This is a genomic window from Streptomyces sp. CB01580 (assembly GCF_001905795.1).
GTDB lineage: Bacteria > Actinomycetota > Actinomycetes > Streptomycetales > Streptomycetaceae > Streptomyces.
The window spans coordinates 1-57,671 of sequence record NZ_LIXJ01000033.1 but is presented as its reverse complement, the minus strand read 5'-3'; the positions used below and the strand labels follow the sequence as shown (position 1 = coordinate 57,671).

Annotated in this window: 51 protein-coding genes, 3 tRNA genes and 3 pseudogenes (1 of these 57 running past the window's edge); 33 read left to right on the top strand and 24 right to left on the bottom strand. The window is 68.5% G+C overall.

Annotation, left to right across the window (positions count from 1 at the left end):
- Positions 1–1,435 carry the 3' portion of a protein kinase family protein gene (locus tag AMK22_RS31965; protein WP_073790779.1) on the top strand. 287 nt of this gene lie to the left of the window's left edge, so 1,435 of the gene's 1,722 nt are visible here — the last part of the coding sequence; its start codon lies off the left edge, out of view; the stop codon is at positions 1,433–1,435.
- 429 nt (positions 1,436–1,864) lie between these two features.
- On the opposite strand, the gene AMK22_RS39260 is transcribed toward AMK22_RS31965, so the two are convergent.
- On the bottom strand, positions 1,865–2,602 hold the full coding sequence (locus AMK22_RS39260) for a hypothetical protein (protein WP_143203616.1): 738 nt from the start codon (positions 2,600–2,602) through the stop codon (positions 1,865–1,867).
- Between the two features lie 883 nt (positions 2,603–3,485).
- Between AMK22_RS39260 and sigM the strand changes: the two genes are divergently transcribed.
- The 4 genes from sigM to trxA all read left to right on the top strand — a co-directional run bounded on the left by sigM (position 3,486) and on the right by trxA (position 6,626).
- The gene (gene sigM, locus AMK22_RS31955) at positions 3,486–4,193 is read left to right on the top strand and encodes an RNA polymerase sigma factor SigM (RefSeq protein WP_073790775.1); all 708 of its coding nucleotides are present in this window, start codon (positions 3,486–3,488) and stop codon (positions 4,191–4,193) included.
- Positions 4,190–5,152, top strand: a complete 963-nt coding sequence (locus AMK22_RS31950) for a hypothetical protein (protein WP_073790773.1) — start codon at positions 4,190–4,192, stop codon at positions 5,150–5,152. The genes sigM and AMK22_RS31950 overlap by 4 nt, the downstream gene beginning before the upstream one ends.
- 133 nt (positions 5,153–5,285) lie before the next feature.
- Positions 5,286–6,248, top strand: a complete 963-nt coding sequence (gene trxB, locus AMK22_RS31945; RefSeq protein ID WP_073790771.1) for a thioredoxin-disulfide reductase — start codon at positions 5,286–5,288, stop codon at positions 6,246–6,248.
- A 45-nt stretch (positions 6,249–6,293) separates the two neighbouring features.
- Positions 6,294–6,626 (top strand): thioredoxin, encoded by a 333-nt coding sequence (gene trxA, locus AMK22_RS31940; protein WP_073790769.1) that lies wholly within the window; start codon positions 6,294–6,296, stop codon positions 6,624–6,626.
- Positions 6,627–6,717: 91 nt separating this feature from the next.
- Here trxA and AMK22_RS31935 read toward each other — a convergent pair whose 3' ends face one another.
- From AMK22_RS31935 to rpmH, 9 genes are all read right to left on the bottom strand, one after another.
- On the bottom strand, positions 6,718–7,335 hold the full coding sequence (locus AMK22_RS31935) for a GNAT family N-acetyltransferase (RefSeq protein ID WP_073790767.1): 618 nt from the start codon (positions 7,333–7,335) through the stop codon (positions 6,718–6,720).
- A gap of 314 nt (positions 7,336–7,649) precedes the next feature.
- Positions 7,650–8,735: a ParB/RepB/Spo0J family partition protein gene (locus AMK22_RS31930; RefSeq protein WP_073790765.1), complete on the bottom strand. Its 1,086-nt coding sequence runs from the start codon at positions 8,733–8,735 to the stop codon at positions 7,650–7,652.
- Positions 8,732–9,808 carry a ParA family protein gene (locus tag AMK22_RS31925; protein ID WP_073790882.1) on the bottom strand — a complete coding sequence of 359 codons (1,077 nt, stop codon included), beginning with the start codon at positions 9,806–9,808 and terminating at the stop codon, positions 8,732–8,734. The genes AMK22_RS31930 and AMK22_RS31925 overlap by 4 nt, the downstream gene beginning before the upstream one ends.
- A gap of 290 nt (positions 9,809–10,098) precedes the next feature.
- Entirely contained in the window at positions 10,099–10,815 is a 717-nt protein-coding gene (rsmG, locus tag AMK22_RS31920) for a 16S rRNA (guanine(527)-N(7))-methyltransferase RsmG (protein ID WP_073790763.1), read from the bottom strand.
- Between the two features lie 109 nt (positions 10,816–10,924).
- On the bottom strand, positions 10,925–11,434 hold the full coding sequence (locus AMK22_RS31915) for a Jag family protein (RefSeq protein ID WP_073790761.1): 510 nt from the start codon (positions 11,432–11,434) through the stop codon (positions 10,925–10,927).
- Between the two features lie 14 nt (positions 11,435–11,448).
- The gene (gene yidC, locus AMK22_RS31910; RefSeq protein ID WP_073790759.1) at positions 11,449–12,720 is read right to left on the bottom strand and encodes a membrane protein insertase YidC; all 1,272 of its coding nucleotides are present in this window, start codon (positions 12,718–12,720) and stop codon (positions 11,449–11,451) included.
- 3 nt (positions 12,721–12,723) lie between these two features.
- Positions 12,724–13,083, bottom strand: a complete 360-nt coding sequence (gene yidD, locus AMK22_RS31905) for a membrane protein insertion efficiency factor YidD (RefSeq protein ID WP_073790757.1) — start codon at positions 13,081–13,083, stop codon at positions 12,724–12,726.
- Positions 13,080–13,451: a ribonuclease P protein component gene (gene rnpA / locus AMK22_RS31900; RefSeq protein ID WP_073790755.1), complete on the bottom strand. Its 372-nt coding sequence runs from the start codon at positions 13,449–13,451 to the stop codon at positions 13,080–13,082. The genes yidD and rnpA overlap by 4 nt, the downstream gene beginning before the upstream one ends.
- 18 nt (positions 13,452–13,469) lie before the next feature.
- On the bottom strand, positions 13,470–13,607 hold the full coding sequence (gene rpmH / locus AMK22_RS31895) for a 50S ribosomal protein L34 (protein WP_073790753.1): 138 nt from the start codon (positions 13,605–13,607) through the stop codon (positions 13,470–13,472).
- Positions 13,608–13,988: 381 nt separating this feature from the next.
- Here rpmH and dnaA point away from each other — a divergent pair, with 381 nt between their 5' ends.
- The 9 genes from dnaA to AMK22_RS31850 all read left to right on the top strand — a co-directional run bounded on the left by dnaA (position 13,989) and on the right by AMK22_RS31850 (position 27,128).
- A complete protein-coding gene (gene dnaA, locus AMK22_RS31890) occupies positions 13,989–15,773 on the top strand; it encodes a chromosomal replication initiator protein DnaA (RefSeq protein WP_073790751.1) in 1,785 nt (594 codons plus the stop codon).
- A 1,170-nt stretch (positions 15,774–16,943) separates the two neighbouring features.
- Positions 16,944–18,074: a DNA polymerase III subunit beta gene (dnaN, locus tag AMK22_RS31885; RefSeq protein WP_073790880.1), complete on the top strand. Its 1,131-nt coding sequence runs from the start codon at positions 16,944–16,946 to the stop codon at positions 18,072–18,074.
- Positions 18,075–18,231: 157 nt separating this feature from the next.
- Complete coding sequence (gene gnd, locus AMK22_RS31880) at positions 18,232–19,110, top strand: phosphogluconate dehydrogenase (NAD(+)-dependent, decarboxylating) (RefSeq protein ID WP_073790749.1); 879 nt, start codon at positions 18,232–18,234, stop codon at positions 19,108–19,110.
- 91 nt (positions 19,111–19,201) lie between these two features.
- On the top strand, positions 19,202–20,332 hold the full coding sequence (recF, locus tag AMK22_RS31875; protein ID WP_073790748.1) for a DNA replication/repair protein RecF: 1,131 nt from the start codon (positions 19,202–19,204) through the stop codon (positions 20,330–20,332).
- A 32-nt stretch (positions 20,333–20,364) separates the two neighbouring features.
- Complete coding sequence (locus AMK22_RS31870) at positions 20,365–20,913, top strand: DUF721 domain-containing protein (protein WP_073790878.1); 549 nt, start codon at positions 20,365–20,367, stop codon at positions 20,911–20,913.
- 520 nt (positions 20,914–21,433) lie between these two features.
- The gene (gyrB, locus tag AMK22_RS31865) at positions 21,434–23,575 is read left to right on the top strand and encodes a DNA topoisomerase (ATP-hydrolyzing) subunit B (RefSeq protein WP_073790747.1); all 2,142 of its coding nucleotides are present in this window, start codon (positions 21,434–21,436) and stop codon (positions 23,573–23,575) included.
- Positions 23,576–23,621: 46 nt separating this feature from the next.
- Positions 23,622–26,279 (top strand): DNA gyrase subunit A, encoded by a 2,658-nt coding sequence (gyrA, locus tag AMK22_RS31860; protein WP_073790746.1) that lies wholly within the window; start codon positions 23,622–23,624, stop codon positions 26,277–26,279.
- A 93-nt stretch (positions 26,280–26,372) separates the two neighbouring features.
- Positions 26,373–26,984, top strand: a complete 612-nt coding sequence (locus AMK22_RS31855; RefSeq protein ID WP_073790745.1) for a DUF3566 domain-containing protein — start codon at positions 26,373–26,375, stop codon at positions 26,982–26,984.
- A 70-nt stretch (positions 26,985–27,054) separates the two neighbouring features.
- Positions 27,055–27,128, top strand: a tRNA-Ile gene (locus AMK22_RS31850).
- A 365-nt stretch (positions 27,129–27,493) separates the two neighbouring features.
- Here the strand turns inward: AMK22_RS31850 and AMK22_RS31845 are convergent.
- Positions 27,494–27,865 carry a DUF6344 domain-containing protein gene (locus AMK22_RS31845; protein ID WP_073790744.1) on the bottom strand — a complete coding sequence of 124 codons (372 nt, stop codon included), beginning with the start codon at positions 27,863–27,865 and terminating at the stop codon, positions 27,494–27,496.
- 382 nt (positions 27,866–28,247) lie between these two features.
- Between AMK22_RS31845 and AMK22_RS41365 the strand changes: the two genes are divergently transcribed.
- Positions 28,248–28,382 (top strand): DLW-39 family protein, encoded by a 135-nt coding sequence (locus AMK22_RS41365; RefSeq protein ID WP_003958712.1) that lies wholly within the window; start codon positions 28,248–28,250, stop codon positions 28,380–28,382.
- A 357-nt stretch (positions 28,383–28,739) separates the two neighbouring features.
- Complete coding sequence (locus tag AMK22_RS31830) at positions 28,740–30,128, top strand: hypothetical protein (protein ID WP_073790742.1); 1,389 nt, start codon at positions 28,740–28,742, stop codon at positions 30,126–30,128.
- Between the two features lie 121 nt (positions 30,129–30,249).
- Here AMK22_RS31830 and AMK22_RS31825 read toward each other — a convergent pair whose 3' ends face one another.
- Both AMK22_RS31825 and AMK22_RS31820 read right to left on the bottom strand, forming a co-directional pair.
- Positions 30,250–31,692 (bottom strand): serine/threonine-protein kinase, encoded by a 1,443-nt coding sequence (locus tag AMK22_RS31825; protein WP_073790741.1) that lies wholly within the window; start codon positions 31,690–31,692, stop codon positions 30,250–30,252.
- 145 nt (positions 31,693–31,837) lie between these two features.
- A complete protein-coding gene (locus AMK22_RS31820; RefSeq protein ID WP_073790740.1) occupies positions 31,838–32,386 on the bottom strand; it encodes a helix-turn-helix domain-containing protein in 549 nt (182 codons plus the stop codon).
- Between the two features lie 172 nt (positions 32,387–32,558).
- Between AMK22_RS31820 and AMK22_RS31815 the strand changes: the two genes are divergently transcribed.
- Positions 32,559–32,631: transfer RNA gene (locus AMK22_RS31815), tRNA-Ala, on the top strand.
- A 100-nt stretch (positions 32,632–32,731) separates the two neighbouring features.
- On the opposite strand, the gene AMK22_RS31810 is transcribed toward AMK22_RS31815, so the two are convergent.
- Positions 32,732–33,475 (bottom strand): DUF5324 family protein, encoded by a 744-nt coding sequence (locus AMK22_RS31810; RefSeq protein ID WP_073790874.1) that lies wholly within the window; start codon positions 33,473–33,475, stop codon positions 32,732–32,734.
- A 550-nt stretch (positions 33,476–34,025) separates the two neighbouring features.
- Here AMK22_RS31810 and AMK22_RS31805 point away from each other — a divergent pair.
- From AMK22_RS31805 to AMK22_RS31800, 3 genes are read left to right on the top strand one after another with little or no spacing between them, the layout of a single operon-like run.
- The gene (locus tag AMK22_RS31805) at positions 34,026–34,553 is read left to right on the top strand and encodes a peptidylprolyl isomerase (RefSeq protein WP_073790739.1); all 528 of its coding nucleotides are present in this window, start codon (positions 34,026–34,028) and stop codon (positions 34,551–34,553) included.
- A gap of 26 nt (positions 34,554–34,579) precedes the next feature.
- Positions 34,580–34,708, top strand: a complete 129-nt coding sequence (locus tag AMK22_RS41900; protein ID WP_274535457.1) for a hypothetical protein — start codon at positions 34,580–34,582, stop codon at positions 34,706–34,708.
- Positions 34,709–34,716: 8 nt separating this feature from the next.
- Positions 34,717–35,619, top strand: a complete 903-nt coding sequence (locus tag AMK22_RS31800; protein WP_073790738.1) for a rhomboid family intramembrane serine protease — start codon at positions 34,717–34,719, stop codon at positions 35,617–35,619.
- 435 nt (positions 35,620–36,054) lie between these two features.
- Here the strand turns inward: AMK22_RS31800 and crgA are convergent, their stop codons facing one another.
- A complete protein-coding gene (crgA, locus tag AMK22_RS31795; RefSeq protein WP_073790737.1) occupies positions 36,055–36,309 on the bottom strand; it encodes a cell division protein CrgA in 255 nt (84 codons plus the stop codon).
- Positions 36,310–36,449: 140 nt separating this feature from the next.
- Between crgA and AMK22_RS31790 the strand changes: the two genes are divergently transcribed.
- From AMK22_RS31790 to AMK22_RS31765, 6 genes are all read left to right on the top strand, one after another.
- Positions 36,450–37,217 carry a DUF881 domain-containing protein gene (locus AMK22_RS31790; RefSeq protein WP_073790736.1) on the top strand — a complete coding sequence of 256 codons (768 nt, stop codon included), beginning with the start codon at positions 36,450–36,452 and terminating at the stop codon, positions 37,215–37,217.
- 26 nt (positions 37,218–37,243) lie between these two features.
- Positions 37,244–37,969 carry a class E sortase gene (locus AMK22_RS31785; protein WP_073790734.1) on the top strand — a complete coding sequence of 242 codons (726 nt, stop codon included), beginning with the start codon at positions 37,244–37,246 and terminating at the stop codon, positions 37,967–37,969.
- A gap of 57 nt (positions 37,970–38,026) precedes the next feature.
- Positions 38,027–38,209 (top strand): hypothetical protein, encoded by a 183-nt coding sequence (locus AMK22_RS31780; RefSeq protein WP_073790732.1) that lies wholly within the window; start codon positions 38,027–38,029, stop codon positions 38,207–38,209.
- Positions 38,206–38,844 (top strand): aminodeoxychorismate/anthranilate synthase component II, encoded by a 639-nt coding sequence (locus AMK22_RS31775; protein WP_073790730.1) that lies wholly within the window; start codon positions 38,206–38,208, stop codon positions 38,842–38,844. The genes AMK22_RS31780 and AMK22_RS31775 overlap by 4 nt, the downstream gene beginning before the upstream one ends.
- Before the next feature lie 491 nt (positions 38,845–39,335).
- Complete coding sequence (locus AMK22_RS31770) at positions 39,336–40,532, top strand: class E sortase (RefSeq protein WP_079186512.1); 1,197 nt, start codon at positions 39,336–39,338, stop codon at positions 40,530–40,532.
- Between the two features lie 27 nt (positions 40,533–40,559).
- Positions 40,560–41,288, top strand: a complete 729-nt coding sequence (locus AMK22_RS31765; protein ID WP_073790727.1) for a class E sortase — start codon at positions 40,560–40,562, stop codon at positions 41,286–41,288.
- Between the two features lie 153 nt (positions 41,289–41,441).
- Here the strand turns inward: AMK22_RS31765 and pknB are convergent, their stop codons facing one another.
- The 6 genes from pknB to AMK22_RS31735 all read right to left on the bottom strand — a co-directional run bounded on the left by pknB (position 41,442) and on the right by AMK22_RS31735 (position 49,484).
- The gene (gene pknB, locus AMK22_RS31760; protein WP_073790726.1) at positions 41,442–43,427 is read right to left on the bottom strand and encodes a Stk1 family PASTA domain-containing Ser/Thr kinase; all 1,986 of its coding nucleotides are present in this window, start codon (positions 43,425–43,427) and stop codon (positions 41,442–41,444) included.
- A 167-nt stretch (positions 43,428–43,594) separates the two neighbouring features.
- Positions 43,595–45,049 (bottom strand): penicillin-binding transpeptidase domain-containing protein, encoded by a 1,455-nt coding sequence (locus tag AMK22_RS31755; protein WP_073790725.1) that lies wholly within the window; start codon positions 45,047–45,049, stop codon positions 43,595–43,597.
- Positions 45,046–46,446 carry an FtsW/RodA/SpoVE family cell cycle protein gene (locus tag AMK22_RS31750; protein ID WP_073790724.1) on the bottom strand — a complete coding sequence of 467 codons (1,401 nt, stop codon included), beginning with the start codon at positions 46,444–46,446 and terminating at the stop codon, positions 45,046–45,048. The genes AMK22_RS31755 and AMK22_RS31750 overlap by 4 nt, the downstream gene beginning before the upstream one ends.
- 22 nt (positions 46,447–46,468) lie before the next feature.
- On the bottom strand, positions 46,469–47,974 hold the full coding sequence (locus AMK22_RS31745) for a Stp1/IreP family PP2C-type Ser/Thr phosphatase (RefSeq protein ID WP_073790723.1): 1,506 nt from the start codon (positions 47,972–47,974) through the stop codon (positions 46,469–46,471).
- 129 nt (positions 47,975–48,103) lie between these two features.
- Positions 48,104–48,619, bottom strand: coding sequence for an FHA domain-containing protein FhaB/FipA (locus tag AMK22_RS31740; RefSeq protein ID WP_073790722.1), 516 nt, complete (start codon positions 48,617–48,619; stop codon positions 48,104–48,106).
- A 10-nt stretch (positions 48,620–48,629) separates the two neighbouring features.
- Complete coding sequence (locus tag AMK22_RS31735; RefSeq protein ID WP_073790721.1) at positions 48,630–49,484, bottom strand: FhaA domain-containing protein; 855 nt, start codon at positions 49,482–49,484, stop codon at positions 48,630–48,632.
- A 314-nt stretch (positions 49,485–49,798) separates the two neighbouring features.
- Here AMK22_RS31735 and AMK22_RS31730 point away from each other — a divergent pair.
- The 3 genes from AMK22_RS31730 to AMK22_RS31720 all read left to right on the top strand — a co-directional run bounded on the left by AMK22_RS31730 (position 49,799) and on the right by AMK22_RS31720 (position 52,662).
- Positions 49,799–49,881: transfer RNA gene (locus AMK22_RS31730), tRNA-Leu, on the top strand.
- Between the two features lie 366 nt (positions 49,882–50,247).
- Positions 50,248–51,969, top strand: a complete 1,722-nt coding sequence (locus AMK22_RS31725) for a sensor histidine kinase (protein WP_079186516.1) — start codon at positions 50,248–50,250, stop codon at positions 51,967–51,969.
- 33 nt (positions 51,970–52,002) lie between these two features.
- Entirely contained in the window at positions 52,003–52,662 is a 660-nt protein-coding gene (locus AMK22_RS31720) for a response regulator (protein ID WP_073790720.1), read from the top strand.
- A 170-nt stretch (positions 52,663–52,832) separates the two neighbouring features.
- On the opposite strand, the gene AMK22_RS31715 is transcribed toward AMK22_RS31720, so the two are convergent.
- Positions 52,833–53,378 carry a MarR family winged helix-turn-helix transcriptional regulator gene (locus tag AMK22_RS31715; RefSeq protein ID WP_079186515.1) on the bottom strand — a complete coding sequence of 182 codons (546 nt, stop codon included), beginning with the start codon at positions 53,376–53,378 and terminating at the stop codon, positions 52,833–52,835.
- Between AMK22_RS31715 and AMK22_RS31710 the strand changes: the two are divergent.
- From AMK22_RS31710 to AMK22_RS31695, 4 genes and pseudogenes are all read left to right on the top strand, one after another.
- Positions 53,350–53,923 (top strand): annotated as a pseudogene (locus AMK22_RS31710) (hypothetical protein); the annotation flags it as partial. The gene AMK22_RS31715 and the pseudogene AMK22_RS31710 sit on opposite strands and share 29 nt — an antisense overlap.
- Before the next feature lie 463 nt (positions 53,924–54,386).
- Positions 54,387–55,826 (top strand): DUF2252 domain-containing protein, encoded by a 1,440-nt coding sequence (locus AMK22_RS31705; protein WP_107430690.1) that lies wholly within the window; start codon positions 54,387–54,389, stop codon positions 55,824–55,826.
- A 67-nt stretch (positions 55,827–55,893) separates the two neighbouring features.
- Positions 55,894–56,886 (top strand): J domain-containing protein, encoded by a 993-nt coding sequence (locus AMK22_RS31700; protein ID WP_073790718.1) that lies wholly within the window; start codon positions 55,894–55,896, stop codon positions 56,884–56,886.
- Between the two features lie 46 nt (positions 56,887–56,932).
- Positions 56,933–57,277, top strand: a complete 345-nt coding sequence (locus AMK22_RS31695) for a rhodanese-like domain-containing protein (RefSeq protein ID WP_073790717.1) — start codon at positions 56,933–56,935, stop codon at positions 57,275–57,277.
- 79 nt (positions 57,278–57,356) lie between these two features.
- Here the strand turns inward: AMK22_RS31695 and AMK22_RS42150 are convergent.
- Positions 57,357–57,557 (bottom strand): annotated as a pseudogene (locus tag AMK22_RS42150) (IS630 family transposase); the annotation flags it as partial.
- A pseudogene (locus AMK22_RS38805) lies at positions 57,530–57,671 on the bottom strand (ferrochelatase); the annotation flags it as partial. The pseudogenes AMK22_RS42150 and AMK22_RS38805, both read right to left, overlap by 28 nt.

Here is a 57,671-nt window from a genome sequence, read left to right as displayed (position 1 = left end):
CGCGGTGGGGGTCCATGTCCTTCCCGCCGATCACCCACGCGCGCGCTCCGTGCTGGCGGCGGCACGGTCCGCCGCGCTGCTCGGCGACCCGCGTTTCGTGCAGGTGCTCGACGCCGTGGAGGAGGACGACCTCGTCTACGTCGTCCACGAGTGGCTCCCGGACGCCACCGAGCTGACCTCCCTGCTGGCAGCCGGACCGATGGAGGCGCACGACGCGTACCAGCTCGTCAGCCAGATCTCCCAGGCCATGGCTGCGGCCCACCGTGAGGGTCTCGCCCATCTGAGGCTGACGCCGGGGGCGGTGCTGCGAAGCTCGACCGGCCAGTACCGGATCCGTGGCCTCGCGGTGAACGCGGCCCTGCGGGGCATCACCTCCGACGGGCCTCAGCGGGCGGACACGGAGGCGATCGGAGCCCTGCTCTACGCCGCGCTGACCCAGCGCTGGCCGTACGAGACCGATGCCTACGGCCTGTCCGGGCTGCCCAAGGGCGTGGGCCTGATCGCCCCCGACCAAGTGCGGGCCGGTGTGCACCGCGGTCTCTCCGAGCTCGCCATGCGTGCCCTGGTCAATGACGGGGCCACGGCCTCCCGGCAGGAACAGCCGTGCACCACCCCGGACGAGCTGGCCAAGGCCGTATCCGCGATGCCCCGCATCCGGCCGCCGGAGCCCGTCTTCACCGCACCCCCGGAGTACCAGCGCACCACCTACCAGCAGGGCACGTACCGCCGCCCGCCCGGCAGCCCCGGAACCGCCGTCACTGCCCCCGTCCCCGTACCCCCGCCCCCGTTGCAGAGCCGCACCGGCAAGGCCCTGAAATGGGCGGTCTCCGCCCTGCTCATCGCCGCCCTGGGACTCGGCAGCTGGCAGCTCGCCGACGCGCTGCTCCACCGTGGCAAAGGCTCAGGTGAACAGGAACAGGTGCAGACCACCAAGGAGGACGACAAGCCGAAGGCAGCCATCCCGGTCACAATCAAAGCAGCGCAGGAGTACGCGCCGGACGGGACCCCGCAGGCACCCGGCGATGTCGGCAAGACGTACGACGGCAAAAGCTCAACCTACTGGCGCTCCAAGACATTTATGGACGGCCCGGTACTCGCGCCGTACAAAAAGGGCTTCGGCATCATCTACGACCTCGGCTCGGAGCAGAATATTTCCAGCGCTTCCATAGCTCTGCTTTACACCGGCAACCACACCGCGGTCTCACTGTACGCGGAGGACAGCATGTCACCGAGCACAGCGGTGGACTCTCTGAAGCCCTTCGCGACCCAAAGAACGAGTGAGAGGTCGGCGCGTCTGAAAGCCGAGACACCGACTAAAACGCGTTATGTATTGGTCTGGATCACAGCCGTGCCAAAGGCGCCAGGGGACGCTTATACTGACTCCGGCTACAAGCAGGCCATTACTGAAATCAGCTTCTCTTCCGTGCAGCAGTAGCAGCAGCCAAACAGCCCTCACGAAATTCAGAGTCGCGGCGCGCGGGATCCCGGTAGCGCCTGGGACCGTGGGCTGTTTACTGCCGGTTCTGCCCCGGTCGACAAGGTTTCTTTCAGTCTCGGCTTCCCCATCAGCGTCCGGATGTGGGAGCCGTCGACCACCGGCCCGGGAGAACGTTCACACTAAGGTGTCCTAGGACACCAGTCGGCCCGAATTCCGATTAAGCCGTTCAACTCTGGGCAGCAGCGGCTCGCTCACCGCCTGCAACTCGTCATCGACTTCCCCCATGGCTTCGACCGCTCCATTCCGCCCCCCAGAACAACCTCCAGAACATCGGTCCTGCAGTTATCCAACCACCTCGAAGATCATTTCATTAGAAATTCTCAGGACACATGCCGCCGCGGACTTCACGGACCGAAGAAGTGGACTCTATCCGCCAGGCGTGGTGATCACTTTAAGTGCATTTCGCTTCTGTAGGTTCTGGAAAGCTTTCAGTCGATTCAGAAGATCGACATTCTCTTGGATCATCCCAACCTGCCTCTCACTTTCTATTTCACTCCAAATTTCAATAAGGCTAGTTGCATCTTTACAGTTGACATCCGCCATAGCGACTCGTCTTTCCTCCTCACCAGGGTCACCTTTCTGGAATTTCGAGTCCGAGACGGCCTGCATCGGCGTCTCGTATTCATACCCCTCCCTGGCCATACATCTCGCCCATTTCTTGTTAATTTTTACGAGACGCGGATCCTTCAGCGAGTCCTCAAAACTCTTCCCATTAACTTGACTAGCAAAAGAGATAGCAGAATCTGGAACGTTTGACCCATTGATCACCGACTCCGCTTCGCCATAGCAACCGCCCGAGGGTACCCTCCCCCTCGGTTCACCCTTAACGAGTTCTCCAAATATAAGCCTCTGCTCGTCCGCCGAGAGAGAATTAGCATCTCCGTCCGCACGCGGTTCCTCAGGGGGCATGTGATACCCATATTTAGAAGCAGTTTCATAGTCCATTATCCCATACCTTCTAGACGCCTGAATTACAGGATCGCCCATCGAAGGGAGGGAGTAATCACTACCCAAATCTTTCAAGCACTTGTTCACTAGGGCAATTTTTGCATTTTGAATAAAAGTGTAGTCCGTGGGAGAGACACTGTATTCTTCGATCGGCAACCGGAAAGTATGCGTAATGCGCGCCCGAGCCGGAACATCTGACGGGCTCGCTTGAGGCTCACTGGACCTGGAATGATTGCCTCCCCCACACGCGCTCAAGAGCACAAAAAAACCCGGCACAACAACACTTACACGCAAAGTTCGACTAGAATTCTTCATTATCGCACACCCTTAAGAAAAACTCTGGGCGAGCACCCCTGAAGATGCCCGCCCAGAGGAATTTCAAAAAACTAGCTTGTCCAGACTGAGCAATTCTGGTTCACTGCATTACCGCGGAACTTGACCGACGCGTTATTGTTATAAGTGGCCTTAAGCTGCGAAATGTACCCATATTCCGTATTCTTCGCCCGGAGGGAATCGCATGCTCCCGCGTATCCACTATTGAAATACACAGTGACGTTGTACCCGACGCCACCAAGTCGGGTTTGTATTGAAGCCGCATTATTCTTGAGCGAAACCCCCTGCCCATTTCCGGCAGAAAGGAAGGTGTACGGGCCCAGATTCGATATCCCCTCCTCCCTCCCGTTGGAGTTCACGGTCGTTCTAGAACCCCCATAGTTAGAATTATAGAAGAACGTCACACAGTTACTGTCACAGTTCCTTATGGTCGTAGTGTCGATCCATATAGAAGCATTCGCCGTTGAAGCGGATCCCACAACAGCAAGGGCGGCCGCAAATGTCATTGCGGTAACAGCGGAAGCAACGCGCGCTTTTTTACGCACCAGGACCCCTTAAATTCAAATCGAAAATTAACGAGGAATAAAAAAATTCCCCACAACTGGACCCCAAGACAAGCGAGCGTAAAAATATCCTCACACCATGTCTACCAGACGGTTAATTTAACGACACAGAGGCCTCCTGTGCGCGGAATAGTGGGAAATGAATGGATAACGAGTCCAGTGATTTCGGCTCCACAGACGCTACGCTCCTGTCCCGCCACATCGCTGGGGATCCCGATGCCTTCGACGAGCTGGTACGCCGCCATCGCGACCGGCTGTGGGCCGTGGCACTGCGTACCCTGGGCGACCGCGAGGAAGCGGCCGACGCCGTCCAGGACGCCCTGGTCTCCGCCTTCCGCGCCGCGCACACCTTCCGCGGCCAGTCGGCCGTCACCACCTGGCTGCACCGCATCACCGTCAACGCCTGTCTCGACCGGGTGCGCAAGGCGGCCTCCCGCAAGACCTCACCGGTCGACGACGCGGAACGGTTCGAGCAGCTCCTCGAACCGCACGAGTCCGCGGAGGCACCGGCGGAACGTCAGGATCTGCACCGCGAGCTCCTGGCCGCGCTCTCCACTCTTCCCGCCGAACAGCGCGCGGCACTCGTCCTCGTGGACATGCAGGGATATCCGGTGGCCGAGGCCGCACGCATCCTCGATGTGCCCACCGGCACGGTGAAGAGTCGTTGCGCGCGCGGCAGGGCCCGGCTCGCTCCCCTGCTCGCCCATCTCCGCGACGGAGACATGAACGCGACGGGACCCGCCAGGGAAAGGAACCGGACGCCCCGTGCGTCCGTCCCACCCCCATCGGTGCCGAAAGACACGGGCACAAGCGATCCTGCTGCGGTGAAGGACGGAGGTGGACACGCATGACATCGACCGGCACGAGCGGGCACCCGGATGTCTCGGAGATCTCCGACCTCACGGAGGGTCTCCTCCCTCCGTCACGCGCGGGCGAGATACGCGAGCACCTGGACGGGTGCGAACTCTGCGACGACGTCCATGCCTCGCTCATCGAGATCCGTGATCTGCTCGGCACCGTGCCCGGGCCACAGCGCATGCCCGACGATGTCGCAAACCGCATCGACGCCGCACTCGCCGCCGCCGCTCTCGATACTGCGGCTCTCGACACCCCGCCCTCCGCTCCCTCGGCGCATGTTTCACGTGAAACAGCACCGGCCGCATCGACGAAGCCCGACCGCGAGAACCTGGCCCCGGACCGCCCCCCAGGGCACTCCGGGGCGACCACCGGCCCCAGCCGTCGCCCCACCCTGCGCCGACGCCGCGCGACCGTACTCGGTGCCGCTCTCGGCGCGGCCGTCATCGGCCTGGGCGTCCTCCTGCTGCAGAACGACCGGACGTCCCAGGACACCGCGGCAACCAAGACGGCGAACCGCGACTCCGGTTCCAAGACGAGCGGGGCATCGACCTTCTCGGAATCCACCCTCGAAGGGCGTGTGCGCACGCTCCTGCGGCACGCCGACAGGAAGCCGTCGGCCCCGGACGGCGTCGACGCCGAGAACCAGCCGCCCTCGGTCCTGGCCCAGTCGCCGCCCGTGGAGACGCCCTCCGCGACCGAGGCGCCGCAGAATCCCCTGCGCGCATCAACCGCTTCCGTCCCGGCCTGCATCCAGCAGGGCATCGGCCGTGACACCCCGGCCCTCGCTGTGGAAGCGGGCACCTACGAAGGCACGGACGCCTTCCTCGTCGTCCTTCCCCACCGCTCCGAACCGACCCGCGTCCAGGCGTACGTCGTCGACGCGGCCTGTACCCGGGACAAGGGCGTCACCAAGGGGAAACTGCTGCTCACCCACACCTACGCACGCCCTTGAGAACGGCGTCCGACGCGGCCCCGCCACGATGGGAATGCATCCCCCGTAGGATCCGTTGGGTGGGGTGAGAGTCGTTGAACCGACCCCAGTAGGCGTGGACAGTAGGCAGTCTGCAGAGACGAGGAAGAAACCCGTGAGCGACGTCCGTAACGTGATCATCATCGGCTCCGGCCCCGCGGGCTACACGGCCGCCCTTTACACCGCACGTGCCTCGCTGAAGCCGCTGGTCTTCGAGGGCGCCGTCACCGCAGGCGGCGCGCTGATGAACACCACCGATGTGGAGAACTTCCCGGGCTTCCAGGACGGGATCATGGGCCCCGAGCTCATGGACAACATGCGCGCCCAGGCCGAGCGCTTCGGCGCCGAGCTCGTCCCCGATGACATCGTCTCCGTGGACCTCGACGGTGACATCAAGACGGTCACCGACACGGCGGGCACGGTCCATCGCGCAAAGGCCGTCATCGTGGCGACCGGGTCGCAGCACCGCAAGCTCGGCCTCCCCAACGAGGACATCCTCTCCGGACGCGGTGTCTCCTGGTGCGCCACCTGCGACGGCTTCTTCTTCAAGGACCAGGACATCGCCGTGGTCGGTGGTGGCGACACCGCGATGGAGGAGGCGACCTTCCTCTCCCGCTTCGCCAAGTCGGTCACCATCGTCCACCGCCGCGACACGCTGCGTGCGTCCAAGACCATGCAGGAGCGCGCCTTCGCCGACCCGAAGATCAAGTTCGCCTGGGACAGCGAGGTTGCCGAGATCCACGGCGACCAGAAGCTCTCCGGCCTCACCCTTCGAAACACCAAGACCGGCGAGACCTCGGAGATCGCGGTGACCGGCCTGTTCATCGCGGTGGGCCACGACCCGCGCACCGAGCTCTTCAAGGGACAGCTCGACCTCGACGACGAGGGCTACCTCAAGGTCGACGCCCCCTCGACCCGCACCAGCCTGACCGGTGTATTCGGCGCCGGTGATGTCGTCGACCACACCTACCGGCAGGCGATCACCGCCGCTGGTACGGGCTGCTCCGCCGCTCTCGACGCCGAGCGCTTCCTCGCCGCGCTCGCCGACGAGGAGAAGGCCGCAGCGGCAACCGCCTGATCCACGTCCCCACACCCCACACCCCAAGTAGTTAAGGAGACCGCCGTGGCCGGCGCCCTGAAGAACGTGACCGACGACACCTTCGACGAGGTCGTCCTGAAGAGCGAGAAGCCCGTCCTGGTGGACTTCTGGGCCGCCTGGTGCGGTCCGTGCCGCCAGATCGCGCCGTCTCTGGAGGCCATCGCCGCCGAGCACGGCGACCAGATCGAGATCGTCAAGCTCAACATCGACGAGAACCCCGGCACGGCCGCCAAGTACGGCGTCATGTCCATCCCGACTCTGAACGTCTACCAGGGCGGCGAGGTCGCCAAGACCATCGTGGGCGCCAAGCCGAAGGCCGCGATCCTCCGCGACCTTGAGAACTTCATCAGCGAATAAGACAGTCGTTCGTTGTTTCACGTGAAACGGTCCGTCCCTGAGGGACGGACCGTTTCGCTTTGCTCCAGGATCCCGGATCAGAGCAAATGGATCACAGCGGTCGTAGAACCGGCTCCTTCTGAACGGCTCCCAGCAGCTTGTCCAGTGCCAGTTCGACGTCCTCCTTCCAGGACAGAGTCGCCCGGAGTTCCAGTCTCAGCCGCGGATGAACGGGATGGGGCCGCACGGTCTTGAAACCAACTGCGAGAAGGTGATCTGCGGGAAGCACACAGGCCGGTTCCTTCCAACGGGCGTCCCCGAAAGCCTCGATCGCCTTGAACCCTCGACGCAGCAGATCCTTGGCAACGGTCTGCACCATCACCCGGCCTAGCCCCTGCCCCTGGTATCCGGGAGTGATCCACGCGGTCATCAGCTGCACGGCGTCGAAAGAGACCGGACTCGTCGGAAACGCCATCGATCGCGGCACATAGGCCGGCGGCGCGTAGAGGACGAAACCCACTGGCACATCGTCGACGTAGACGACACGGCCGCACGATCCCCACTCCAGCAGAACGGCGGAGATCCATGCCTCCTTCTCCAGCTCTGGCGTTCCCGCCTTCACCGCGGCATCCCCACTGACCGGATCAAGCTCCCAGAAGACGCATGTGCGGCAGCGCTTGGGTAGATCGGAGAGGTTGTCCAGTGTGAGCGGTACGAGCCGTCGCCCCATGAAGGCTGTTCCTCGCTTCCTTCGCCTGCCGCATCGCGTACGACCGTGAGTGCGCCGCGCACGTGGAACGGGAGCAGAAGCGGACCGTCGGCGAGCCCTCCGACAGCGCCCGAGCCCAGCCCCCACCGTCACTGATCGACCGCGACTCGCCAGTCGCGGCCCCACTCCGCCGAGGCGGCTCAAGCCGGATGGGCCGTACCAGAACGCATCGTATCCACCCCGGCATCAAGCCGACACCGTGAGAAAGCAAAGGGCGGGCTGAATTCCGGTGTCCTCCGGAGCACAGCCCGCCCTCTTCTTCTGTCCCAGTCGGTTCAGGCCTCGTCGCCCTCGGCGCTCTCCTCGGCCTCCCGGTCCAGCACCCGACCCTCGCCCGGTGCCAGGCTGCCGAGGATGCGGTCGAGATCCTCCATGGACGCGAACTCGACGACGATCTTCCCCTTCTTCTGACCGAGGTCGACCTTCACCCTGGTCTCGAAGCGATCCGACAGACGGGAGGCGAGCTCGGACAGCGCCGGCGACACCCGGCCACCGGCCCGCGGCCCCTTGGACTTGGCGGAAGCCGCGGATGTGGAGCCCATCAATGTCACGATCTCTTCGACCGCACGCACCGACAGGCCTTCGGCCACGATGCGATGCGCCAGCTTGTCCTGCTCCTCCGAGTCGTCCACGGAGAGCAGCGCCCGCGCGTGCCCGGCCGACAGCACCCCGGCCGCGACTCTCCGTTGAACCTGCGGCGACAGCCTCAGCAGGCGCAAGGTGTTGGAGACCTGCGGGCGGGAGCGTCCGATCCGGTCAGCCAGCTGGTCATGCGTGCACTTGAAGTCCTTGAGCAGCTGGTCGTACGCCGCCGCCTCCTCCAAGGGGTTCAGCTGAGCCCGGTGGAGGTTCTCCAGGAGAGCGTCCAGCAGAAGCTTCTCGTCCTCCGTGGCCCGGACGATGGCAGGGATCCGCTCCAGTCCCGCCTCCCGACACGCCCTCCAGCGCCGCTCCCCCATGATGAGCTCATAGCGCTCCGGCCCCGCCTTTCGGACAACAACGGGTTGAAGAAGGCCCACTTCCTTGATGGACGTCACCAGCTCGGCGAGCGCGTCCTCGTCGAACACCTCACGGGGCTGACGCGGATTGGGCGTAATGGCGCCGAGCGGAATCTCGGCGAAGTACGCCCCCGCGACACCCACCGCTTCCACAGCCGCCGCGGATTCCGAAACCGGCGCACTGGGCTCCGGCACAACCGGCGCGGACGTCAGAGAGGCCACCTTCGCGGCAGCCACCCCACGTCCCGGCGCTACAACAGGGCCCGCAGCGGCAGAGGCCGCTCCCGGCACCTGCTTCTCCTGCGGAGCGGCGGGGATCAGGGCACCCAGCCCACGCCCCAACCCTCTACGACGCTCACTCACTGAATCCCCTCCGAATTGCTCTGCTGGCTGTTCCCGCTGCCCGTGTGGGCATGCCGGGCCTCGTACTGCACCCCAAAACCTCGCAGGGCGATCTCACGCGCCGCTTCGAGGTAAGACAGCGACCCACTCGAACCCGGGTCATAGGTCAGCACGGTCTGCCCGTAACTCGGGGCCTCCGAAATGCGCACCGACCGGGGGATGTTGGTGCGCAGCACCTCCTTGCCGAAGTGAGTCCGCACCTCCTCCGCGACCTGCGACGCGAGCCTGGTCCTGCCGTCGTACATGGTGAGCAGGATCGTCGACACATGAAGCTCGGGATTGAGATGTCCACGTACCAGGTCCACATTGCGCAACAGCTGGCCAAGCCCTTCCAGTGCGTAGTACTCGCACTGGATGGGGATCAGTACCTCCGCACCGGCGACCAGGGCATTGACCGTCAGCAGACCGAGCGAGGGCGGGCAGTCGATCAGGATGTAGTCCAACGGCTGCTCGTACGCCTGGATCGCTCGCTGGAGCCGGCTCTCCCGCGCCACCAGCGACACCAGTTCGATCTCTGCACCGGCGAGATCGATGGTGGCGGGAGCGCAGAAGAGGCCCTCGACGTCCTGAACGGGCTGAACCACCTCTGAAAGGGGCCTGCTCTCCACCAAGACGTCATAGATGGAGGGGACTTCGGCGTGGTGATCGATCCCCAGGGCCGTAGAGGCGTTCCCCTGTGGGTCGAGGTCGATCACCAGAACGCGTGCGCCGTGAAGCGCGAGGGAAGCAGCGAGGTTGACCGTCGTGGTCGTCTTGCCCACGCCGCCCTTCTGGTTGGCCACCACCATGATGCGTGTCCGGTCGGGGCGGGGCAGGCCCTCGCCGGCGCGGCCGATGGCCTCGACCGCCAGCTGTGCCGCACGACCGATGGGTGTGTCGTCCATCGGCGGCGGTGTTTCACGTGAAACACCCTCCCCCGCCGATTCGGTTCTGGGACCGGGGACCGGGTCGGTCATCGGTCCCGCGATGTTGGCGTCGGACCGCAAGGATTCACTCTCCTCGACTTCAGGCTCGCAATGAACAGAGCCTGCCATGCTTTCGGGGTCGTGAACCAGCGAGGCCCGCTCTTCTGTGGACGAATCCACTTCTGTGGACAACTCCGTAGCCCTAACGGGCCTGCGATGCCGCGGTGCGGCAGCGGCGCGACCGCGGCTGATGATCCCCTGCAGCAGAGAGCGACGTTTCACGTGAAACACGATGCCCCTGCAGCGTAGCTGCAGGGGCATCGACACTCCGCATCACGTGCGCACGGCGACGTGCCGGGCCGCCCTTTCAAGCTGCCCGACCCCGAGCAACCGGCGCTTCCGCGGCACGTCCGAGGGTGTCAGCGACGACGCCTCGTGCGACTCGTCCTCGCGGCCTTGGCCCTCTTCGCGGCGAACCTCACACCGCCCGGGCTCTCCCCGACCACCACACGCACGACCGTGGACATGGGATCGACGATGCCCTCACCGACGTGCAGCACCTCGGTCTCCACCACACCCAGCTTGCTCAGCGCGGCACGCGCTCCACTGAGCTCCTCCTCGGCGGTGTCCCCCTTGAGGGCCAGCATCTCTCCGTACGGGCGCAGGAGCGGAACGCCCCAGCCGGCCAGTCGATCGAGCGGTGCCACGGCGCGAGCCGTCACCACGTGGACCGGCTGGACCTCTCCCAGAACCTCCTCGGCCCGGCCGCGCACCACCGTCACATGATCCAGCCCCAGCAGTTCGACGACTTCCTGGAGAAAATTGGTGCGTCGCAGCAGGGGCTCCAGCAGAGTGATCTTCAGGTCGGGGCGCACCAGTGCCAGCGGAATCCCCGGGAGGCCCGCACCGGAGCCCACATCGCAGACCGTGACACCTTCGGGCACGACCTCGGAGAGCACCGCGCAGTTCAGCAGATGCCGCTCCCACAGCCGGGGAACCTCGCGCGGACCGATCAGTCCCCGCGTCACCCCGGCATCCGCCAGCAGTTCCGCGTACCGGACAGCCTCCGGGAAGAAGTCACCGAATACCGCCCGCGCGCCCTCGGGCGCTTGGGGAAGCTCTACTTCCGCCGTCACGGAAACCGTCCTTCCATACCACTCGACCGCGCTGCGGCCGGCTGACTATCAGGCTGACAAAGATCGGCCCCGTCTGCGAACAGACGGGGCCGACAGAACAAGGGTCCGGTCAGGCCGGGAGAACGACGACGAAGCGCTGCGGCTCCTCGCCCTCGGACTCGCTGCGCAGACCGGCGGCCGCTACCGCGTCGTGCACGACCTTGCGCTCGAACGGCGTCATCGGGTCCAGCTTCACTGGCTGGCCGGTGCTCTTGACCTCGTCCGCGGCCTTGGCGCCCAGTTCGGCGAGCTGGGCGCGCTTCTTGGCCCGGAAGCCGGCGATGTCCAGCATCAGACGGCTGCGGTCACCGGTTTCCCGGTGCACGGCGAGCCGCGTCAGCTCCTGGAGCGCCTCCAGCACCTCACCGTCGCGGCCCACGAGCTTCTGCAGGTCACGTGCCGAGTCGCTGACGATCGAGACCGCGGCCCGGTCCGCCTCGACGTCCATATCAATGTCGCCGTCGAGATCGGCAATGTCGAGCAGGCCCTCGAGGTAGTCCGCCGCGATCTCGCCCTCCTGCTCGAGGCGGGTCAGGGTGTCGCTGCCCTCAGCGGCCGTGGAGGTGGTGCCTTCCGTCACGGATGGACTCCTTCTTACTTCTTGGACGGGTGCTTGGGCCGCTGCGGGCCCTTGCGCTGTCCGGACTTGGCTTGGCGTGAGGAGCCGGACGCGGTCTCGCCCGCCGGCTTGGACGAGTCGTCCTGCGAAGTGTCCGACTTCTGCTGGGAAGCCTTGGCCCGCGCGGGAGTGCTTCCGGCGGCCTTGGCTCCCGCCTGGTGGGCCGTACCGGCACCGGTCTGGCGCTGAGCCTTGGTCTGGCGCTTGGGCTGCTGGCGCCGCTGCGCGGCTCCGCCCTCGGCCTCGGCGACAGCTGTGTCGCCCTTGATCACCGTGCCATCCTCCTGGGCGGCGTAGCCCTGCTTCGCCAGGCCGGTGATGAACTTCCGCTCGATGTCATTGCGGTCAGGACCCTTGGCCACGATGCGCTTGATCATGCTCCGCCTGGTCCTGCCGCGGACCTGTCCATGGGTGCTGATGCTCTTCAGGAGCCGTCCGAGGTACTGGTCCTGCGCCTTGCTGCCCGGGGTCGGGTTCTGGTTGATCACGTACATCTGCTGGCCCATGGTCCAGACGTTGGTGGTCAGCCAGTACACGAGGACACCGACGGGGAAGTTGACGCCCATGACGGCGAAGATCACCGGGAAGATGTACATCAGCATCTTCTGCTGCTGCATGAACGGCGTCTTGACCGTCAGGTCGACGTTCTTCGTCATCAGCTGGCGCTGGGTGAAGAACTGGGACGCCGACATCATCACGATCATGATCGCGGTGACGACCCGGACGTCGGCCAGGGAGGCGCCGAGGGCCTGGGCCTTCTCCTCGGTGTCCATGAACTTGACGGCGAGCGGAGCCCCGAAGATGTGCGCCTGACGTGCGCTGTCGAGCAGCGGCTGGTCGATGACACCGATCGTCTTGCCCGAGGCGATGGACGAGAGCACGTGGTACAGGGCGAAGAAGAACGGCGACTGCGCGAGGATGGGAAGGCACGAGGAGAGCGGGTTGGTGCCCGTCTCCTTGTACAGCTTCATCATCTCTTCGGACTGACGCTGTTTGTCGTTCTTGTAGCGCTCCTGGATCGCCTTCATCTTCGGCTGGAGCACCTGCATGTTCCGGGTCGACTTGATCTGCTTCACGAAAAGCGGGATCAGGCAGATCCGGATCAATACCACCAGGGACACGATGGACAGGCCCCAGGCCCAGCCGGTGTTGTCGCCGAAGATCGCTCCGTACAACTTGTGGAACTGAACGATGACCCATGAGACGGGCCAGGTGATAAAGCTGAACAGACTGGCAATCGTGTCCACTAATCAGGCTCCTTGAGCATTGGGCGAAGTCTCTGCGGCCGGGCTCGAAGGTTCGGAAACCGACCCTCCGGGAGGCACATCAGCGGCGGAGTCCCCGCCCTTGCCACCGCGCATGGCGTTGCGCAGCAGTTCGTGCCAACGCGGACGTTTGCGTGGTGGAACATGGTCCACGCCACCGGGTGACCACGGATTGCACCGCAGGATGCGCCAAGCCGTCAGCGCGGTTCCCTTGATCGCTCCGTGCCGGTCGATCGCCGTATATCCATAGTGGGAACACGACGGGTAGTAACGGCAGACAGGCCCGAGAAGCGGGCTGATCGTCCACTGATAGAGCTTGATGAGAGCCAGCAGCGGGTACTTCATCGCGCGCCCCTTCCCAGCAGCCGCTGGAGTGCGGCATCCAGGTCTCGGGCCAGTTGTTCGTGCTCGGCGTCGCCCGCTCCGGGCAGCGCTCGTACGACAACCAGGCTACCGGGGGGCAGCAGGGCCAGTCGTTCGCGGACCAGATGGCGAAGCCTGCGCTTCACTGCTGTGCGCACGACCGCTCCGCCCACGGCTTTGCTGACAACGAAACCCGCACGTGGCGGGGGAGCATCCTCCCCAGTCACGTGCGGGTCCGTGGCACCGCTGCGTAGATGAACGACGAGGAGCGGGCGGCCGGCCCGGCGTCCTCGGCGTACTGCGGTCGCGAAGTCCTCGCGCCGCCTCAGCCGATTCTCGGTAGGCAGCACGTCATGACCTGTAAGCGATCAGGCGGACAGGTTGGCGCGACCCTTGGCACGGCGGGACGCGAGAATCGCGCGGCCGGCACGGGTGCGCATCCGCAGCCGGAAGCCGTGGGTCTTCGCGCGACGACGGTTGTTCGGCTGGAAGGTGCGCTTGCTCACTCGGGGGCTCCAGAAATGACTCGGGTTTTGGCGGGACGTCGTCTGGCTGTCACCGTGCGCCCACGAGAGACTCGCGTAAACGCTCTAGTGCACCGCTTCACGATCACAGATCGTGATCTTTGCCCATCGGAGGCAGGCGGCAGCAGCCATCGACAACTCGACCTGGTCACGGTACGCGCGGCTGAGCCATCCGGTCAAACCAGCTCCGCAACACCCCCCACTGTGCACAGGCTGTGGACAACAACTTGAACGACCCGGGTCGCCCTGACTACCGTGGCCGAACTCCGGTTCTTTTTCTTCCTGCCTGCCGGTCCTCACCCATACCGACCCACCCCGTCCCGAGAACCACACATTCGTGGGACCAGCGAGAGAGCGTGCTTTGTGGCTGACGTACCTGCCGATCTTGCCGCAGTGTGGCCACACGTGCTGGAACAGCTCCTCGGGGAGGGCCAGCAGGGCATCGAGCCGAAGGACAAGCAGTGGATCGAGCGCTGCCAGCCGCTCGCGCTGGTCGCGGACACTGCGCTGCTCGCCGTCCCCAACGAGTGGGGCAAGCGCGTGCTGGAGGGCCGGCTGGCGCCGCTGATCAGCGAGACGCTGAGCCGCGAGTGCGGCCGCCCGATCCGTATCGCGATCACCGTCGACGACTCCGCGGGGGAACCCGCGAGCCCGCCCGCGCCTCCGATGCACCAGCCGCCGCAGCCGCCGCGCTATCCGGGGTCCCCGCACGACGATCGTCAGCATGGTGACGCGTACGACGGGTACGGGCACCGGCCCTCGGACGACGGCATGCCGACCGCCCGGCCCGCCTATCCCGACTACCAGCAGCAGCGCCGCGACCCCGGTGCGTGGCCGCGCACCCAGGAGGACCTCTCCTGGCAGCAGCCCCGGCTCGGCGCCTTCCAGGAGCGCGACACCGCCGCGGACCAGTGGCGCGAGCCGTACCCCGGCGGGCACCAGCAGCACGACTATCGGCCCCAGCCGCCCGAGCGCCAGGGCTACGAGCAGCAGCGCCACGAACTGCCCGATGCCCAGGCCCCGCACCGACCCGCCGCTCCCGGTACCGGACGGCCCGGCGGCGTGCCCGGGCCGATGGGAACACAGTCCGCCGCCGCACCCGGACCCGGGGAGCCGGCAGCGCGGCTGAATCCGAAGTACCTCTTCGACACCTTCGTGATCGGCGCGTCCAACCGGTTCGCGCACGCTGCGGCGGTCGCGGTCGCCGAGGCCCCCGCCAAGGCGTACAACCCGCTCTTCATCTACGGGGAGTCCGGGCTCGGGAAGACGCACCTGCTGCACGCCATCGGGCACTACGCCCGCAGCCTCTACCCGGGCACCCGGGTGCGGTACGTGAGCTCCGAGGAGTTCACCAACGAGTTCATCAACTCGATCCGCGACGGCAAGGGCGACACCTTCCGCAAGCGGTACCGCGACGTGGACATCCTGCTGGTCGACGACATCCAGTTCCTGGCGAGCAAGGAGTCGACGCAGGAGGAGTTCTTCCACACCTTCAACACGCTCCACAACGCCAACAAGCAGATCGTGCTGTCCTCGGACCGGCCGCCCAAGCAGCTGGTGACCCTGGAGGACCGGTTGCGCAACCGCTTCGAGTGGGGGCTGACCACCGATGTGCAGCCGCCGGAGCTGGAGACGCGGATCGCCATCCTCCGCAAGAAGGCGGTCCAGGAGCAGCTCAACGCCCCGCCGGAGGTCCTGGAGTTCATCGCCTCCCGCATCTCCCGGAACATCAGGGAGCTGGAGGGCGCGCTGATCCGGGTCACGGCGTTCGCCAGCCTCAACCGCCAGCCGGTGGACCTGGGGCTGACCGAGCACGTGCTGAAGGATCTGATCCCGGGCGGTGAGGACACGGCACCGGAGATCACGGCGACGGCCATCATGGCCTCGACCGCGGACTACTTCGGCCTGACGGTGGACGATCTCTGCGGAACCTCGCGCAGCCGTGTGCTGGTGACGGCCCGCCAGATCGCCATGTACCTGTGCCGTGAGCTGACCGATCTCTCGTTGCCCAAGATCGGGGCGCAGTTCGGTGGCCGCGACCACACGACGGTGATGCACGCGGACCGGAAGATCCGCGCGCTGATGGCGGAGCGACGGTCCATCTACAACCAGGTCACCGAGCTCACGAACCGCATCAAGAACGGCTGACCGGCCTGCTGGCCACGCCACTGGGCCCGGTGCCCGTGCCGCTGCTGCCCGGCGTCCGCTGCCCGTGCCGCCGCCCGGCCGGGCACCGCCGGAGTCCGGCTTGCCGGGGCCGGGACGCCGGGCCGTGCCACCTGGAGCACGCCGTACGCACCGCAGGGGCGCCTGCGGCGGACCCTCGCCGGGGTCCGGCCGCGGGCGCCCCGTGCGTCGACGCTTCTGCGCGGCCGCGGTGCGCTCACGGCCTCCGTACGTCGCTCCGAGCCTCTCCGCCGCCCCGCGCCGACGCCCGAATGCCCGTCCCGCGGCCCGGCCGAGGCCGCTTCGGTCCCCTGCGAAGCCTCTTCAAGGCCCGTTCGCGGCCCTTCCGGACCCCCTCCCCCGGCCCCGACGCGTTCACAGTGTTCGAATACCTGCCGCCTGGGGCCTGTTCTCCACAGATCTGGGGAGATTTTCCCCTCCACAGCCTGGGGATCCAGAAGTTGTCCATACTGCTTCCACAGCAGTGGCTTCCGATGCTCCATCAGCCCAGGTCACAGGCCTGGGGATTTGTGGCAAACAGTGATCCACAGCCTGTGGAAAAAATCTTTGCCCACAGGACGCTGCTGGTGTTGTCCACTGACATCCCACAGCTACGAACCCGTTGTCCCCAGCCAACCCGGGCTTCTCCACACCCCTGTCCACTGTTCGGCAACGCGACACCGCTTCTCACTGCGCCGAGTGAAAGGCGTCACACCGAGAGGGGCGGTTGGGCTGTGGGGAACGCGGGTAAAACTGGGGACGGCTCTGGGGAGAAACCCCCCTGCCCTGTGTATCCGTTGTGCAGAACTTTCGCGTGTCCACAGAAGTGCCGGGTTCTCCACCGCGGTGCCCACAGGGGCAGTGGACAAAAAATCGGCCCTGACCTGCGGCAACGACGTTATCCACGGTTTCCACAAGCCCTACTACTACTCCCACATAGAGTTAGCTCGGAATCCGTTTCGAAGCAGGGGCTGTGCACAACTCGGGTCCGACGCTCGCCGGACGCCTCGCCGCGACTTGACCCCGAGCAGCACCGAGTGTCGGTGCCGTACGTCAGACTGGTCTCCGGCGTCATCCCGTCGTCATGGACGGGGGGCCGATCAGATGTCGAAGGCCGGCAGGGCGAGCGAGCAACAGCAGGAGGCGGTTCCGGTGAAGATCCGGGTGGAGCGCGATGTACTCGCGGAGGCGGTGGCCTGGGTGGCCCGCAGCCTCCCGGCCCGTCCGCCGGCGCCCGTTCTCGCGGGCCTTCTGCTGAAGGCGGAGGACGGCGCCCTCAGCTTCTCCAGCTTCGACTACGAGGTCTCGGCCCGGGTCTCGGTGGACGCCGAGGTGGAGGAGGACGGCACGGTCCTGGTCTCCGGCCGCTTGCTCGCCGACATCTGCCGCGCCCTTCCCAACCGCCCTGTGGAGATCTCCACGGACGGTGTACGGGCGACCGTGGTCTGCGGCTCCTCGCGGTTCACACTCCACACCCTTCCTGTGGAGGAGTACCCGGCACTTCCGGAGATGCCGACGGCGACCGGGACCGTTCCCGGTGAGGTCTTCGCCTCGGCCGTCGCCCAGGTGGCCATCGCCGCGGGCCGTGACGACACACTGCCGGTCCTGACCGGTGTGCGCATCGAGATCGAGGGCGAGACGGTCACCCTGGCCTCCACCGACCGGTACCGCTTCGCGGTCCGTGAGTTCCTGTGGAAGCCGGAGAACCCGGACGCCTCGGCCGTCGCGCTGGTGCCCGCCAAGACGCTGCTGGACACCGCCAAGGCGCTGACCAGTGGCGACACGGTGACGCTGGCGCTGTCGGGCTCGGGTGCCGGTGAGGGTCTGATCGGTTTCGAGGGCGCGGGCCGGCGCACCACCACACGGCTGCTCGAAGGCGACCTGCCGAAGTACCGCACGCTGTTCCCGACCGAGTTCAACTCGGTCGCGGTGATCGAGACTGCCCCGTTCGTCGAGGCCGTCAAGCGCGTCGCCCTCGTCGCCGAGCGGAACACCCCGGTGCGGCTCAGCTTCGAGCAGGGCGTGCTGATCCTGGAGGCCGGTTCGAGCGACGACGCACAGGCTGTGGAGCGGGTGGACGCGGTGCTGGAGGGCGACGACATCTCGATCGCCTTCAACCCGACCTTCCTGCTGGACGGTCTCAGCGCGATCGACTCCCCCGTCGCCCAGCTGTCCTTCACGACGTCGACCAAGCCCGCGCTGCTCAGCGGCCGTCCGGCCGTCGACGCCGAGGCCGACGAGGCGTACAAGTACCTGATCATGCCGGTGCGTCTCTCCGGCTGACCGGGCTCTTCGTGCCCCGCTCTCCTGACGGTCCCGTCGGGGCCGGGGCACCGACCACGGCGTGCGTGCCCCCGCCGGGCACGCACGCCGGTCCGTCCCCTTGCGGGCGTAGGCTCGGTCCCGGGTACGAATCGGCACAACGCTTAAGGAATCTCTGATGGAGCTCGGTCTCGTCGGCCTCGGCAAGATGGGCGGCAACATGCGCGAGCGCATCCGCCGCGCAGGCCACACCGTCATCGGCTACGACCGCAATCCGGACCTCTCGGACGTCGCCAGCCTGGAAGAGCTCGTGGGCAAGCTGAAGGGCCCGCGGGTCGTCTGGGTGATGGTGCCGGCCGGCGCCCCGACCCAGGCCACGATCGACGAGCTGGCCGGGCTCCTGTCCCCCGGCGACGTCGTCGTGGACGGCGGGAACTCCCGCTGGACGGACGACGAGAAGCACGCGGTCGAGCTGGGCATCAAGGGCATCGGCTTCGTGGACTGCGGGGTCTCCGGCGGCGTCTGGGGCCTGGAGAACGGCTACGCGCTGATGTACGGCGGCGACGCCGAGAACGTGGCGAAGGTCCAGCCGGTCTTCGACGCGCTGAAGCCCGCGGGGGACTTCGGTTCCGTCCACGCCGGCAAGGTCGGCGCGGGCCACTTCGCGAAGATGGTGCACAACGGCATCGAGTACGCCATGATGCAGGCGTACGCCGAGGGCTGGGAGCTGCTGGAGAAGGTCGACTCCGTCACCGATGTGCGCGAGGTCTTCCGTTCCTGGCAGGAGGGCACGGTCATCCGTTCCTGGCTGCTGGACCTGGCGGTGAACGCGCTGAACGAGGACGAGCACCTCGACGGGCTCCGCGGTCACGCCGCCGACTCCGGCGAGGGACGCTGGACGGTGGAGGCCGCGATCGACAACGCGGTCCCGCTGCCCGCGATCACGGCGTCGCTCTTCGCGCGGTTCGCCTCGCGACAGGAGGACTCTCCGCAGATGAAGATGATCGCCGCGCTGCGCAACCAGTTCGGTGGCCACGCGGTCGAGACCAAGAAGTAGCCGCGACGGGATACGGAAAAGGGGTCGTCCCCGGCCCGTACCCCGGAGCACGAAGTACGGAGCAGTAAGCCGGGAAGGTCGGCGCACACCCATGCATGTCACGCATCTCTCGCTGGCCGACTTCCGCTCGTACGCCCGGGTCGAGGTACCTCTCGATCCGGGCGTCACCGCGTTCGTGGGGGCCAACGGCCAGGGCAAGACGAACCTGGTGGAGGCCGTCGGCTACCTGGCGACGCTCGGCAGCCACCGGGTCTCCTCGGACGCGCCGCTGGTGCGGATGGGCGCGGACCGGGCGGTGGTCCGGGCCGCCGTCACCCAGGGCGAGCGTTCCCAGCTGATCGAGCTGGAGCTCAACCCGGGCAAGGCCAACAGGGCCAGGATCAACCGATCCTCGCAGGTCAGGCCCAGGGACGTGCTGGGGATCGTGCGTACGGTGCTGTTCGCGCCGGAGGACCTGGCGCTGGTCAAGGGCGACCCCGGTGAGCGTCGGCGTTTCCTCGACGAGCTGATCACGGCGCGTTCGCCGAGGATGGCGGGGGTGCGCGCCGACTACGAGCGCGTGCTCAAGCAGCGCAACACCCTGCTGAAGTCGGCGGCGATGGCGCGCCGGCACGGCGGCCGGTCGATGGACCTGTCCACCCTCGACGTGTGGGACCAGCATCTGGGCCGGGTGGGCGCGGAGCTGCTGGCGCGGCGGCTGGACCTGATCGCCACGCTGCAGCCGCTGGCCGACAAGGCGTATGGGGACGTGGCGCCGGGCGGTGGTCCGGTGACGCTGGAGTACCGGAGCTCGGTCGGTACGGACATGGGGTCGGCGGGGACGCGCGAGGAGCTGTACGAGCGGTTGATCGCGGCCCTGGAGCAGGCCCGCAAGCAGGAGATCGAGCGGGGTGTGACGCTGGTCGGCCCGCACCGCGACGATCTGCTGCTGGGGCTGCGCGGGATGCCGGCCAAGGGGTACGCGAGTCATGGCGAGTCCTGGTCGTATGCGCTGGCGCTGCGGCTGGCCTCGTACGAGCTGCTGCGCGGCGAGGGCAACGAGCCGGTGCTGGTGCTGGACGACGTCTTCGCCGAGCTGGACGCCCGTCGGCGGGAGCGGCTGGCGGAGCTGGTCGCGCCGGGCGAGCAGGTGCTGGTGACGGCCGCGGTGGACGACGACGTCCCCGGTGTGCTGTCGGGTGCGCGGTACGTGGTGTCCGCGGGCGAGGTGGAGCGGCTGTGACCGGCCGGGGCGAGGCTGCCGGGGCCTTTGGGGTGCCCGGGGAGGGGCTGCGTCCGGCGGGAGCGGAGCTGCCGGAGCCGTCGGGCGTCGATCTGGCCCGGGTGGCGCTGCGCGCGGCGAAGGAGCAGGCGCGGGCGCGTGGTGCCGCCGTGCAGCAGCGCAAGCAGGCCCGGCGGGGCGGAGGGCTGCGTTCCGGGGCGCGGGCCGACGGGCGTGATCCACTGCCGTTGGGCGCCGCGATCAACCGTCTGATCACCGAGCGGGGCTGGGAGACGCCCGCCGCGGTGGGCGGGGTGATGGGGCGCTGGCCGCAGATCGTGGGCGAGGACCTGGCCAAGCACTGCGTGCCGCTGCGGTACGACGAGGACCCGGACGAGCGGGTGCTGACGGTGCAGTGCGACTCGACGGCGTGGGCGACGCAGCTGCGGCTGCTGGCGCCCCAGCTGGTGGCCCGGCTGAACGCGGACCTGGGGCAGGGCACGGTGCGGATGATCAAGGTGCTGGGGCCGGGGGGCCCGCAGCGCCGGTTCGGTCCGCTGCGGGCCCCGGGGAGCAGGGGCCCCGGCGACACCTACGGCTGACGTGTACGTCCACGGCTGATGTGCCCGGCCCGGCCCCCGGTCGTGCCGAGGGCTCCGGCCCGTTCCGAGGCCCCCCGGGCGGGGCGAGCGCCGGAGCGGGCCGTGGAGCCGCGGGATCCGGTTCGTGGCCGTGCCGGTTCCGGGCCGCGGACCTGCGGGTTTGCGGCCCGGAACGGTGAGGGGACCCGTTCCGCGGCTGCACGGGCGCGCCGCCCGTCGCGCCCGTGTCGTACGGCTGTGCGGCGGTCGAAACCATGAGGCGGAAGTGGGGCGTCCCTCACGGTAGCGGGTGGTTGACAGCCCGAAGCGCACAATGCCCGCGTGAGCCCCCTGGGGGCCCTTCCCGAATATGGGGAGTCGTCAGCCGCTCGTTGAGGGCGGCACATGCGTACTCAGGTACCGGCAAACCCCCATGAGTGTCAGCGCTACCGGTAGACTGGTCGACAATCCCGCATTTCGCGGGAGTCGTCGATTACAAGCCGAACGACGCAGCCGCTCCGGACTGTCCGGAGGATGGCCTGTGCTGTGCCAGAAAGGGCGCTTCGTGGCCGATTCCGGCAACCCCAACGAGAACATTCCGTCCGCATCCGGTGAGAACGGCGGGGGCGGCGCTCCCACCGGGGCCGCCGCCCTCGCCGAGGCCGTGGCCATCGTCGGGGCGCCCGCCTCCGGCGAGGCCGCGGCCTCGTACGACGCCAGCGCGATCACCGTCCTGGAGGGCCTGGACGCGGTCCGCAAGCGACCTGGCATGTACATCGGCTCGACCGGTGAGCGCGGCCTCCACCACCTCGTGTACGAGGTCGTCGACAACTCGGTCGACGAGGCCCTGGCCGGGCACGCGGACACCATCGACGTCACGATCCTCGCCGACGGCGGGGTCCGCGTGGTCGACAACGGCCGCGGCATCCCGGTCGGCATCGTGCCGTCGGAGAACAAGCCGGCGGTCGAGGTCGTGCTGACGGTCCTGCACGCGGGCGGCAAGTTCGGCGGCGGCGGCTACGCCGTCTCCGGCGGTCTGCACGGTGTCGGTGTCTCCGTGGTGAACGCGCTGTCGACGCGCCTGTCCGTGGACGTCAAGACGGACGGTTACCGCTGGAGCCAGGACTACAAGTTCGGCGCGCCCACGGCCCCGCTGGCCCGCAACGAGGCGACCGACGAGTCCGGTACGTCGGTCACCTTCTGGGCCGACGGGGACATCTTCGAGACCACCGAGTACTCCTTCGAGACGCTGTCGCGTCGCTTCCAGGAGATGGCCTTCCTCAACAAGGGCCTGACGATCCGGCTCACCGACGAGCGCGAGTCGGCCAAGGCGACGGCGGGCGCGGACGTCGCCGAGGTGGCAGAGGTCGCCGAGGAGGAGCAGGCCCGCACGGTCACGTACCACTACGAGGGCGGCATCGTCGACTTCGTGAAGTACCTCAACTCCCGCAAGGGCGACGTCATTCACCAGTCGGTGATCGACATCGAGGCCGAGGACAAGGAGCGCATGCTCTCGGCCGAGATCGCGATGCAGTGGAACACGCAGTACACCGAGGGCGTGTACTCCTTCGCGAACACGATCCACACGCACGAGGGCGGTACGCACGAGGAGGGCTTCCGCGCGGCGCTGACCGCGCTGGTCAACAAGTACGCGCGCGACAAGAAGCTGCTCCGCGACAAGGACGACAACCTCACGGGCGACGACATCCGCGAGGGTCTGACGGCGATCATCTCGGTGAAGCTGGGCGAGCCCCAGTTCGAGGGCCAGACGAAGACCAAGCTGGGCAACACGGAGGCGAAGACCTTCGTCCAGAAGGCCGTCCACGAGCACCTCACCGACTGGTTCGACCGCAACCCGAACGAGGCCGCCGACATCGTCCGCAAGGGCATCGCGGCCGCCACCGCCCGGGTCGCCGCCCGCAAGGCGCGCGATCTGACCCGCCGCAAGGGGCTGCTGGAGAGCGCCTCCCTGCCGGGCAAGCTGAGCGACTGCCAGTCCAACGACCCGACGAAGTGCGAGATCTTCATCGTCGAGGGTGACTCCGCCGGTGGTTCGGCGAAGTCCGGGCGCAACCCGATGTACCAGGCGATCCTGCCGATCCGCGGCAAGATCCTGAACGTCGAGAAGGCCCGCGTCGACAAGATCCTGCAGAACACCGAGGTCCAGGCGCTGATCTCGGCCTTCGGCACCGGGGTCCACGAGGACTTCGACATCGAGAAGCTCCGCTATCACAAGATCATTCTGATGGCGGACGCCGATGTCGACGGCCAGCACATCAACACCTTGTTGCTGACGTTCCTCTTCCGGTTCATGCGTCCGCTGGTCGAGGCCGGACACGTATTCCTCTCCCGCCCGCCGCTCTACAAGATCAAGTGGGGCCGGGACGACTTCGAGTACGCGTACTCGGACCGGGAGCGCGACGCCCTGGTGGAGCTGGGCAAGCAGAACGGGAAGCGGATCAAGGAGGACTCGATCCAGCGCTTCAAGGGTCTCGGCGAGATGAACGCCGAGGAACTGCGCGTCACCACGATGGACATCGACCACCGGGTCCTCGGTCAGGTCACGCTGGACGACGCGGCGCAGGCCGACGATCTCTTCTCGGTGCTCATGGGCGAGGACGTCGAGGCGCGGCGCTCGTTCATCCAGCGCAACGCCAAGGACGTCCGCTTCCTCGACATCTGAGTCGGCCGCACCAGCCAGCCGCCGCTCGAAAGGACTTTGACCAGCAATGGCCGACGAGAACACCCCTGTGACACCCGAAGAGGAGCCCGCCGCCGGTGTGGGCATGCGTGTCGAGCCCGTCGGGCTCGAGACGGAGATGCAGCGCTCCTACCTCGACTACGCGATGTCCGTGATCGTCTCGCGTGCGCTGCCGGACGTGCGGGACGGTCTCAAGCCCGTCCACCGCCGGGTGCTGTACGCGATGTACGACGGCGGCTACCGGCCCGAGAAGGGCTTCTACAAGTGCGCCCGTGTCGTCGGTGACGTCATGGGTACGTACCACCCGCACGGCGACTCGTCGATCTACGACGCCCTGGTCCGCCTGGCGCAGCCGTGGTCGATGCGGATGCCGCTGGTGGACTCCAACGGCAACTTCGGTTCCCCGGGCAACGACCCGGCCGCCGCCATGCGGTACACCGAGTGCAAGATGATGCCGCTGTCCATGGAGATGGTCCGGGACATCGACGAGAAGACCGTCGACTTCCAGGACAACTACGACGGCCGCAACCAGGAGCCGACGGTCCTGCCGGCTCGTTTCCCGAACCTGTTGGTCAACGGCTCCGCGGGTATCGCGGTCGGCATGGCGACCAACATCCCGCCGCACAACCTGCGCGAGGTCGCGGATGGCGCGCAGTGGTACCTGGAGCACCCGGAGGCCTCGCAGGAGGAGCTCCTGGACGCCCTGATCGAGCGGATCAAGGGCCCGGACTTCCCGACCGGCGCGCTCGTGGTGGGCCGCAAGGGCATCGAGGAGGCGTACCGCACCGGCCGCGGCTCGATCACGATGCGCGCGGTCGTCGAGGTCGAGGAGATCCAGAACCGCCAGTGCCTGGTGGTCACGGAACTCCCGTACCAGACCAACCCCGACAACCTGGCGCAGAAGATCGCCGACCTGGTGAAGGACGGCAAGATCGGCGGGATCGCGGACGTCCGCGACGAGACCTCCTCGCGCACCGGTCAGCGGCTCGTCGTCGTGCTGAAGCGGGACGCGGTCGCCAAGGTCGTGCTGAACAACCTGTACAAGCACACCGATCTGCAGACCAACTTCGGTGCCAACATGCTGGCGCTGGTCGACGGCGTGCCGCGCACGCTCTCGATCGACGCGTTCATCCGCCACTGGGTGACGCACCAGATCGAGGTCATCGTCCGGCGCACGCGGTTCCGGCTGCGCAAGGCGGAGGAGCGGGCGCACATCCTGCGCGGTCTGCTCAAGGCCCTGGACGCGATCGACGAGGTCATCGCGCTCATCCGCAGCAGTCAGACGGTCGAGGTGGCGCGCGACGGCCTGATGGGCCTGCTGGAGATCGACGAGATCCAGGCGAACGCGATCCTGGAGATGCAGCTGCGCCGGCTGGCCGCCCTGGAGCACCAGAAGATCACCGCCGAGCACGACGAACTCCAGGCGAAGATCAACGAGTACAACGCGATCCTGGTGTCGCCCGAGCGGCAGCGGAAGATCGTCAGCGAGGAACTGGCGGCGATCGTCGAGAAGTTCGGCGACGACCGGCGCTCCAAGCTGGTGCCCTTCGAGGGCGACATGTCCATCGAGGACCTGATCGCCGAGGAGGACATCGTCGTCACGATCACGCGTGGCGGCTACGTGAAGCGCACGAAGACGGACGACTACCGCTCGCAGAAGCGCGGGGGCAAGGGGGTGCGCGGCACGAAGCTGAAGGAGGACGACATCGTCGACCACTTCTTCGTGTCGACGACGCACCACTGGCTGCTGTTCTTCACCAACAAGGGCCGGGTGTACCGCGCGAAGGCGTACGAACTCCCGGACGCCGGGCGGGACGCGCGCGGTCAGCACGTCGCCAACCTGCTGGCCTTCCAGCCGGATGAGCGGATCGCTCAGATCCTGGCGATCCGCGACTACGAGGCCGCGCCGTACCTGATCCTGGCCACGAAGGGCGGTCTGGTGAAGAAGACCGCGCTGAAGGACTACGACTCCCCGCGTTCCGGTGGTGTCATCGCGATCAACCTCCGCGAGACGGGCGAGGGCGCCGAGGGCGCCGCCGACGAGCTGATCGGCGCGGAGCTGGTGTCCGCCGAGGACGATCTGCTGCTCATCAGCAAGAAGGCGCAGTCGATCAGGTTCACGGCGACGGACGAGGCGCTGCGCCCGATGGGCCGTGCCACCTCGGGCGTCAAGGGCATGAGCTTCCGCGAGGGCGATGAACTTCTCTCGATGAATGTTGTCCGTCCGGGCACGTTCGTGTTCACTGCCACCGACGGCGGTTACGCGAAGCGGACTGCCGTCGACGAGTACCGGGTTCAGGGGCGTGGCGGCCTCGGCATCAAGGCTGCGAAGATCGTGGAGGACCGTGGTTCGCTGGTCGGCGCGCTGGTGGTGGAGGAATCGGACGAGATCCTCGCCATCACGCTGGGCGGCGGCGTGATTCGTACGCGAGTGAATGAAGTCAGGGAGACGGGCCGTGACACCATGGGCGTCCAACTGATCAATCTGGGCAAGCGCGATGCCGTCGTCGGCATCGCACGCAACGCCGAAGCCGGCCGGGAGGCCGAAGAGGTCGAGGGGTCCGAGGAGGGCACCGGGGCCGCGACGGCGGAGGCTGCCGAGAGCACGGTTGAGAGCACGGCCGTGAACACGGCCGAGGGCAACGCCGAGGACACGTCGTCCCCGGCAGGGGAGCACGAGGAGTAGAGCGTGAGTGGAGCCACGGGCGCCGGTTCGGCCGCTTCCGGAGCTGGAGCGAACGGTGCCCGTGGCCCCGCCACGGACTCCCAAGGGGGCACTGTGACGGACACCCGGGGGCCTCAGCCCCAGTACGAGGGCTACGCGACCGGGCCGTTGCCCGGCAAGCGCGAGCCCGCACCGGGGAAGGCGAGCGGGCCGTACCACCCGCCGCAGGCGTACCCCTCGCCCGCGGGCGAGACCCGGGGCGGCGACCGGCCGAACGGCACGCAGGGCGGTGCGCAGGGCGTCGGCGCCGAGCAGGCGGCCCGGATGCCGCGGACGGGTGCGCGGACGACTCCGCGCACCCGCAAGGCCCGTCTGCGGGTGGCGAAGGCCGACCCGTGGTCGGTGATGAAGGTGAGCTTCCTGCTCTCCATAGCGCTCGGCATCTGCACGGTGGTGGCGGCCGCAGTGCTGTGGATGGTGATGGACGCGATGGGCGTCTTCTCCGCCGTGGGCGGCACGATCAGCGAGGCCACCGGCTCGAACGAGAACAACGGCTTCGACCTCCAGTCGTTCCTGTCGCTGCCGCGGGTCCTCCTCTTCACCTCGGTCATCGCGTTGATCGACGTGGTGCTGGCGACCGCGCTGGCCACGCTCGGCTCGTTCATCTACAACCTGTCGGCGGGCTTCGTGGGCGGTATCGAGCTCACGTTGGCCGAGGACGAGTAGCGCGCGGGGTATCGATTTTGGGACTGGCCCCGACGTGCGCTAATCTTCAGAAGTCAGCGCGCAGCGCGGAGGGGCTATAGCTCAGTTGGTTAGAGCGCATCCCTGATAAGGATGAGGCCACAGGTTCAAATCCTGTTAGCCCCACAGTGAAAGTCGAAGGCCCGGTTCCTCTTCGGAGGAACCGGGCCTTCGACGTGTGGTCGGGGCGGTGTGCGCGTGGCGGGACGTGCGCCGGTGTCGGACGGATCGACACCGTTCGACGCGGGACGGACGGACGCGGGGCGGATCGGCGCGGGAAGAACCGACGAGGGACGGATCGGCGCAGTGGTCGACTCCGACGGCCGGGCCGGGCCGGGCCGGCGCCGGGCGGTCGGCCGTGCTCGACGGGTGCGCGCCGACGGTCGACGGGTGGGGTGGGAAGCCGGGTGGGCGGGGGCCGGAGCGCGTGAAGAAGCCCCCGCCCGGTGCGAACCGGTCTCGGGGGCTCGTGCGATCGGCCGGTGCCGCTCTCAGGGCGGCAGGAGGGGTGCGTCCCCCGCCGGGGTCCGGAGGGCGGTGCGGGCGGGGCTCGTGGTCGCCGCAGTGTACGCGGTGTCCAGGGACAGACGTCTTGCGGCGGGTGAGGAGCCGTGTGCCTCCGCCTGGATGCGCTGCTTCATCGTCGGTGGCAGCGACCTGTCCCGCGGAAGAGTCCATCGGACGGACGGGGCGGTCGCGGTTGCCGCAGTCGCACCCGCGTGCTCCTGGTTCGTGGCGGTCGGCTCCGCGGCGCTCTGCTGCGTGGCCGCCGCGGGGGTGTTCATGAGTCCCAGGGCGGCGAGGAGCGCGAAGAAAGCGGTGACGAAGGCGGTCCAGATGCTCTTGGGCGTGAAGGTGCTCATGGCCCCTCGCTTTCGGGCTGTCCGTTTTACTTACCTTTCTGATGATGTGGACGTGGGTCGTGATTTCGTGGACCGACGCTGCGAATCCGTCGATCTTCAGATGAACACCACTCGTCTGGTGCAAGCGGCCTCGGCGGGCTTCTGCGAGGCGTTCGGCGCGGCCCCGTCTCCCGGGTCGCGCCGGTCGCCGGTGTGCGCCGAGGGGCGGCCTCCGGGGCTTCGCCGGAGCGATTCGCCGGGCGGTCACCGGCCCCGGGGGGTCCGGGTGATCGCTTTGCCTGCGGCGCCAGTTGGGTCGCAGGCAGGTCACCGATCGATATCGGCCGGTGTGTATAGTCGGGCGGCAGAAGTCCCCTACGTCAAGGAAAGACGAGGTCGCGCGGTGAAGAAGCTTCTCCTGGTCGCACTGGCCGCCATCGGCGGGCTCCTCGTGTACCGCCAGATCCAGGCGGATCGCGCCGAGCAGGATCTGTGGACGGAGGCGACTGACTCCGTGCCCGCAGGTTCGGGTGTGTGAGACAGACAGCCTGATTGCGGGCCCCGGTCGCTGAGCGGCCGGGGCTTCGTGCTGTTGCGGCGCCGTAACATCCGTGCCTCCGGGGGTTCCCACGCGATTCCGGCGGCGTGAAGGCCGGGGTGCGGATGACAGGGGCGTGCATGGCGACGACGCGGTCGGCGAGCGCGCGGACGGCGACAACGCAGACAAGACGGGCAATCGGATCGGCGTCGGAGACAGCGGCGGTGCGGGCGGGGCAGGATGGACCGGGATCGCGGCCGCTGCCGGGGCGGGCGCCGTGGCGGTGATCACGTGGCCCGTGTCCGTACGCCCCGGCGTCGCGGGCGGGCCGCACGGACTACGAGGGGAAAGCGCGTGATGAGGCAGCGCAGCAGGGGCCGGGTGGCGCTGGCCGCGGTCGCGGCGATGTGCGCGGCGGCGGCGCTGCCGGCGCAGGCGTACGCGGCCGGGGAGGACAGCGCGTACACCTTCGATCCCGGGGCGAAGCAGATCAGCGGCGCCGAGGTCAGCATCGAGGCGTCGCCGCTCGCGGCCGGGTCGGTCTACCGGAGCTCGATCAAGGGCGGCGAGAAGCTCTACTACCGCCTCGACCTCGACGCGAGGACGAACGCGTACGTCTCCGTCGTGGCCGTGCCCAAGGGCGGCGGCCAGGTCGCCTACGGGGACGGCTTCACGGTCAGCGTCCGCGACAGCACGGACCGGCAGTGCAGCTACGAGACCGCCCGGTTCGGGTCGGCGGAGTTCCCGCGCCCGATCGCCGCGTACGCCCATCGCACCGTCGGCAAGGACGGCAGCGCCTGCCAGGAGGCCGGGACGTACAGCGTCCTGATCGAGCGGGAGAGCAAGGACACCTCGTCACCCGATGCCTGGGACTTGGAGCTGCGCTACGCGTCGGAGCCGCAGGTGGAGACGGGCGGTTCGATGCCGACCGAGGCGCCGGGGAACTGGCCGTCGGAGTCGCCCGCCCCGCCCACCGCCACCCCGCAGAAGCGCTCCGGCGGTACCAGTTACCACGACGCGACCGGCCTGGAGACCGGCGAGTGGCACGACGACGTCGCGCCGGGACAGACCCGCTTCTACCGGGTTCCGGTCGACTGGGGACAGCAGCTCTTCGCCACCGTCGACCTGGGCAACAACAACGCCTCCACCGAGTTCGTCGGCAGCGCGCTCACGCTGTCCCTGGACAACCCGGCCCACGGACACGTCGACGACGCGTCGCCGCTGTCGTACTCCGGGAAGTCCACGTCGGTGTCGCTGGACCCGCTGCCCCCGGTGGCGTACGAGAACCGCTACTCGTCCACCGGCAGTGTCGGAGCCATGCGGTTCGCCGGGTGGTACTACCTGTCGGTCACGCTCAGCCCCAAGGTGGCGGAGGCGTACGGCGACAAGGCGATTCCACTCAGCCTCAAGGTCATGGTGAAGGGCGACGCGGACAAGTCGCCGTACGCGGGGGACGCCGGGATCTTCTCGGTCACCGGCAGCGACAAGGACATGGCGAGGAGCGGGAAGAAGGCATCCGAGGCGGCCCGGAGCAGCACCATGAGGACGATCGGTGCGGCCGGGATCGGCGCGGGTGTCGTGCTGGTGCTCGGACTGGGGGTGTGGACGCTGCTGGCCCGGCGCCGTGCCGCCACGGCCCCGGCCTCCGCCGGACCGGTGCCGGGCGGAGCCGTGCCCGGGGCGCCGGGCGGACCGGCGGGCGACGGCCGGTCGCCGTACGGAGGGCCGCCGCCGCAGGGCTGGTAGTCGCCGTGTGCGGCGACGCCGGGCAACCGCCGCGCACGGGAGGGGCTCGGTACGTACGGGACGGTTGCCGGTGTGCGTACGGGACGGATCCCCGCATACGGGAGGTTCCGGGGCCTCGTGCTCAGATCTGAGTCAGCGCCCAGATGCCCACGGCGAAACAGAGCAGCGCCACCACCAGGATCGTGACGGCCACCTTCGGTGGCGGCCCCGGACGCCTCGTCGGCGACGGAAGAGCGGTGTGGGCGGGCGGTGCCCCCGTCGGCCCCGGCCCGGGGAACGGCGGCTGTCCGGCGGTGTACGCGCGGGTGAGGGCCGGGTCGCTGCGCACCCCGGCCGTGGGGAGCTGCGAGACGTCCGGTGCCGGTGCCGGATGGGGGGCGGCAGCTGAATGCGGCGGGTGCGGTGCGGGCGGCGTGGCCGCGGGTTCCGGGGCCGGCGGCGCCGGCTGCCGGGGAGGCGGCGGGAGATGGAAGCTGCCCGTCTCCGACATCGATACGGGCGGCTGCGTCTGCGCCTGGGGCGCCGCCGGGGACGGCTGTCCCTGGTCGGTCGCCCATGCCTGGCCGGTCGGTCGTCCCTGCGTGGTGGGGGGCGGCGCGGTCCCGGATTCCGACGGCACGGTCCCGGGGACCGAGGGGGACGACGGCGCGGGCGGATCGTCCTGGACGTCCGCCCGGGGTTCCGCGACCGGCCCCTCGGGGCCGAACCCGGCGGGCAGCGGCCCGATCTGGTCGAAGACCTCCACCGGTTCGTCGTCGGGGCCGGGCTCCGGCAGCATCTCGACCGCCGCCGACAGCGCCTTGCGCGCCCCCGTCGCCGTACGGAACCGGGCCTGGGGATCGGGTTGCAGCAGCCCGGCGAGGACCTGCCACAGAGGTTCGGGAATGCCTTCCGGGGCGCCGGGGGTGCCGTACGCGGCGAAGTGCTCGACGATGGCCCGTGCGTCCGGCTTCTTCCCCTGGAGCAGGTACAGCGCGACCAGGCCGACGGCGAACAGGTCCGCGGGGAAGTCGGGTTCCGCGCCCATCATCTGCTCGGGTGCGAAGTAACCGGGCGTCCCCACCACGTAGTTGGTCTCGGTGAGGCGCGGCTCGCCCTTCCGCATGGAGATGCCGAAGTCGGACAGCCGCAGATGCGGCCGGCCGGTGCCGGTGGCCTCCAGAAGGACGTTGGCGGGCTTGATGTCCCGGTGCACCACGCCCTCCGCGTGCACCGTGGAGAGACCGGACAGCAACTGGTCGAGCAGCACGCACACGAAGCGCGGCGGCAAGGGCCCGTAGTCACCGATCAGATGGGCGAGCGAACCTCCGCTCACCAGGTCCATGGTGAAGAGCACCTTGTCGTCGTCCGCGGCCCAGCTGGCCGGGGCGAGCACGTGCGGGTGCTCGATCCGCAGCGCCTGCTCGCGGACGAAGCGCAGCAGTGTGTGGGCGTCGCTCTGCTGGAGGACCTTGGCCGCCACGTAGCGGCGGCGACGGTGGTCCCAGGCACGCCAGACGGCCCCGACTCCACCCCGTCCGATCGGATCGATCAGTTCGTACCGACCGGCGAAGACCTCACCCATTGCGCTGCGTCCGCTCCCCGTCCCTGACTCCCGGCCGGGCTCACGCCCGGCTCATGCCCCGCTCACGCCCGTTCTTCCGCGCTTCTGCGTTCCGTGCGTCTTCGCGTTCCGTGTTCCGCGTCCCGTGCTCCGTGGACGCGCCGCGTCAGCTCTGGTGTCCTTCGTAGTGCGCCACCGCGTCCGCGGTGCGCCCCGCGCCGTACACCTTCAGGAACTCTGCCAGTTCCGGGTGGGTCGGGGCGAGGGAGTCCGCGGCATCGATGATGTCGCCGGCCGCCGCGACGGACCGCAGCAGCGACTGGATCTCGCGCACCACGCGCCGGACGGTCGGGGCTCCGCCGGTGTGGGAGGTCTGGCTGGTGGCGGTGAGGACGGAGCCGCCCTGGGACTTCTTGATCTCTTCCATGCGGTCGGTGGCCTCACCCGCGCTGACGCTGCCGTCGGCCACCTGACCTGCCAGTTCCTGGAGGGCCTGGACACGCTGGACGACCGCGGGGTTGCCGATCTTCGCGCGCTGACCGCTCATCAGCTGGGAGAGCATGGGGGCGGACAGACCGAGGACTGCGGCGAGCCGGGCCTGGTTCAGGCCGAGGTCGTCGATCAGGCGGCGGAACAGGGCCCCGAGGGGTTCTCCGTACCAACTGCGCTGAAGCTCCCTGGCTCTTGCCGTCGCCTCTTGCTGAGCTGCATCCATGGCGTCTCCCCTTCGCTGCCGCTTCGCTGCTGCGAACCTCGTCGTGCATCTTACGGAGAGTGGTTGCCGACCGGGAGTCCCCATCTTTTTTGCGAGATTCCCGGGAGTACCCGGTACTCTGGTCTGCGGCGGTGGCCGAGGCGCGGAAACGTCCGGTGTTGTCCGCCTATTCGGGGCCTTAGCTCAGTTGGTAGAGCGCTGCCTTTGCAAGGCAGATGTCAGGAGTTCGAATCTCCTAGGCTCCACAGAACATGACGAAGCGGCTGTCGGAAGATCCTGGGATCCTCCGGCAGCCGCTTCGTCGTACGAGGGCCGCCCGGCAGCGGCCGGGTGGTGCCGAGCGGTTCAGCCGCGGTCGTCGGGGCCGGTGCCGTTCACGCCCTCCGGGCCGTCCGTGCCCCTGTTCCCCCCCGCCTCGCCGGTCTCCCCGGCCTCCCCGGACTCCGGGTCGAGCGGTGCCGGGCCGGAGCCGTCGACCGAGGACAGCGGGCCGTGTTCGGAGACCTCCGTGGGCGCGGACGGTTCGACCAGCCAGTCGGGGTTGGCCTGCTTGTCCCACCACCTCCAGGCGGCGTAGGCGATGCCCGCCACGATGCCCGCCACGAAGAAGCCCCTGCACACCCGGCCGGCCTTCGCCCGCCGTTCGTGCTTCCTGGCCAGTTGCCTGATCTCCTTCGCGGTGACCTGGCCGCGCAGTGCGGCCAGCGCCGCCGCGCTGCGGGCCGACGCCTCCTCGGCCATGGGCTGGGCCACGGCCATCGCGTGCTCCATGCGTGGCACGGCGTAGTCCGCAGCGGTGCGGGCGGCCCGGCGGGTGCGGCACGCGGCGCGCTGCGCGACCTCGTCGACCTTGGGCGGCACGTGGGCGCGGGCCTGTTCGATACGTGGTGCGAGGTGCGCGCCGTACTGGACACGGGCCTGCTGTGCCGCCTTCGTCACCTTCGGCGCGAGCCGTGCGCGGGCCTCGTACGCGAGATGCGCGGCCTGGTCCTTGGCCGTGTCGGCGTAGGGCGCCACCACTTCCGCGGCGTGCTGCACGCTGTCCTTGGCCGAGTCGGTTGCGGCGCGCACGCTGTCGATGCGGGTCACGGGATCCTCCTCCTTGGTGGCGGGTGGTTGGTCCGCCTTTCCACCCATTCAGAGATCATGCCTGCCGAAGGCGGGTCCGGCATGTGGGGCGGGCATCCGGGGCGGGCGCCCTGACCGGTCCGGGAAGCCGTTGCGTCCGGCTGGTCGTGTTCACGTGGTGCGACGTGGTGCAAGGGGAGCTTGCCGACGAAGGTGCCGGGGTTCGGTTCAGCCCGCGCCGGTTCGTCACGCGCTTGGCCGCACGTGTTCCTGCGGGGAGCGGCACCTTCCTGCGGGGAGCGGCGCGCAGCCGGGCCGCCGAGCGGCACACGGCTGCGGCGTATCCCGTCGGGCGGGGCCGGTGTAGGCCGTCGGGCGGGGATCGGGCAAGGGAGTGAGGGGCGCGCGGGGGGATCGGGCAGGGGGGTGAGGGGCGCGCGGGGGGATCGGGCAACGAGGTGAGCGGGGCGCGCACGGGGTGGCGGCCGGGCGCCGGAACGGGCGGTCCGTGCGAGGATCGGTGGGCGTCACCGAACATCTGACGTCACCGAGGACTTACGGAAGGCAGATCGTGGCCGAGCAGCTTTACGCCACCTTGAAGACCAACCAGGGCGACATCGAGATCCGGCTCCTGCCGAACCACGCCCCCAAGACGGTCAAGAACTTCGTGGAGCTCGCCAAGGGCGAGCGCGAGTGGACGCACCCCGAGACCGGCAAGAAGTCCACGGACAGGCTGTACGACGGCACCGTCTTCCACCGTGTCATCAGCGGCTTCATGATCCAGGGCGGCGACCCGCTGGGCAACGGCACCGGCGGCCCGGGGTACGAGTTCGGTGACGAGTTCCACCCCGACCTGGCCTTCACCAAGCCGTACCTGCTGGCCATGGCCAACGCGGGCCCGGGCACCAACGGCTCGCAGTTCTTCGTGACCGTCGCGCCGACCGCCTGGCTCACCGGCAAGCACACCATCTTCGGCGAGGTCGTCGACCCGGCCGGCCAGAAGGTCGTCGATGCCATCGCGTCCACCCGGACCAACCCCCGCACCGACCGTCCGGTGGAGGACGTCGTCATCGAGTCGGTCGTCATCGAGACCCGCTGATCACCTGCATCACCTGCGGTCATCGGATGATCACGTTCTGGTCGTCCGATCGGGAACCAATCGCCCTGCTCGTCCGTACTTGTTACATGGCGGACGGGCAGGGCCGTGTCGTGCGTGCCGCCGCCACGACCAGGACCGAGGTGACCGGGAAGTGAGAGGACCGATGGACGAGCAGTCGCCGGAGGGCCGGGAGCGTCCGGGCGGCGCGGACGGTCCGCTCGGCTGCCACCGCCATCCCGGCCGCGAGGCGCACATCCGCTGCACCCGGTGCGACCGTCCGATCTGCACCGACTGCATGGTCGACGCCTCGGTCGGCTTCCAGTGCCCGGACTGCGTCCGCCGGGGGACCGGTACGGGACACGCCCCGGCCGCCGCCCGTCCGCGTACCCTCGCGGGCGGCGCCGTCGCGGCCGATCCCCGGCTCGTCACCAAGATCCTTCTGGGGATCAACGTCGCGGTGTTCGTCGCCGTCCTGGCGAAGGGCGACGAGCTGGTCAACCAGCTGGTGCTGCTCGGCCGCGCGACCACCTACTACGGCGGCCCGCTGGAGGGCGTCGCCGAGGGGCAGTGGTACCGCCTGGTGACGTCGATGTTCCTGCATCAGGAGGTCTGGCACATCCTCTTCAACATGCTGGGCCTGTGGTGGCTCGGCGGCCCGCTGGAGGCGGTGCTCGGCCGCGCCCGCTATCTCGCCCTCTACATGCTCTCCGGTCTGGCGGGCGGGGCACTCACCTACTGGCTCTCCGCCCCGGTGCAGGGATCGCTCGGCGCCTCCGGCGCGATCTTCGGCCTGCTCGGCGCCACCGCCGTGCTGATGCGCCGGCTCAACTACGACATGCGCCCGGTCTTCGCGCTGCTTGCCGTGAACCTGGTCATCACCTTCAACCCCTGGGGCGGAATCGCCTGGCAGGCGCATGTGGGCGGTCTGATCGCGGGCACGCTGATCGCGATCGGCATGGTGCACGCGCCCCGGGAGCGGCGTGCGCTGGTGCAGTACGGCACCTGTGCCCTGGTCCTGGTCGCGGTGATCGGCATCGTCCTCGCCCGGACGGCCGCGCTGACCTGACGGGCCGACCGACCCGGGGCGACCTGAGCCGGCCCGGGTGACCTGAGCGGGCCCGGGTGACCTGAGCGGGCCCGCACTGCTCCACATGGAGCTGAGAACAGATCTCCTGGCGGCCCGAGAGCACGGCTGCCGTGCGGCCGAGCATGGACGGCTCAGTTGTCCACAGCATGTGCCGGATCTTGTGCGTTCTGTGGGAACAAGTGAGCCCCTTGTCGCTGAGCTGGGTTTTTCCAGCGAGGACAAGGGGCCTGCCGGCCCTGAAGGAGGGCGGCTGCAGTCACATCGGTGTCAACAGTCGGTGAGTTATCCACAGATCGTCTGACCTTTTCCCCTGCCTGTGGATAACGCTGTGGGTAACTTGGGGCAAGGCTTGCGCGAGCGGAGCCCGCTGTGCACCGGCGCTCGTCGCCGCGGCGGGCCGACCCCGCCGCGGCCCTACTTCCACTGAGTGGAGACGCCGAAGCCACCGGCGATGAAGCCGAAGCCGACGACGATGTTCCAGTTGCCCAGCGACGTGATCGGGAGTTCGCCGTCGGTCACGTAGAAGACGACGATCCAGGCCAGACCGATCAGGAAGAGCGCCAGCATGACCGGCGCCACCCAGCTGCGGTTGGTCAGCTTTATATTGCTCGCCTGCTTCGCCGGAGGGGGCGTGAAGTCGGCCTTCTTGCGGATACGTGACTTCGGCACGAGGAACTCTCCTGTCGATGCGCTGCGTGACCGCGCAGGTAACTGTGGCTGGCGCCGGGGCGGGTGCGAGGGGGAATACTGCCTCCCCCGGGCGTCCGTTAGCGTAGTGCTTCCGTGGCGTCGAAGGAGATAAGGGTACGTTGAGCAATTCCGCCGACACCTCCCGAGGACCGGGCCGCCGCGCCTTCCGGCACCCGGCCCGGGTGCTCACCGCTGCGGTTTTCGCCCTCGCCGGCCTGATCTTCGTCACCAGCGCCAACACGGCCAAGGGCACCAACATCCGCACCGACGCCTCCCTGCTGAAGCTCTCCGACCTCATCCAGCAGCGCAGCGGCAAGAACGCCCAGCTGGACGAGACCAACGCGTCCGTGCGCGAGGACATCGACGCACTCGTCCGGCGCGACGACGGTGCCACCGAGGAGGAGAACGCGCGGCTCAAGGAGCTGGAGCGGGCCGCGGGCACCACGAAGCTCTCCGGCCGCGCGGTGGCCGTCACCCTCAACGACGCCCCGCCCGACGCCACGGCGAACCCCGGCTACCCCGATCCCCAGCCCAACGACCTGGTCATCCACCAGCAGGACCTCCAGGCGGTCGTCAACGCGCTCTGGCAGGGCGGCGCGCAGGGCATCCAGGTCATGGACCAGCGACTCATCTCCACCAGCGCGGTCCGGTGCGTCGGCAACACCCTGATCCTCCAGGGCCGCGTCTACTCCCCGCCGTACAAGATCACCGCGGTGGGCGATCCGGCCGCCCTCAAGCAGGCGCTCGACGACTCCCCGGCGATCAACAACTACCTGCTGTACGTGAAGGCGTACGGGCTCGGTTGGAAAGTCGACGAGCACCAGACGGTGACTCTTCCCGGCTACTCGGGCACAGTGGACCTCCACCAGGCGGAACCGGCGAAGTAGCGAGCTGCTGTGGGGAGGCCGACGCGGTGTCGGTGCGACTGATCGTGCGGACGTTCAGCGAACTCTGTATCACCGTCGGTGCCCTGATCGTGCTCTTCGTGGTGTACGTGCTGTTCTGGACCGGGGTACGGGCCACGGGCGCGGCCGAGGACCAGATCGGCACCCTGCGCGACCAGTGGGCCCACGGGGCGGCACCCGCCCCGGCGTCCCCGGTGCCTTCCGCGTCACCCGCGCCCCCCTCGTCCCCGACGGCGGCGCCGGAGCCCGCCCCCGCGGCGTACCGGGACGGCAAGCCGTTCGCGATGCTCTACATACCCCGCTTCGGCAAGGGGTGGGAGTGGCCCGTACTGGAGAACACCGGGACCCGAACCCTGCAGAAGGGGATCGGCCACTACTCCGGGACCGCCCGCCTCGGCGAACTGGGCAATTTCGCGCTGGCCGGGCACCGCCGCACCTACGGGGACCCGTTCAAGGACTTCCCGAAGCTCCGCCCGGGGGATGCGGTGCTGCTGACGGACGGGACGACGTGGTTCACGTACCGCGTCGACAGGAAGCCCTACCGGACCGTGCCGGGCGACATCGGGGTCATCGACCCGGTACCCCGCAAGTCCGGCTTCGACGGGCCGGGCCGCTATCTGACGCTGACCACCTGCGACCCCGAGTGGGGGAGCAGCCACCGGCTGATCGCCTGGGCGCACCTCGACGCGACCCGGCCCGTGACCGACGGCAGACCGGCGGCTTTCCACAGCTGACCCACGCGCGCGCCCCGGCCCTTTAGTCTGGTTCCCGTACCGAATGGAGGGGATTGCATGTACGGCTGGATCTGGCGGCACCTGCCGGGCAACGTGTGGGTGCGTGCGCTCATCTCGCTCGTGCTGGTGCTGGCCGTCGTCTACGCGCTTTTCCAGTACGTCTTCCCGTGGGCGGAGCCACTGCTGCCGTTCGGCGATGTGACGGTCGACGGCGAGGGTGGATCGGGGGCCGGACGATGAGCGCCCGCATTCTCGTCGTGGACAACTACGACAGCTTCGTCTTCAACCTCGTCCAGTACCTCTACCAGCTCGGCGCCGACTGCGAAGTGCTCCGGAACGACGAGGTGACCACGGCGCACGCCCAGGACGGCTTCGACGGGGTCCTGCTCTCCCCAGGGCCCGGCACCCCCGAGCAGGCGGGTGTCTGCGTGGAGATGGTCCACCACTGCGCGGCGACGGGCGTCCCGGTCTTCGGGGTCTGCCTGGGGATGCAGTCGATGGCGGTGGCGTACGGCGGTGTGGTGGACCGCGCCCCGGAGCTGCTGCACGGCAAGACCTCGCCGGTCGTCCACGACGGCACGGGGGTCTTCGCGGGCCTTCCCTCCCCCTTCACCGCGACCCGCTACCACTCGCTCGCCGCCGAACCGGACACGATTCCGCCGGAGCTGGAGGTGACGGCCCGCACGGCCGACGGCATCATCATGGGGCTGCGCCACCGTGAACTGCCGGTGGAGGGCGTGCAGTTCCATCCGGAGTCGGTGCTCACCGAGCACGGCCACCTGATGCTCGCCAACTGGCTGGCGCAGTGCGGCGACACGGGAGCCGTCGCGAGGTCGGCGGGGCTCGCGCCGGTGGTGGGCAAGGCCGTAGCGTGACCGAGCTCCGCCCCGAACCCGATGCCGGACGGGACGGCCCGTACGAGCGGGGAGCGTACGAGGCGGGTGCCTCCGAGAGGGCGAGCGCGTTCGAGGCGGCGGGCTTCGAGGAGACGGGTGCCTTCGAAGCGGCGGTCGGCCGGCTGGCCGATCCGCTGAACGACCCGCTGCCGGGGCCGGTCCCGGGGCAGCACACGTCACCTTGGTTCCGCGCGGGGGCCGTGTCGCCGCCCGCGGAGGCCGTGTCGCCGGACGAACCGGGACCGGGGCACGAGCAGGGGCGGGGCCGGAGGCGAGGGCAGCACCGGGCTCCGGACCCCCATGCACGGGCGCAGACGTACGTCCCGGTCCCGGAGCAGGCACAGACGTCACAACCGCCACACCCGGCGCAGCCGTCACCGCCATCACAATTGCCGGAGTCATCGCCGTCCTCACAGTCGTCGCCGCCGACACAGTCATCACCATCGGCACAGTCACCGCGGCCGCCACGGATGGCGCGTGTTTCTCAGGAGACCCCGTCGGAGTGGTACGACCCCGAGGGCTTCGAACGGGACTGGTACGGGTCACGGAACCCCGCACTGGCGCCCGAGGCGCGGCCGGTCCCCCCACGGTCCTCCTCCCTCTTGTCCGTGGCCTCCGCCGTCGCGGACGACGAGGCGGCCGGGGCGCGGGCGGCGGAGCCCGGGGGCGCCGACGATCCACTGGCCTCGACCCGGCAGATGCCTCCGCTTTCCGTCCCCGTCCCCGATCCTGTTCCTGTTCCTGTTCCCGTTCCCGGGCCGGATCCGGAGTCGGTGTCGGTGTCGGTGTCGGAGACGACGTCGGTGTTGGCGCCGGTGTCGGACCCGGAGCCGGAGGAACCGCGTACCGGGGGCCGTGCCGAGCGCCGACGGGCCGCGAAGGGACGGGGCCGCCGACGTGCCGAACCGCGGCAGGGGCCCGCGAATCCCGCCCCGCCGACGCCCGACAGGCCGATGTCGCGGGTCGAGGCGCGGCGTGCGGCGCGTGCGGCCAAGGACAGCCCGGCCGTCGTCGCCAGCAGGGTCGTCGGTGAACTGTTCATCACGCTCGGCGTTCTGATGCTGCTGTTCGTCACGTACCAGCTGTGGTGGACGAACGTGCGCGCCGATCAGTACGCCGGCAAGGAGACGCACAAGATCCAGGACAACTGGGCGAAGGGCGACCGCACTCCCGGCGCCTTCGAGGCGGGACAGGGCTTCGCCATCCTCCACATCCCCAAGCTGGACGTGGTCGCTCCGATCGCCGAGGGCATCAGCAAGGAGAAGGTCCTCGACCGGGGCATGGTCGGCCACTACGCCGAGGGCGCGCTGCGCACCGCGATGCCGTCGGACAAGCAGGGCAACTTCGCTATCGCGGGCCACCGCAACACGCACGGCGAGCCCTTCCGCTACATCAACCAGCTGGGCCCCGGTGACCCGATCGTGGTAGAGACGCAGGACACGTACTACACGTACGAGATGACGAAAATGCTGCCGCAGACCTCGCCGTCCAACATCTCGGTCATCGGCCCGGTGCCGCCGGAGTCGGGATTCACCAAACCCGGCCAATACATCACGCTGACGACGTGTACACCGGAATTCACGAGTACGTACCGTTTGATCGTCTGGGGCAAGATGGTCGACGAACGACCGCGCAGCAAGGGGAAGCCCGACGCGCTTCTCGACTGACACATCATCACCACAGGGACGGGTGCGGTGACAACGAGGACCGAGCACGAAGAGCTGACCGGCGAGTCCGCGCCACCGCCGCGGCGTGCGGGCCGCCATCCCGTCGCGACCGCGATCAGCGTCTTCGGTGAACTCCTGATCACGGCGGGCCTGGTCTTGGGCCTCTTCGTGGCGTACTCCCTCTGGTGGACCAATGTGCTCGCCGACCGCGCGGCGACGAAGCAGGGCGACACCGTCCGCGACCGCTGGGCGGACGGGCCGGGCGCGCTGGACACCAAGGACGGCATCGGCTTCCTGCACGTTCCGTCGATGAGGAACGGCGAGGTGCTCGTCAAGAAGGGCACCGACACCGAGAACCTCAACGACGGCATCGCGGGGTACTACACGGACCCGGTGAAGTCGGCCCTGCCCTGGGACAAGAAGGGTAACTTCACCCTGGCGGCGCACCGCGACGGGCACGGTGCCAAGTTCCACAACATCGACAAGGTGCGGACGGGCGACGCGGTCGTCTTCGAGACCAGGGACACCTGGTACGTCTACAAGGTGTTCAAGGAGCTTCCCGAGACGTCGAAGTACGACGTCGACGTGCTGCTGCCGGTGCCGGAGGGGTCGGGCGCGAAGAAGCCCGGCCGCTACATCACGCTGACGACCTGCACACCGGTCTACACGTCCAAGTATCGCTACATCGTGTGGGGCGAGCTGGTGCGCACGGAGAAGGTCGACAAGGACCGCACGAAGCCGGCGGAGCTGCGCTGACGCCCGTCGGGCACGGTGCCGCCCCGTTGCGCGCCCCCATGAACGGCGCGAGCACGGTCGTGACGGCGCGAATGCGGTCGTGACGGCGATGGCAAAGGGCCCTGGTCACCCGCCAACGGGTGACCAGGGCCCTTTTGAAGTCGGGGCCGACGGTCAGTGTCTCCGATGACCGTTCGGGCCGCCGAAGGAGTTGCCGTCCCCTCCGCCGGGAATGGTCATCACGCCGACCTCGCTGTTCTTGTCGGCCTGCTGTCCCTGGCCGGGCTGGGAGGTGACGACCCGGGCGTTGTCGTCGTTCGGGCCCTGTACCTGACCGAGCCGGAGTTCCGCCCCGGCGAGCAGGTTCTTCACCTCTCCGAGGGTCTTGCCCTGGATGTCGGGGACCGTGGTCTGCTCCGGCTGCTTCGGGCCCTTCGAGACCGTCAGGACGATCTGTGCGTCCAGCGGCTGCGCCGAGTTCCCCGGCGGGTTCTGGCTGATGACCGTGCCTGCGGGCTTGTCCGAATCGACATCGGTCCTGGAGACGTTCTTGAAGCCCAGGGCGGTGAGCTGTGCCACCGCGTCGTCGTAGCTCCGGTCGGTCACCGGCGGAAGCTGTTGAGTGGCCTGCTTGGCGACCGTGATCGTGACCTCGGAGTTCTTCTCGGCCTTCGTTCCGCCCACGGGGTCCTGCTTGGTGACCGTGCCCGGGCGGCTCTCGGACTCGACCGCGGTGACGTTGACCGTGAAGCCCTTGTCCTCAAGGTTCTTGCGGGCGTTGGCCTCGGACTTCTCCGTGACGTCCGGGACCTCGACCTTCGGCGGACCGGCGGAGACGACGACCGTGACGGTGTCCTTCTCGGCCATCTTGTCGCCGGCGGTCGGGGTCTGGCTGCAGATCTTGTCCTTGGGCTGGTCCTCGCAGGGCTCGTGCGAACCGACCTTGAGGACGACGTCGGATCTCTCCGCGCGTGTCTGAGCCTCGTCCACGGTCAGGCCGACCAGGTTCGGCGCGCTGATCCGGCCGCTGTCGTCGTTGCCGCCGGAGAGCGACTTGCCGATCAGGATCGCACCGATCAGGACCAGGACACCGGCGACGACCAGCAGGATCGTCGAGGTGTTGCTCTTTTTCTGGCGGCGGCGGTCCGGGCGGTCGTCGTAGCCGTACCCGCCGTCGTCCGGGTTGACCGGGGGCAGCATGGAGGTGGCGCCCGCGCCGTTCTGGTCGGCGGAGTGCAGTGCCGTGGTGGGCTGGTCGCCGTAGCCGCCGTCGTAGCCGCCGTAACCGGGCGCGCCCATCGCCGCCGCGGCGGCGACCGGCTGGCCGTCGAGGCACGCCTCGATGTCGGCGCGCATCTCGTCGGCCGACTGGTAGCGGTAGTCGGGGTCCTTGACCAGGGCCTTCAGCACGATCGCGTCCATGGCGGGCGTGATCTCGGGGTCGAAGTTGCTGGGCGGCTGAGGCTCTTCCCGCACGTGCTGGTAGGCGACCGCGACGGGCGAGTCCCCGACGAACGGCGGCCGGACGGTCAGCAGCTCGTAGAGCAGGCAGCCGGTCGAGTACAGGTCGGAACGCGCGTCGACCTGCTCGCCCTTGGCCTGCTCCGGCGAGAGGTACTGGGCGGTGCCGATGACGGCCGCGGTCTGGGTCATCGTCATGCCGGAGTCGCCCATGGCGCGGGCGATGCCGAAGTCCATGACCTTGACCTGACCGGTGCGCGTCAGCATGACGTTCGCCGGCTTGATGTCACGGTGGACGATGCCTGCGCGGTGCGAGTACTCCAGCGCCTGGAGGATGCCGACGGTCATCTCCAGGGTGCGCTCGGGCAGCAGCTTGCGGCCGGAGTGCAGGAGCTCCCTGAGCGTCGATCCGTCGACGTACTCCATCACGATGTACGGGATGGAGACCCCGTCGACGTAGTCCTCGCCGGTGTCGTAGACCGCGACGATCGCCGGGTGGTTGAGCGAGGCGGCGGACTGGGCCTCACGGCGGAACCGGGCCTGGAAGGACGGGTCGCGGGCCAGGTCGACCCGGAGCGTCTTCACAGCTACGGTGCGGCCGAGCCGGGTGTCGTGTGCGAGGTAGACCTCGGCCATGCCACCACGGCCGAGCACCGAGCCCAGCTCGTACCGGCCGCCGAGGCGACGCGGCTCTTCCATAACTGTTCCAGCCCTCTCCGTCAGTCCCGACCGCACCGGTGCGCGGTCCGGCGGTGTGCTGCTCGCGCCTACGCTACCGGCCGCGCACTACCCGATCGGCCCGGAGCCCGGACCTGATACCTGACCGGTATCCGAAGATGCAGGTATGGCACTTGGTGTGACGGTCATCACTTCTTGTCGATGACCGCTTGCATCACTGCCTTGGCGATCGGGGCGGCCAGACCGCCACCGGAGATGTCGCCGCGGTTCGCCTCGCCGTCCTCGACGACCACGGCCACGGCGACCGGGGAGCCGTTGTCGGTCTTGGCGTACGAGATGAACCAGGCGTACGGCTTCTCGCTGTTGTTGAGGCCGTGCTGGGCCGTACCGGTCTTGCCGCCGACGGTGACGCCGGGGATCTGGGCGTTCTTACCGGTGCCGTCCTGGACGACGGTCTCCATCATCCGCTGGAGCTTCTGGGCGTTCTCGGCGGAGAGGGGCTGGCTGAGCTGTTCCTTCTTGTGGGTGTAGATGACGTCGAGGTTGGGTGCCTGGCGCTCGGCGACCATGTACGGCTGCATCAGCTTGCCGTCGTTGGCGACCGCGGCGGCGACCATGGCCATCTGGAGCGGGGTGGAGCGGTTGGACGCCTGGCCGATGCCGGCCATGGCGTTCTGCGGCCGGTTGTCCTTGGGGTAGATGCTGGCGTCGGACCGTACCGGAGTGAAGATCTCCTGGTTGAAGCCGAACTTGTCGGCCTGGTCGATCATCTTCTGGTTGCCGAGGTCGTCGCTGATCTTGCCGAAGACGGTGTTGCAGGACCACCGCAGCGCCTCCCGGAGCGAGGCGTTCTCGCACGGGATGTTGCCCTCGTTGTTCAGGTTGTTGGTCGACTGGGGCAGTCGCCAGGGCAGCGGGGAGTTCGTCTTCGCATCGATGTCGGTGTACAGCCCGTTCTCCAGGGCCGCGGCGGCGGTGACGACCTTGAAGGTCGAGCCCGGAGGGTAGGTCTCGCGCAATGCCCGGTTGAGCATCGGCTTGTTCTTGTCCTCCAGAAGGACCTTACGGGCCTTCTCGTCCTTGAGGGAGTTGCCCGCGAACACCGAGGGGTCGTACGAAGGCGTACTGACCAAGGTCAGGATCGCGCCCGTCCTCGGGTCGAGCGCGACCACGGCGCCCTTCTTGTTGCCGAGCTTCTCGAACGCTGCCTTCTGTGCGGCACCATTGAGAGTGGTGACGATGTTGCCGCCCTTCTTCTGGCCGCCCGTGAAGAGGGACAGCGTGCGGTCGAAGAAGAGCTGGTCGCTGTTGCCGGTCAGAATGCCGTCTTCGAGGTTCTCGAGCTGCGAGGCATCGAAGGCCTGTGAGGAGTAGCCGGTCACAGGAGCCCACATGGGGCCGTTCTTCCATACCCGCTTGTACTTGAAGTCGCTGCCCGAGGTCTCGACGGATCCGGTGACGGGGTTGCCGTCGACGATGATGTTGCCGCGCTCGTGCGAGTAACGCTCGATTTGAACACGGCGGTTGTGCTTATGCCCATTCAGTTCGTCGGCACGCACGTACTGGAGCCAGTTGACACGGACCAGGAGAGCGAGGACGAGCAGCCCGCAAAAAATCGCGATCCTGCGAAGTGGCTTGTTCACGGTCGGACCACCTGGGTCATTTCGGCGTCGGGTGATGGAGCTGGGGCCGGCGCGGGACGCCGTGCGGTATCGCTGATACGGAGCAGGATGCCGACCAGGGCCCAGTTGGCGATGACGGACGAACCACCTGCCGCGACGAACGGCATGGTCATGCCGGTCAACGGAATGAGTCCCATGACACCACCGGCGACGACGAAGACCTGAATGGCGAAGGAGCCGGAGAGACCGATCGCGAGAAGTTTTCCGAAGGGGTCGCGTGCGGCGAGAGCCGTGCGAATGCCGCGCTCCACGATGAGACCGTAGATCAAGAGGATGGCCATCATTCCGGCAAGGCCGAGCTCTTCGCCGACGGTGGCAAGGATGAAGTCGGAGTTGGCGGCGAAGCCGATCAGGTCCGAGTTGCCCTGGCCGAGCCCGGTGCCGAGAGTACCGCCGGAACCGAAGGCCATGAGGGACTTGGCCATCTGCTCGCTCGCGGCTTCCTTGCCCCAGCCCGCGAAGGGATCGAGCCAGGCGGTGACGCGCTGCTGGACGTGTGGCTCGAACGAGGCGACACCGACAGCGCCCACAGCGGACATCAGCAGACCGAAGACGATCCAGCTGGTGCGTTCCGTGGCCACGTACAGCATGACGACGAACATGCCGAAGAACAGCAGGGAAGAACCGAGGTCGGTCTCGAAGACCAGAATCAGGATCGAGAAGGCCCAGACCATGAGGATGGGGCCGAGGTCACGGCCCCGCGGCAGGTACAGCCCCATGAAGCGACGGCTGGCCAGAGCCAGGGCATCGCGCTTGACCATCAGATAGCCCGCGAAGAAGACCGTGATGATGATCTTGGCGAACTCGCCGGGCTGAAGGGTGCCGATACCTGGGATCCGGATCCAGATCTTGGCACCGTTCACCGCTGGGAAGAACATCGGAAGGATCAGCAGGAACAGCGCTACGACCATGGAGATGTAGGTGTAGCGCTGCAGGATGCGGTGGTCCTTGAGGGTCAGCAGTACGACCACGAGCAGTCCGACCCCGACCGCCGAGAACATCAGCTGCTTGGATGCGGCGGGTGCGAAGGTCTTCAGCGCCTGGAATCTCTCCGACTGGTCCAGGCGCCAGATGAGCGCAAGGCCCAGACCGTTGAGCAGCGTGGCCAGCGGTAGGAGCAGCGGGTCCGCGTAGCGAGCGAATCTGCGCACGGCGAGATGCGCGATGCCTGCGAGCAGGGCGAGTCCGAGGCCGTATCCGAGCATGCCGGAGGGCAGTTCGCCGTTGAGAGCGAGGCCCACGTTCGCGTAGGCGAAGGCCGAGATGAAGACGGCGAAGACAAGCAACGCCAACTCGGTGTTGCGGCGGCTCGGTGCGTCGATCGCGCCGATCGTGGTCGTATTGGTGACAACGCTCATGGTGCTGAAGGCCCCCTACGGCTTACTGCTTACCGCACTGCGGGACCAGCTTTTTCTCTTCCGCCGAGAGGCTGGGGCCAGGAGTGGGGGTCGCTGCGGTCGACTTGGTCGTGGCGGTGCTCGGTGTGGTGGACGGCTTGACGGCGTCCGAGTCCGTACCGGCGGCTTGGCCCTCGTCGGAGCGAGCCTTTTCGGCCGCGCGTCGCTGGGCGTCCTTCTTGCAGGCGGATGCCTGGACGGCGAGTTCGCCGATCTTCTCGCGGGCGGAGGCGAGATCGCTCTCGGCGATGGTCGCCTCGACCTGCTTGCGCTGGTAGGCCGGGAGGTACTTGAGTTCGATCTCCGGGTGGTCCTTCTCGACCTTCGAGAGCGAGACCCAAGCCAGGTCCTGGCTGATGCCTCGGAACAGCGCGACGTGCTCGTTGTTCGCGCCGACGTAGAACTGGTTCTGGGTCCAGCGGTATCCGCTGTAGACGCCACCGCCGATGACGGCCAGCGCCAGGACGGTGTAGAGCGACCTCTTGAACCACTTCCGGCCGCCACTCGGCTTCACGAAGTCTTCGTCCGTGTACGCGTCGAAGGAGTTCTCGGGCATTTCTCCGTACCCGGCGGTGTCACCGCTCCCGGGCGGGCCGAACCCGCCCGAGGGGGGCGGGACGGGGCGGCCCAGGCCGGCAGCCCGCCCGGCGGGGGTCTGCATGGCGGCCGTGCTCTCGGCGGCGGCCATCTGCGCCGCCTGGTTCTCGGCGACAGCGCCGACCACGACCGGGGTGTCGTTGAGCCGCCCGGACAGGGTGTCGTTGTTGTCGACGTCGACGACGTCGGCGACGATGCAGGTGATGTTGTCCGGGCCGCCGCCGCGCAGAGCGAGCTGGATCAGCTCCTGGATGGTCTCCTGGGGGCCCTGGTAACTGGCGAGAGTCTCCTCCATCGTCTGGTGGGAGACGACGCCCGAGAGCCCGTCGGAACAGATCAGATAACGGTCGCCGACCCGGACTTCGCGGATCGAGAGATCGGGCTCGACGTGGTCGCCACTGCCCAGTGCCCGCATCAGGAGGGCACGCTGCGGGTGGGTGGTGGCCTCCTCCTCGGTGATCCGGCCCTCGTCGACCAGCCGCTGCACCCAGGTGTGGTCCTGGGTGATCTGGGTGAGCATGCCGTCGCGCAGCAGGTACGCGCGGGAGTCGCCGACGTGGACGAGGCCGAGGCGCTGCCCGGTCCAGAGCAGGGCGGTGAGCGTGGTGCCCATGCCCTCCAGCTGGGGGTCCTCCTCGACCATCATGCGCAGCTGGTCGTTGGCCCGCTGGACGGCCGAGCCGAGTGAAGTGAGGATGTCCGAGCCCGGGACGTCGTCGTCGAGCTGGACGAGCGTGGAGATCACCTCGGAGCTGGCGACCTCTCCGGCCGCCTGTCCGCCCATGCCGTCGGCGATGGCGAGGAGGCGCGGACCGGCGTAGCCGGAGTCCTCGTTGCCCTCCCGGATCATGCCCTTGTGCGATCCGGCGGCGAAGCGCAGGGAAAGACTCATGCGCACCTCGCCCGTCGGCTCGGGGTACCGCCGGTCTCGAGCCACACTGCCCACCCTCCGGTCGGGAGCCGGGCCGGGTCCGTTGCCCGGGCCGCCGCGGCTCGCTCGCTCCGCTCGCTCATTGTCGTACTACTTCCGCAGCTCGATGACGGTCTTGCCGATACGGATCGGCGCGCCCAGCGGAACGGGCGTCGGGGTGGTGAGCCGGGTCCGGTCGAGGTACGTGCCGTTGGTGGACCCGAGGTCCTCGACGATCCACTGACCGTCACGGTCGGGGTAGATCCTGGCATGCCTGCTGGACGCGTAGTCGTCGTCCAGCACGATCGTCGAATCGTGGGCCCGTCCCAGCGTGATGGTCTGCCCCTGGAGCGTGACCGTGGTGCCGGTGAGCGACCCCTCGGAGACGACCAGCTTTGTGGGCGCTCCCCGACGCTGCCGGCCGGATTGCTGGCGCTGCTGCGGCGGGGCCGCGGCATTCTGGCGTGCCTGTTGCGGTCGCGCGTCGTTCGTGGTGCGGCGTGAGCCGCGCTGCGTGACGCGCGTTCCGAACAGGTCGCTGCGGATGACCTGGACGGCCACGATCACGAACAGCCACAGAACAGCCAGGAAACCTAGCCGCATGACCGTCAGGGTCAGCTCTGACATTGCCCCCGCTTCACCCTTCGGCTTGCCGGTAAACGATGGTGGTGCTGCCCACGACGATCCGCGAGCCGTCGCGGAGCGTAGCGCGGGTGGTGTGCTGCCCGTCCACCACGATGCCGTTGGTGGATCCGAGATCCTGGATCGTCGGGGGCGTTCCGGTCCGGATCTCACAGTGCCGGCGCGATACGCCGGGGTCGTCGATCCGCACGTCGGCGTCGGTGCTGCGTCCCAGCACCAGCGTCGAGCGGGAGATCTGGTGGCGAGTGCCGTTGATCTCGATCCAGCGCCGAACCTGCGCGTTCGGCAGGGGGCTGGGACCGGCCGACGGGTGCCGGTCGGTGCCGGGCGCTCCCGGCCTGCCGGCGCCCGGCGGCGGGGCCGTGGGCATGGGCGGGGCGGAGCTGGGCGGGTAGCCGTAGCCTCCGGTGGGCTGCGAGGGCTGCCCCTGGTGGTTCGGCGCTCCCTGCCGACCGAGGTCCTGGTGCTGTGACGAACTCGACGCCAGGGTGCGGCTGCGCACCCGGTACAGGCCGGTGTCGAGATCGTCGGCCTTCTCCAGGTGGACCTTGATGGGGCCCATGAAGGTGTACCGCTGCTGCTTGGCGTAGTCGCGGACCAGCCCGGAGAGTTCGTCGCCCAACTGGCCCGAGTACGGGCTGAGTCGCTCGTAGTCGGGTGTGCTGAGCTCGACGATGAAGTCGTTGGGCACGACGGTCCGCTCGCGGTTCCAGATCGTCGCGTTGTTGTCGCACTCGCGCTGGAGGGCTCCCGCGATCTCCACCGGCTGGACCTCGGACTTGAAGACCTTGGCGAAGGTGCCGTTGACCAGACCCTCGAGACGCTGCTCGAAACGCTTCATGACTCCCATGGGGCACCTCCTCCGTTGTGGTCGGCCCGGTACTGCTTACTGATCGTATCCACGCGTCGGGAAATCGGCTGGTTCCCCTTGTCTGCCCTGTGGATGAGTGTCACCTCTCACACGGATCGTAGAGGCGGCCTCCTGACAGTGTCCCGCACAAGGGGGGTACTGGGGAGGAGTGGGGGCGGCCGCTCGGCGTTCCCTCTCCCGCCATGCCTTCGGTGAAACAACGGATGTGAATCCACCCTGTCCAGCGTGCTAATCTTCCGGATGTCGCCAGGCGAACGCACCAAACGGTGGGAGAGCCCGGAAACACCACTCATGCGCGAGTGGCGGAACGGCAGACGCGCTGGCTTCAGGTGCCAGTGTCCTTAGGGACGTGGGGGTTCAAATCCCCCCTCGCGCACAAGGGAGAAGCCCCACGGGTCAAACGATCTGTGGGGCTTCTTCGTTCCCGGGTTTCCGTGACTTTTTCGGCACTTCCGATGGTTTTGGTTCTTCCGGGGGCCTTCCCGTGCTTCATGGCGTTCGCTTGGTTTGCCTGGTTCGGTGGGTTCGTTGGTTCACGGCGTCCGTGGCGTTCGCTGTGCTCTCCGTCGCTTCTTGGTGTTTCGGTGCTGTGCAGGACTTTTCGGTGACTTCTGGTGTTCGTGGGGCTGCATGCGGTTCATGAAGCTTGCGGGGTTCGTGTTTCGGGTGACGACTTTCGTCGTGGGCAGGTGCGACGAAAGTGGGGCGTCGTACGCATACAGGACTGTCTAGGGTGCGGAGCGTGTACGCGATATCGAAGCTCCGGGCCGGGTGGCGATGGTGGGCCGCGCCCGCGCTGTGGTCCCGGCGCAGGGCGGCCGGCGAAGCGGTACTGGCCGCGGTGTTGGGGCTGCTCGCGGCTGGTACGGAAGAACTGCTGAGCAGCGGGAACCTGCGTCTGTGGACGGTTTCGGCCGCGGTCGTGGTGCTGTCCCTGACGAGGCGCCGACTGCCCGTGACGGTGCTGGTGGTGACGTCCGCCCTGGCTGGTCTGTCCGGCGGCTTCGCGCTGTTGCTGATGGTCGTGGCGTGGAGTTCCGGGCGCAGGATCGCAGGGGCGGGGCGGGCTCTGGGCGCCTTCACCGCCTCGTACGTGCTCTATGTCGGGCTGACCGTCGCGGTGAGCTGGTCGTCGCCGTGGCCCCTGACACAGGTGCTGCTCACCACCCTCTACTTCCTGGCGACGACCCTCGTGCCCGGCCTTGCCAGCCGGTACTGGACGCAGCGCCGGACCCTGCTGCACGCCCTTCAGGAGCGCAATGCCCAGCTCATTCGGGAGCGGGCCATGATCGTGGGCCAGGCGCGGCTCATGGAGCGCCAGCGAATCGCTCAGGACATGCACGACAGCCTCGGTCATCAACTGGCGCTCATCTCCGTCCATACGGGGGCGCTGGAGGTCGACCGGGAGCTGACGGAGCGGCAGCGGGAAGTGGTCGGGGTGCTGCGGGATGCCTCGGTGCACGCGATGCACGAGTTGCGCGAGGTCGTCGGCATCCTCCGGGATGGTGTCGAGGCACCGGCTCACGGTGCCGAGAGCGGGCAGCCGACAGCGCGTGGAACGGCGGGCATCGAGGAACTTACGGACGCCGCGCGTGCCGCCGGGAGCGCGGTGGAACTCCGCAGGACCGGAGAGGTGCGGGAGCTCGCGGGTCCCTCGGACCGTGCGGCCTACCGCATCGTCCAGGAGGCGCTGACCAACGCGTACAAGCACGCACCGGGTGCGGCGATCACGGTCGAGCTGCGCTACGAGCCGGATTCCTGCGTCGTCGAGGTCGTCAACGGACGGCCGAGCGATGCGCAGCCCGCGGTGGAGGTGGTCAGCGGCGGGCAGGGACTGCCCGGTCTGCACGAACGGGCCCGGCTGGTCGGCGGCATGGTGCACACGGGTCGGACCGAGGACGGGGGCTTCCGGGTGGCCGGAGTGCTTCCGTACGGCACCGAGGGGGCACCCGGTGGCGCGGTGGGGGCACCGATGGTTGATGTGGAGGACGACTTTCGGCAGCAGTCGCAGAAGGCCCTGCGGGGGAACGGTGGTCCGGCCATGGACTGGACGGTTTCCGAGCGGGAGTTGGCGATGGGCGGCAACAGGAGAGGCACGGGCAGCGGGATCGCGCTGGGCTGCGGCATAGGCGTGGGAGCACTGGTGCTGCTGGTGCTGGCCTGCGGGTTTGGCCTGTACTTCCTGACGACGGAGCTGGACAAGGCGACGATCGACCCGAGCCAGTTCCAGTCGATCAAGGTCGGGGCGGCCGAGGACGAGGTGCGGGAGCAACTGCCCGACGGCGATACATTCGTTGCGGCCGGGCTGGACCGTGAGGGGCCCAAGAAGCCGGCCGGGGCGCGGTGCCTGGTCCTGATGTCCTCCGAGCTGGGCGACGATCTCAACACCGAGCCCGTGTTCCGGTTCTGTTTCCGGGACGGCAAGCTGATCGAGAAGAGGTCCTACGAGGTCGTCGGCAGATGAGGCGCCCGGGACGAGCGCGGGGGTGCGAGTGAAGTGACGGGGCAGCCGATCAGGGTCGTCATCGCTGACGACGAGCCCCTCATCCGGGCCGGGATACGGATGATCCTCACCTCCGATCCGTCCATCGAGGTGGCCGCAGAGGCGCCGAACGGACGTGAGGCCGTCGAGCTGGCCCGCGCCCACGCGGTGGACGTTGTGCTGCTCGACCTGCAGATGCCGGTGATGGACGGGCTCACGGCACTGGCGGAGCTGCGCACGGCGGCGCCGAAGGCGCGAGTGATCGTGCTCACGACGTTCGGGGAGCGGGAGAACGTCCTGCGGGCGCTGGAACAGGGGGGTGCCGGCTTCCTGCTCAAGGACACCGCCCCGGCGGAACTGATCCAGGCCGTGCGGGCGGCGGCGGCCGGGGATGCGTATCTCTCCCCCGGCGCCACCCGGCACGTGGTGGAACAGCTCACTCTGGGGCGGGCCGCGGTCCGGGGCGAAGAGGCGCGGCAACGGGTCGCCGCCCTCACCGGGCGGGAGCGCGAGGTCCTCGGACTGCTCGGGGAGGGGCTGTCCAACGCGGGCGCGGGCCGACGCCTGCATATGAGCGAGGCGACCGTGAAGACATATGTGAGCCGGATCCTGGCGAAGCTGGGATGCGAGAACCGGGTGCAGGCCGCGTTGCTGGCGAGGGACGCCGGGTTGTAGGCGGGGAGCGCGGGCCTGCGGGTGAGGGAAGCCGGGCCGTGGACGGGCCGCCCGGTGCTATACGGGGTGATGGCGGCGAACCCGTTCGATCCATGGCGAACCCGGTCGAGCCTTGGGTCGTGTTTCACGTGAAACACCCCATTGGGGGTGTTCTCGCGGTTGGGGCGGTCTCACACGTACGGGTTCCGGAATGCGTGGATCCCGATGCGTCCTGCGTTGTCGCCGCAGGTCGAGCGGGATGACGACGGATACCGCGGTTCGACCGGTATAGCGGCGTTCGCGCAGTTGTGGCGCAGCGGGTACTCGGCGAACTTCGCGAGATCGTCCTCCGTCCAGTCCGCGAGGCGTTCTTGGTAGGCGGCGCGTCGGCTGGCCTGTGTCGAGGCGAGTGCCCGGGTTCCGGCCTCCGTGGGGTGCAGAACCTGGATGCGATGGTCGTCCGGGTCCGGATGGCGTTCGACCAGTCCCAGTTTCTCCAGCGCGCCGATCTGTCGGCTGACCGTCGATTTGTCCAGCATGTAGGGGGCGTCCGGGTCCGTCGCGCGGCAGCCGTGCCAGTCGTCGATGTGTGCCAGCAGTGTGTACGAGACGAGCGGGAGCTCAGGGTGGAGGCGGGCTGCCGTGGCTCGGGCGCGACGTGCGAAAGCGGTCGGTTCGCGCTGGATGATGTCGAATGATGCTTCGCGCATCTTCTTCCTGCTGGCCGCGGTGAGCATCGGCTCCTGCGCGTCGGTCGCGGTCATCGGTGGCACGGGTGCGGTGCTCGCGCTGCGGGTCAGGGCGGCGCTGGCGATCGCCGCGTCCCTGGTGGTGAGCCTGATCGGGGTGGTGTTCGCGGGGCCGCTGTTCGGCCTGGTGGATCACGGGCTCGGCGGACTGAGGGCGATGGCCCTGCTCTACTCCGGGCATCCTGCTGATCGGCGTGGGGCTGCACGCCTTCCTCAGGCGGTGAACGACGCTCGGCGTGATGGTGCTCGTCGTGATGCTCAACTTCACCGGTTCCGGCGGCATCTTCCGGCCCGAGCTGCAGCCCGGTTTCTTTGGCTCGCTGCACTCCTTCTGGAACGGGGCGGGCTTCGTCGAGGGCGTACGGAGCCATGTGTACTTCGGCGGGTACGCGCTCGGACGGCATGTCCTCGTGCTCGCGCTCTGGTTCGTCGTGGGCCTGGTGATGATGTGGCGGGCCGGTCTGGCCGGTCTGGCCGAGTCCGGGCGCCGGAAGGCGGCCTCAAGGACGGCCCCGACGGGAACGGCTCCGGCCGGCCCCGGCACCGTCGCCGGGTTCGCCGGCACCGTCGCTGGATTCGCCGGGACCGAAGGGACGCGTGGACGCATGTCAGGGCCGGTGCCTCGGTCGGGGCGGACGAGGACGAGGAGTTGGAGGAGGAACTGGGGGAAGCCGTCGATGTCTGACCGGGCCGCGCCCGACCGAACAGCGCCCGACCGGGCCGGGGCCGACCGAGCCACGTCCGACCGGGAGTGCTGGAGGATCCACAGGCCGACAGGCGGTTTCCACAGGGTTGTCCACAGGGGGAGACGGGCTTCGGCCGACAGCGGTAGCGTCGGCGCGGTTGATCTGTGACAAGGCACCGGGCCGGTGCGCAGGACAGAGTCGGGGGAGGCTGCGCGCCATGCGTGAAATCGAAGTGACAGCCCTGGAGCGGGGGACGGCGCCGGGGCGGGGGACGGCGCCTGACCGGACCGCGGTGGCGGACCGGGCGCCGATGCCGGAACAGCGGGCTGCGACAGGGGAGCCGCGCATCCCGGTCGTGCCGGGATTCGCGCCTCGGGCGGATGCGGAGGCCAAGGGTTCCGGCAAGGCGTCGCGGTCGCTCAAGGCGGCGGGCAAGGCGCTGCGGGAGCGGGTGCCCAGGGCCTCGCATTCCTCCTGTGTCCTTCCGCCCGGGCGGCCCGATGCCGTGCAGGCGGTCGAGTTGTCGAACCTGGGCAGGGTGCCCGCCCTCGCGCCGATACGGGTCGGACGGATGGCGGCCACGCCGTTCGCCTTTCTCCGCGGCTCGGCCGGGCTGATGGCGCATGACCTGGTGGGCACGCCGGTCAGCCGGGTGGGCGCCCAGCTCTGCGGCGACGCCCACGCAGCCAATTTCGGGTTGTACGGGGATGCGCGCGGCAGCCTCGTCATCGACCTGAACGATTTCGACGAGACCGTGTTCGGTCCTTGGGAATGGGACCTCAAACGCCTCGCCACCTCCCTGGTACTGGCCGGGAGGGAGGCCGGTGCGGACGAGGACACCTGCCGTCGGGGCGCGTACGACACGGTGGGCGCGTACCGGCGGACCATGCGGCTGCTGGCCGGGCTGCCCGCGCTCGACGCCTGGAACGCCATCGCGGACGAGGAACTGGTCTCGCACACGGACGCGCGGGATCTGCTCGGCACGTTGGAACGCGTCTCGGAGAAGGCCCGCAGCAACACCAGTGCCCGTTTCGCCGCCAGGTCCACCGAGGACTCCGGTGACGGGGGACGCCGCTTCGTCGACGCCCCTCCAGTGCTGCGGCGGGTGCCGGACGAGGAGGCCGCGGCGGTGGCGGCGGGGCTCGGTGACTATCTGGGCACGATCTCCGAGGACATGGTGCCCCTCCTCGGCAGGTACGCGATACACGACGTGGCGTTCCGGGTGGTCGGCACGGGGAGCGTCGGCACCCGGTCGTACGTGGTGCTTCTGCTCGACCACCGGGGCGAACCCCTGGTGCTCCAGGTGAAGGAGGCGCGGCCCTCCGCGCTCGCGCCGTATCTGCCGGCCGTCGGGTTCGACGTTCCGGAGGTGGCGCACGAGGGGCGCAGGGTGGTGCTCGGGCAGAGGCGGATGCAGGTCGTGAGCGACATCCTGCTGGGTTGGGCGACCGTGGACGGGCGTCCGTACCAGGTGCGGCAGTTCAGGAACCGCAAGGGCAGTGTGGACCCGGCTGCCCTGGCGGCCGACCAGGTGGACGACTACGGCCGGATGACCGGGGCATTGCTGGCGCGTGCCCATGCGCACAGCGCCGACCCGAGACTGATCGCCGGGTACTGCGGCAAGAACGACGAACTGGACGAGGCGGTGGCGGCGTTCGCTGTGACGTACGCGGACCGTACGGAGGCGGACCACGCGGAGTTGCTGCGGGCCATAGCGGCGGGGCGGACAGCCGCCGAGCCGGGCGTGTAGATGCGTGCAGGGGGCGCTCCGCCGGCATGCGTTCTCGGGGCGGTGGTGGTGGCCATACGCTGGACGGGTGACGCACGAAGCCGCCGGGGTGCCGACCACCCGGAACGACGATGACCGGCAGGACAACGACCAGCAGGACAACGACCAGCAGTACGAGCCGCATGTGCAGCCCGAGTCGGCCGAACGGTCCGGGCAGCCCGAGCAGCACGGTCGGTCGGCCGGTGGTGGTCCGGGGACCGATACCACCGCCGGGAGCGGTGGAGCCACGGACGGGACGGCCGAGGAGGCGCGGCCCGAGGCGCGGCTGGCCAAGGCCGTGCGGGTGGCGGAGCAGGCTCTGATCGAGTTCGAGATCGCGGTGGAGACCTTCCGGGTCGAGGTCGAGAACTTCTCCCGGTTGCACCACCAGAAGCTCGGCCCGATGTACGCGCGCCTCGACGAGCTCGACGCGCGGATCGCGGAGGCCCGGGCCGCCAGAACGGGGGACCCCGAGGATCTGCGCAAGGCGCGGGAGGCCCGGGCGGCCGTGATGCCGATGCCGGGTGTCGACGAGCTGTTCCACGACTGGATCGACTCCGACGGGCTGTCCCCCGAGGCGGCGGCGATGCTGACCGAGCGGCCGGTACGGCCGCCGAAGCGGGTCCGGCCGACCGACGAGGCGCGCAAGCTTTATCGCGAGCTGGCACGCAAGGCCCACCCGGACCTGGCGCAGGACGAGACGGAACGGGCGCGCCGGGAGGAGTTCATCACCCGGGTCAACGCCGCTTACGGACGCGGTGACGAGGCGATGTTGGAGGAGCTGGCGCAGGAGTGGGCTGCGGGTCCGGTGGTGCCGGAGGTGGAGCTGAGCGAGAGCGAGGAGCTCTACGCCCGGCTGAACTGGCTGACCCAGCGCAAGGAACTCCTGACGGTCCTGGCGCGGGAGCTCGAGGAGAGCGCGATCGGCGCCATGCTGCGGATGGCGCCCGACGATCCGGACCGGTTGCTCGACGAGATCGCCGACCAGCTGCTGGCCGAGGTCACCCGGCGCGAGGAGGAGCTGGCGGGACTGGTGCAGTAGCGTTCCTGGTGACTCAGGAGTGTACGTACGAGAGAAGGCATACCCCATGAACTTCGCCCCGCTGCCCTCGGTGGATGCCGCGGCGGTCCCGTCGGACGGCTTCGTGCTGGACGTCCGGGAGGACGACGAATGGGCGGCCGGGCACGTCGAAGGCGCCCTGCACATTCCGATGAGTGATTTCGTGGGGCGTTTCGGTGAGCTGACCGAGGCCGTCGAGGACGGTCGGCGCGTGCACGTGATGTGCCGGGTCGGCGGTCGGTCCGCCCAGGTGACCCAGTACCTGGTGGGACAGGGCATCGACGCCGTGAACGTGGACGGCGGCATGCTCGCCTGGGACGGTGCCGGGCGCCCCATGGTCACCGACAACGGCAACGCGGCCGTCGTGCTCTGAAGTGGTCCTGAGGTGCCCTGGGGCGGCCTTGAGGCGATCCAAGGAGCCCCAGCCTCCGTTTCCCGGAGCTAGTGCCGCATCAGGCAACGTTTGCCCTGTCCACCAGGGCACGTAGGCGCCGGTCATCGGCGTGATGGTTTCGCCAGATGATGTAGCGGCGGATCATGCTGCCCTGTGCCTTGTGGCTGGCGTGGTCGGTGCCGTCAAGGGTGAAGTAGCGCAAGGCGGTGAACTGGGCCTCGATGCGGTTGAGCCAGGAGCTGTTGGTGGGGGTGTCAGCTTGTCGACGCGGGGCACCGGCAGCCCCTCGGCCTCCAGGGCGGCCAGCGACTCCGCGAGGTTCTCGCGGTACTGCCGGCAGCCGGAGTAGGAGGCGTAGGCGCTGGTGGCGAGG

Bases quoted from the DNA above. Each gene is read 5' to 3' on its own strand.
- AMK22_RS31735 (WP_073790721.1), bottom strand. From the start codon at position 49,484: ATGGGAGTCATGAAGCGTTTCGAGCAGCGTCTCGAGGGTCTGGTCAAC.
- AMK22_RS31800 (WP_073790738.1), top strand. From the start codon at position 34,717: ATGGACGAGCAGTCGCCGGAGGGCCGGGAGCGTCCGGGCGGCGCGGAC.
- AMK22_RS31950 (WP_073790773.1), top strand. From the start codon at position 4,190: ATGACATCGACCGGCACGAGCGGGCACCCGGATGTCTCGGAGATCTCC.
- recF (WP_073790748.1), top strand. From the start codon at position 19,202: ATGCATGTCACGCATCTCTCGCTGGCCGACTTCCGCTCGTACGCCCGG.
- pknB (WP_073790726.1), bottom strand. From the start codon at position 43,427: ATGGAAGAGCCGCGTCGCCTCGGCGGCCGGTACGAGCTGGGCTCGGTG.
- AMK22_RS31750 (WP_073790724.1), bottom strand. From the start codon at position 46,446: ATGAGCGTTGTCACCAATACGACCACGATCGGCGCGATCGACGCACCG.
- sigM (WP_073790775.1), top strand. From the start codon at position 3,486: ATGGATAACGAGTCCAGTGATTTCGGCTCCACAGACGCTACGCTCCTG.
- AMK22_RS31770 (WP_079186512.1), top strand. From the start codon at position 39,336: ATGGCGCGTGTTTCTCAGGAGACCCCGTCGGAGTGGTACGACCCCGAG.
- gyrA (WP_073790746.1), top strand. From the start codon at position 23,622: ATGGCCGACGAGAACACCCCTGTGACACCCGAAGAGGAGCCCGCCGCC.
- AMK22_RS31705 (WP_107430690.1), top strand. From the start codon at position 54,387: ATGCCGGAACAGCGGGCTGCGACAGGGGAGCCGCGCATCCCGGTCGTG.
- yidD (WP_073790757.1), bottom strand. From the start codon at position 13,083: ATGAAGTACCCGCTGCTGGCTCTCATCAAGCTCTATCAGTGGACGATC.
- AMK22_RS31775 (WP_073790730.1), top strand. From the start codon at position 38,206: ATGAGCGCCCGCATTCTCGTCGTGGACAACTACGACAGCTTCGTCTTC.
- AMK22_RS31825 (WP_073790741.1), bottom strand. From the start codon at position 31,692: ATGGGTGAGGTCTTCGCCGGTCGGTACGAACTGATCGATCCGATCGGA.
- AMK22_RS41900 (WP_274535457.1), top strand. From the start codon at position 34,580: ATGATCACGTTCTGGTCGTCCGATCGGGAACCAATCGCCCTGCTCGTC.
- gnd (WP_073790749.1), top strand. From the start codon at position 18,232: ATGGAGCTCGGTCTCGTCGGCCTCGGCAAGATGGGCGGCAACATGCGC.
- AMK22_RS31780 (WP_073790732.1), top strand. From the start codon at position 38,027: ATGTACGGCTGGATCTGGCGGCACCTGCCGGGCAACGTGTGGGTGCGT.
- AMK22_RS31745 (WP_073790723.1), bottom strand. From the start codon at position 47,974: ATGAGTCTTTCCCTGCGCTTCGCCGCCGGATCGCACAAGGGCATGATC.
- AMK22_RS31820 (WP_073790740.1), bottom strand. From the start codon at position 32,386: ATGGATGCAGCTCAGCAAGAGGCGACGGCAAGAGCCAGGGAGCTTCAG.
- AMK22_RS31715 (WP_079186515.1), bottom strand. From the start codon at position 53,378: ATGCTCACCGCGGCCAGCAGGAAGAAGATGCGCGAAGCATCATTCGAC.
- AMK22_RS31935 (WP_073790767.1), bottom strand. From the start codon at position 7,335: ATGGGGCGACGGCTCGTACCGCTCACACTGGACAACCTCTCCGATCTA.
- AMK22_RS31740 (WP_073790722.1), bottom strand. From the start codon at position 48,619: ATGTCAGAGCTGACCCTGACGGTCATGCGGCTAGGTTTCCTGGCTGTT.
- AMK22_RS31845 (WP_073790744.1), bottom strand. From the start codon at position 27,865: ATGAGCACCTTCACGCCCAAGAGCATCTGGACCGCCTTCGTCACCGCT.
- AMK22_RS31830 (WP_073790742.1), top strand. From the start codon at position 28,740: ATGAGGCAGCGCAGCAGGGGCCGGGTGGCGCTGGCCGCGGTCGCGGCG.
- AMK22_RS31695 (WP_073790717.1), top strand. From the start codon at position 56,933: ATGAACTTCGCCCCGCTGCCCTCGGTGGATGCCGCGGCGGTCCCGTCG.
- AMK22_RS31925 (WP_073790882.1), bottom strand. From the start codon at position 9,808: ATGGCAGGCTCTGTTCATTGCGAGCCTGAAGTCGAGGAGAGTGAATCC.